Below are 54,396 nucleotides of genomic sequence, written 5' to 3'. Positions count from 1 at the left end.
TCACCGTCGATGGTCGACTCGGCTTGGCCGTCGCGTTCGCGACGGTGACGGTGGCGACGCTTCTCGCCGGCTACCGACGGGCGAACGGCCGAGTGTGGCGCCGCGACGTCGCCGAGACGGTTGCGTTGTGGCTGTACTTTCTCGTCGTCCCGCCGCTCGTCGCCATCGGGGTGTACTTTTGTCTGTGGCACTCGCTCCGACACCTCGCCAGGCTGATCGGGATCGATCGTGACGGCGCGCGTGCGACCTTTTCTGACCGGGGAGCGATCGCGGCACTCGCCAGAACGGGCCGGGAGGCGGCCCCGCTGACCGGGCTCTCGGTCGTTCTGTTGGTCGGGGCCGGCGTCGCCGTCGGTGTTGAGACGGCTCCCGGCCGCTTGGCCGCGTTGTATCTCGTCTTTATCGCCGTTCTGACGCTTCCCCACGTCGCGGTCGTGACGTGGATGGACCGGGCCGAACGGCACGGGGTAAAACAGTAAAACGTTAACCGCCTCCGCCCACAACCGTTCGGCAATGGACGAGGACGTCAAACCAACTCGCAAAAACCTCATGGCGATCGAGGATCGGATCGAACTCTCAGAGCGGGGTCACGACACGCTCGAACAGAAGCGAGACGGCCTCATCATGGAGTTCATGGACATTCTAGACCAAGCCCGAGACATCCGCGCGGATCTCGACGCGAACTACCAGACCGCCCAACGCAAGATCAACATGGCACGGGCGATGGAAGGGGACGTGGCTGTGCGCGGCGCGGCCGCGGCACTGAAAGAACACCCCGAGATCACGACCCAGTCGAAAAACATCATGGGTGTGGTCGTCCCACAGATCGAGTCCTCGCGCGTGCGAAAGAGCCTCGACCAACGAGGCTACGGCTTGCTCGGCTCCTCCGCCCGCATCGACGAGGCCGCCGACGCCTACGAGGAACTCATCGAATCCATCATCCTCGCCGCCGAGGTGGAGACGGCGATGAAGAAGATGCTGACCGAAATCGAGACGACAAAGCGCCGCGTCAACGCCCTCGAGTTCAAGCTCCTCCCCGACCTCCACGAAAACAAGGAGTACATCGAACAGAAGTTGGAAGAACAGGAGCGAGAAGAGATCTTCCGCCTGAAGAAGATCAAGGCGAAAAAGGAAGCCGAGGAGAAAGCGGAAGCCGAAGCCGAAGCCGAGGCCGAGGCTGAGGCCGAGACGGCCGACTCGGACGTCGTCACCGCCGACGACTGAGCGTCGGTGTCGTTTCCGTATCCCACCGGTTGGTACGAACGACAGTCCTCGGCCGTCGCTTCCCGCCTCCACGAGCTACACCGGGCGCTCATGACCGCGGCGATGATGGCCGACACTATTCCACCGCCCTACGGCCCCCCAACGGACCGCCACGGGACCGACGCCTCGGTTGCGCCCCCACGCCCCGACATGAACTACGTTTCCCACCCGGTCGCGCATCGTAACGACGCATGACCTGTCCGGCCTGTGGTAGTGATGTCGTCGTCTTCGCCGTGCCGCCGTCGCTCCGGCCCCACGCTCCGGGCGCCGGTGGGACGGCCGCCATCTGTGCCTCCTGTCTGCGGACCCACCCCACCGACCGATCGGCGGTTGCGGAACCGCCGTTCGAGGCCGTTCACTCCGCCTTCCCGACGGGCAAGGCCGGTGCGGCGCTCGCGCTGACGCTCGGGCTACTGGATTCGCTCGCGCTCCGCCGGGCGGACATCGACGACTGCTGTTCACACGCCGAGCGCGCGGGCGCGGACGTGCTACTGACGCTCGACCGCCTGGCGACGGCCGGCGGGGTTGACCCTCACTTCGACGCCGACAGGCGACGCGTCCAACTCGCCGAGATGCTTGGCTGATCACTCCCGTCCGGGTACGGGAACACTCGGGAGCGACCCCGCAAGGTGCCTCCCTTCGTCGCCGCCCGCGCCTCCGGTCTGTGCGACGCGGAGGGCGGCAAGCCCCACGAGAAGGAGGTTTCCCCAGAGCCCGGGTTGGAGGGGGCCCGCCGGAACCCACTCCGGCGTGAGTCCGATGGCGGTCCTGAGCCCGTACGAGTGGACGTGGAGCAGGAGAACGCCGACCACCGGGAGAACGGGTGTGCCGTCCGGCCGGTCGAGTTCTGCGGCCACCAGCAGTACGGCCGCAGGGACGGCGGCGACGAGGTAGTACGCGTAGGTCAGCGGCGCGAGCAGGGGAACGGCGGCGAAGCCGAGAGCCGTCGTCTCGCGGACGGCGGCGTCGTCGGCCGCCCGGAGAACGAGGCCGACAACGACGAGACTCGCGAGCAGTCGGAGCGCGAGGTTGTACGGGACGGCGTACAGCGGTCGGTAGTACGGCGGGAGCCAGAGACGCGGCGACCGGGCGTCGCTCCCCTCCCGCAGCCCCCACACGAGCACGTCGAGGTACGTCCGGTGTGGGTCGATACCGAAAACGAGAACCGAACACGCGAGGAGAACGACCCCGCCCCCGACCGCGCCGGCGAACCGCCGCCGGTCAGCGAGGAGGTGCGCACCGGCGGGTGCGTACGGGAGCTTGATAACACCACAGACACCGGTGAACACCCCGCTCGCGTACGCCCGTCCGCGGAGCGACGCCGACGCGGCGAGGGTGAGCGACGCGCCGAGGAGACCGGCGGTCTGTCCCATCTTCACCGACAACAGGAGCGGTTGGAACCCGGCGACGACGGGGAGACAGAGCAGCCGTTCGACGGGATGCAGCCGGCAGCCAAGCGCCGAGGCGAGGCGCTGGACCGCAACCCAAAATAGCAACACGGAACAGATGGCCCACGCCGCCGCACCGACGGCGACCGGAACGGTCAGGACGAACGGAGCGAACGCGAGGAGGACGACCGGTGGGTAGAGATAACTCCCGTGGTAGCCGCCCTCCTCGGTCTGGACGTAGACGCTCTCGCCGGCCTACCAGCGCTCAACGGCGGTGGCGTACGCACCGAAGTCCCAGAAAATAAACTGTGGCGCGATGCCGGCGAGACGGAGGTAGCGGTCGACAGCCGGATAACCGAACAGGACAAGAAGTGTAAACAGGGCGACGGCAACAAAGACAGGCCGATCACCGCGGCGTCCAACGAGGCGACAAAGAACCGACATCCTTCCCGAGTCCCGTCGGCGACGGCAAAAAACTGTGGCTAGATCCCGGTCGAGTACCGAAGGATGCCGGCGATACCGCCGAACGCGTCGTGGAGTTGTTCGCCCTTCTCGAAGTCGGTGCTGATGAACTTCGTTTCCGTTCCCCGTTGTTCGGCGATAGCTATCAGGTGTTCGATGACGTCCTCACGCTCCTGTACCTCGGCGTCCCCCCCGTCAGCACACTCGTGATCCGGCGTGTCGTGCCGACGGTCGATCACCTCGAACTCCTCCGTGCCATCACAGTCGTACACCACCGCGTCCTTACGGAGGTCCTCGCTGATGAGGAGACGGTCGACGGAGCCCATCACGAGGTTGCGGCGGGTCTGCTCGAAGCCGTAGGTGGCGAGGTCGCCGGTGTTGAGGTTCTCGAAGAACTCCTCCATCTCCACCTTGTCTTTCATTATCTCCTGATCCGCGAGCACATCCTGTGCGGCGTCGACGAGGTCGTAAAGCCCGGACTCGTCGGTGTAGGAGACGTCGAACTTTCCGACCACCGTGTCGCGTAGTTCGTGGTGGAGATAGTCGCCATCGAGAAACTCGTCTTTGGTGGGCGAAGGGCCACCGACGAGAATGCCGTCGAGTTCGTGACGCTTCGGGACAAAAAGGTCGTCGGCCATCCCCGCGATCTCCTGATAGAAGTTGTCGATAGCTTCGAGACGGAGGCGGGCGAACCGCTGGGCGGACTGACCACCTTTCCGTTGTTTGCCGGGGACGAGCGAGGAGGCGCTCTTGACGGGTTCGACGCGTTTCCCTTTGAGCCAGCCGACGTTCGCCTCCCGCCGGTCGAGAACGATCAACCCGAACAGTCCCTTATCCGAGAGCATCTCCTCTAAGGGTTCGGTGAGGAAATCGGAATCACAGTGATACCGAAAGGACTGGATCGGATCGGGCGGGCTTTCGAGAACCTTTGTCACCATGTTGGTCTGGCCGCCGCCGGCATCGACCGCGCCGCTGAAGATGACGATACCGTTGTCCGGCGGATAGGTGTCGTAGTAGCGGAGACGGTCCTTGATACTCGTGAGCGCGTCCTGAACGTTTGTTCGGGTCTGCTTGGATTTGATGTTGCTCGCTTCGGAGTGTTCCTGCGTGACGTGAGCGACAACCGAAGAAATCTGTTTGTCCGGAGGGATGTAGATGGTGACGAGCTGGGTCCCGGAGCCCTCGTACTCCTTCAGATCCTCGATGACCTTCCGGAACTCGTATTTCCGACGGTCATCGTCGGCCTCTTGAGCGTCAGTACTCATTAATGACAGTAGTTGGGTCGGTGCTAAGTAATCTTTGACTGGGAGCGCAACGGCGATGCCGTCCGCGCTCGGTCCGGCGCGGCCACTCGGGGAGTAGAGTTATGTGCTCGTCGGCGGAGGTTTCTGACGACCTATGCGACGGGTGTACGCGGTCGCCAGTGGGAAAGGTGGCGTGGGAAAGACCACCACCGTGGCGAACCTCGGCGTGGTTCTCGCCGCCGGCGGCCACGAGACGGTCGTCGTCGACGCAGACCTCGGGATGGGGAACCTCGCCGGCGTTCTCGGAATCGATGCCGACGCCGGGCCGACGGTCCACGACGTGCTCTCCGGGAGCGCCGGCGTCGCCGACGCCGTCCGCGAGGGGCCGGTGGGTCTGTCGGTGGTCCCGGCGTCGGACGACATCGACGACTTCGCGGCGGCCGACCCGGCGAACCTGTCGGTACTCCTCAACGGGATCGACGCCGAGATCATCCTCGTCGACACCTCCGCAGGGCTGAGTCACGACAGCGTCGAACCGCTCCGGGTCGCCGACGAGGTGCTGTTGGTGTCGACGCCGACGCGGGGGTCCCTCGGCGATACGGCCAAAACCCGGGAGGTAGCCGGACGGTTCGAAACGACCGTGACGGGCGCAGTGCTCACGCGGACGACACCCGAGACGGACTCGACGGCCGCGGAGGCACACCTCGACGTGCCAATCCGAGCGACGATCCCCGACGATCCGGCGGTGTCGGCCGCCGAGGCGGGCGAACCGCTCGTTATCGCCGCAGCCGACGCGCCCGCGACCGACGCCTACCGTCGGCTCGGGGCCGACCTGACCGGCGACGACTCGCTCGTCCCCGACGACGGGGAAGGCGGGGCGGAGGCCGACCCGGGCGCCGCCGGTCCCGGCGCGTCCGGAGCGGACGACGAGGGACGAACGGGGTTCCTGCGCTGGCTTCTCCGCTGAACGGGAAGTTCTTTGAGGCCGCCACAAGGAAAGGCGGGTATGGACGAGTCGAACTCGGTCCCGCTCTGGTGGGTACTGTTGTTTCTGGTGCTCGCGCTCGGCATCGGCGCGCTTGTGGTGTCAGCCGTCGGTGGCTCGCTGATCGCCAGTGTCGTCGTCCCGGCGTAGGTCGTTCGTCGACGGGTTCATGCCCATTGAACGGTTAAAAATAGATCCGTTCTCTACGCATGAAAAACCGTACCAATACCGTTATGCATCCCATATTCGATATGCTTATGCCGGTCCGACGGTAACCAATGTACATGGCAGAGACCGCAGCGGCGTCGACGGTCGGAAACGACGGACTCGCCGCGCTGAAGCAGGTCGCGTTGGACGGCGGCCTTTCGGGTCGGACGAAAATCTCGTGTGCCGGGCTGGGCGAGCGCCTCGACACCTCGGCACAGACGGCGTCCCGGCGACTCCAGCAACTCGACGACACGGGGTTGCTCGACCGCGAAGTGTTGTCTGACGGCCAACGCGTCGCCCTCACCGACGACGGCGCGGCGGCCCTCCGTCGCGAGTACGCCGACTACCGCCGGTTGTTCGAGGAGAACACCACGCTCACCCTTCATGGCACGGTCACGAGTGGGATGGGCGAGGGTCGACATTACATCTCGCTGTCGGGCTACATGACACAGTTCCGCGAGCGCCTCGGCTACGAGCCGTTCCCGGGGACGCTCAACGTTGACCTCACGGCCGAGAGCGTCCGCGCACGCGGCGAGTTGGGCGCACTGAAAGCCGACGCGACGCCCATCGACGGCTGGGAGGACGACGACCGGACGTTCGGTCCAGCGACCTGTTATGCGGCCCGCGCGGAGGCCGGCGACGCCACATACGGCGGCGCTCACGTTATCGTGCCCGAACGGACCCACCACGACGCCACGCAACTCGAACTGATCGCCCCCGTGGAACTGCGTGACACCCTCGGTATCGACGACGGCGACGCCCTGACCGTCCGGTTGGGTGAGGCCTGATGCACGGCCACGGACACGAGGAGTCCACCGGTTCCCTCGATCAGGCGGTGTCCGCGTTCCGGGCCGGTGAGCCGGTCTTAGTTCATGACGCCGACGACCGCGAGGGCGAGACCGACCTCCTGTACCCCGCCGCGGCGGTGACGCCTGCGGCCGTCGCCCGCCTCCGGAACGACTGTGGTGGGCTGCTCTTTGTCGCGCTCACCGCAGCCGTTGCCGACCGGTTCGACCTCCCCTTTCTCCACGAGGCGGTCGACCATCCTGCGAACGACCACTCCGACCTCGGCTACGACGCCCACCCCTCCTTTTCCTTGACCGTCAACCACCGCGACGGGTTTACCGGTGTCACCGATGACGACCGGGCACTGACGATCCGTCGTCTCGGCGAGGTGAGCGGCGACGAGAGCTACGACGTCGGCGCCTTCGCAAGCGAGTTCCGAACACCCGGCCACGTCCACCTCCTGCGGGCGTCGCCGGGCCTTCTCGATGACCGCCGTGGCCACACGGAACTCGGCTTGGTGCTCGCCCGCGAGGCCGGCGTCGCGCCCGCCGTCGCCGGCTGTGAGATGCTCGACGACGTGACCGGCGGGGCGCTCTCGACGGCCGACGCCCGCGCCTACGCCCGCCGGCACGACCTGCCGTTCGTTGAGGGCGCGGCGCTGGTCAGGGCGCTGGACTGAGACAAACGACGACCCCCGTCGGTTTTGACTGCCCCGATTCCTCACCCGCCCGAGGAGTCGACGGCCCCGTCCCACGAGCCTCGGTCTTCGCCGGGTCGCGTCACCGAGGCGTTCGCCACGGAAACTGTTAAGACCGGATTGGGCCAACACATGAGCAACGTATGTCGCTCGATACGACGGGGTCTGCCGACGCAACTTGTACGAGAAGCGCACGCTCCGAGTCGGAGGGTGCGTGAGATGAGTTTCGACGAGATGCTTGAGGCGGGCGATGTCGACACCATCTGGATGGACGGCGAGTTCGTCGACTGGGAGGACGCCCAGATCCACGTTCTCACCCACGGCCTCCACTACGGGACCGGCGTCTTCGAGGGGGTCCGTTGTTACGACACCGAGGAGGGACCGGCCATCTTCCGGTGGGAAGAACATCTCGACCGCTTCTACCAGTCGGGAGAGCCGTACAACCTCGAGATTCCTTTCGACCGGGCGGAACTGACCGCGGCGGCGAAGGAACTGATCCGACGACAGGACCTGTACTCCTGTTACATCCGCCCCATCGCGTACTACGGCTACGACATGCTCGGACTGAGTCCCGAGAGCTGTCCGGAACGCGTCGCAATCGCCGTCTGGCCCTGGGGCGCGTACCTCGGCGAGAACGCCCTTGAGGAGGGCGTCGAGGTCACCGTCTCCTCGTGGCGCAAGTACGCCTCCTCGCAGATCCCGACCAACGCAAAGACGACCGGACCGTACGTCAACAGCGTCCTCGCGAGTCTGGAGGCCAAACGTGAGGGCTACGTCGAGGCCATCCTACTCAATCAGGCGGGTAACGTCGCCGAAGGGCCGGGCGAAAACCTCTTTCTCGTCCGCGATGGTGAAATATACACGCCCGGGCTCGCCGAAGGTATTCTCGACGGCATCACCCGAAACACCGTTATCACCCTCGCACGCGAACGAGGCTACACCGTCCACGACGACGCCACGATCAGCCGCGGCGAACTCAACACCGCCGACGAACTGTTTTTCTCGGGCACCGCGGCCGAGGTGACGCCCATCCGGAAGGTTGACAACGTCGTCATCGGCGAGGGGACCCGCGGCCCGGTGACGACGGAGATTCAGGGGGCCTTCTTCGATCTGATCGAGCGCCGCACCGACGACCACGCCGACTGGTTCGAGTTCGTCGAGACGGACGCGTAGCCACCGGATCTACCGGTCGTCGTTCTCGTTATCGGTCTCGTCCCCGGTCCCGTCCCCCATGTCGACGGCGGACTTCGCCGTCTCAACGCCGTCGATACCCTCGACAGCGATGTCGACACCCTGGGCCTCCTCCTCGGCGAACCCTGCACTGAGGATGCGTGTCAGCGCCTCCTCGACGCTCTCACCGGTTTCCTCGACCCGGTCGGCATCGACCTCGATAATGAAGCCGGTGGTGATGTTCGGTGCGGTGGGCATGAACAACACCACCTCGCCGTCTGCGGTTGTCTTTCCCGTTTTGAACGCGGTCATGTTGATGCCCGGCCACGTCTCCAGTCGCACCGGCTTCTGAAGATCCTCGGTGCCGGTGAGCGCCGTCTCGACGGCGAGTTTCGAGGCGTTGTAGAGGATGCGGATGAGGGGCACGCGGTTCATCGCGTTGTCCAGAAGCCCCTCGAACAGGCGCCCGGCCGTTGTACGCATCAGGTAGCCGACGGACAACACCAGCATGACGAACACGACGAGTGCGACGAAGACACCGTAAGGCTGTGGGAGCGTCCGGACGATGGGGAGGTCGGCGACCTGCGAGTACACCCAGTTGAGGACGAACAGGATAACGAGGATCGGCACGAGCACCACCAGCCCGCTGGCAATGTCGCGTCTCCACGAGGACATTGGCAGGTGATTGGTGGCCGGGGCCTTCAGCGTGTTCACGCGACCGAGATGGCGAACCGCCGGGGCTTAACACCCCGCGGTCACCACTCGTCCCCATGACCGTCTCGCTGGTTGCCGGCGCACTCTGGGCGATGCTCCCGGCGTACGTACCGAACAACGCCGCGGTCGTCGCCGGCGGGGGTCGACCGATCGACGGCGGGCGCACCCTCGGTGACCGCCGCCTCCTCGGCGACGGGAAGACGTGGCGTGGCACCGCCGCGGGGACGCTCGTGGGTGTTGTTCTCGCGGTCGGACTGAACGCTCTCCGCCCCGCCGCCGCCGCCGTTTTGGCGACGACGCTTCCGATCTTCCCGCTCCGGGCCGCCCTCGGGTTGGCACTCGGTGCGATGGTCGGCGACGTCGGCGCGTCACTGATAAAACGCCGACTCGGCCGTCGACGCGGGGCGTCGGTCCCCGGTCTCGACCAACTCGACTTCGTTTTCGGCGCACTCGCCCTCGCGGTACTGCTTGCGCCGGCGTGGACGCTGTCGACGTTCACTCCCCCGCGACTGGCGGTCGTTCTCGTCGCCACGCCTCTGCTCCACCTCACGACGAACGTCGTGGCGTACCTTTTCGGCCTGAAATCCGAGCCGTGGTGAGGCCGGCGACACCGACGGTGGACCGTCCGGTTTATATCGGTTCGCGGCCCCGAACACCCTAATGACGGATCAGGACCTCATCGACGCGCTCCGGGCCGCCGACGCGGTGAAGTTCGGCGAGTTCGAACTCTCACACGGCGGTACGAGCGACTACTACGTCGACAAATACCTCTTCGAGACCGATCCCGAGTGCCTCCGGCTGATCGCGTCGGCCTTTGCCGACCGTGTCGGAGAGCTAAACGACGAAGTGACACTCGCCGGCGTCGCCCTCGGTGCGGTCCCCCTCGTTGCGGTGACGAGCGCCGAAACCGGCCGTCCCTACGTGATCGCCCGCAAGCAGGCAAAGGAGTACGGCACGGGCAACCGGATCGAGGGGCGACTCGGCGAGGGTGACCGCGTCGTCGTTCTCGAGGACATCGCCACCACCGGCAAGAGCGCACTCGACGCCGTCGGAGCGCTCCGCGAGGCCGGCGCGACGGTCGACCGGGTGTTGGTTGTCGTCGACCGTGAGGAGGGGGCAAGCGAGTTGCTCGCCGACCACGGAATCGAACTCGAAGCGCTGCTGACGGCGACCGAACTGCTGGCCGACGGGTGACCGATCGCGGGGTGAATCGGTTTTTCACCCCCGGTTCGCTCCCGCTCGCACGAGCGAGGCCGCCCGGATGTCTGCCCGCACACAGGTCCTGTGGCGGTGGCCCAAACCGCTTCATGCCCGGAGGGCTAATCGGTGGTGGATGCGCCTATTACGGTTCAAACGCCCGTTGCGCTACCTGATGGGACTCCTGTACGTCGTCGCAGGAGTTCTGCATTTCGTCGTGCCGGAGCCGTACGTCCGTATCGTCCCGCCGATGTTCCCCGCGCCGCTCGCGCTGGTCTACCTGTCGGGAATCGCGGAAATCGCCGTCGGAATCGGGGTGCTGGTGCCATCGACGCGGCGGTACGCGGCGTGGGCGACGATCGCGTTGCTCGTTGCCGTCTTTCCCGCAAACGTCTACATGGCGGTCTCGATGGTCTCGGTGACGCCCGGCGGGGACCCGTCGGCGCTCGCTCGCTGGGTACGGCTCCCGTTGCAGGGCGTGTTGATCCTGTGGGCGTACTGGTACACCGGCGACCGCGACGTCGGTGTCGGCGTCGACGGATGACCGAGCCGACGTTCACACGGTCTCTGTACCAGTCGTCAGGCTCCGAACGCTGGATGCGGTGCGTGACGGTTCGCGGATCGCCGCGCCCTCGCCTGAGTTCGGGACCGGAACTGGGACCGACTTCCTGACACAGGCACTCGCAGGCGCCGCCACCGTCCTGATGACGTCGTATGACGTCGCACCTCGTCCGGTGAACTCTGGCATCCCGACCCGGACTCCCGAAAAGAACTCGACATCGTCACCTCGACGCACGACCCCGGCGAGGTGTGGTCGATACCTGCCGTGCCATCGTCGCCGTGGCGACGCCGCGGCGTGTTCGCCGCCGACCACCGGTCGCGCACACCGCACACACGCCCGCCGACCTCAAGTTCTCCGAGGACCAAGTGACACCGATGGCAACGATGGAACTGTACGAACTGCCCGGTTGTCCGTACTGTGCGAAAGTAAAGACCAAACTCGACGACCTCGACCTCGAGTACACGTCCCACGAGGTGCCACGCTCCCACTCGGAGCGGACGGAGGTTGAGGCGGTGAGCGGCCAAACCGGCGTTCCGGTGCTCGTCGACCCCGACCACGACGTCGACGGTATGCCCGAAAGCGACGACATCGTCGCCTACCTTGACGAGACGTACGGCTCCGGCGCGACGAACTAAACTCCGACCGACTCACTCCTCGACCACGTACGTGACGAAGTCGTCGACGCTTCCGACGGGTGGTGCGCCCACCGCCAGCCGGACGTGCGTCTCGTCGGTGTGATTGACAAGGTTTCGGACCGTCTTCGGAGCGACACGGACGACGCCGCCAGCCGACACGTCGTGAACCTCGCCCTCGATGGCGATAGATCGGTCGTCGCCACGAACACCTCCTCCTGTCCGTCGTGGGCGTGGTCACCTCGCCCGTCTCGACGACTCGGTTCACTCGGAGGTCCGTACGGCCGAGCGGTTCGGTCAGTTTTCGCACGGTCGTCTCGCAGGTCTGGAATCGGTCGTTCTGTACGGCTCCGGGTTGGACGGTGTTGTTCGGACACGGCCGGGCATACACCGCCGACAATGGGGTTAGCTCTCGGCCGGCGAACGGGCGCGTTCGAGGATCAGATCCCGGAGGTCGCCCGCGTCGCGCAACGACGCGAGTTCGTCCTGACTGACGAGGGCGGTTCCCTCGACGGCGTCGCGCTTCTCGCGTTCCTCCGTGACGTACACCGACCGGGTGCGTGTCACCTCGCCCAGCGAGGACATGATGCGGGCGCGCTTCTCCGCGCTCCGGGTGAACGCCGAGTGTCCCGTCAGCAGGTTCTCTATCTCGTGGTCGCCGTCCTCGCTGACGGCGGTGAAGGGCGCGCGGTTCGTCGGGTGGACGGTGAAGCCGACGCGGGCGAGAACGGCGAGAACGTGGTCCTCGTCCGGGCCGACCGCGGGATCTTCCGGCGTTGGCTCCGCGTCACGGACCGACTCGGCCCCGTCGAGTACCTCGACGGGATCGCTGAACGGCTGGTCGAACAACTCCTCCAGTTTGATCGCCACCTCGATACTGGCGTTCATCCCGTCCTCGTACTTCGAGACGGTGCGCCGGGAGACGCCGAGTTCGGTCGCCAGCCGACCCAGACTCCAGCCACGTTCCTCGCGTTTGTCCGCGAGTAGGTCGCCGTCGATATTGACGTACAGTCCGCCCGGAGCCGCGTAGATGAGCGGCGGAACGTTCTCAACGAACAGGTCGAACGCGGTGTCGGGGTTGATCGCGGGGACCCCGTGTCGGAAATAGACCACCTCGGGTTTGAGGTCCTCGTCGCGGGTTCGGAGGCCGATTACGAGCGGCGTCGCCGACAGGTACGATCCGAGTCGCCGCATCTCGATGCCCGTCTCAGCGTCGAGACCGTCGACGTTGGCGAGAATCTTCACCAAGAGCAGGTCATCACCCCGCCGTGCGGCAAGGTCGAAGCTTTTGGGACGGATCGAACACCGGTCACTCACCACGAACCCCGCGTCCTGGAGCATCGCCGTGATGTTCCCGACCAGTGCTGACCGTGACATACCCAAAGGTAAGTGTTCCGTGACACATATATGTTGCGTCGGCACCCGGCTTACGTCTGGCGATTGGCACGACGACAGTCGGCGCCGGTGACGCCCGCAGAGCGCCAACCGTCGTCTTAGGTCCTTCCCATGAGTCGCCGCCCTACGCCCGTTCCATGAGCCGTCGTCTCGTGCGGACGCGAAACGGCTTTGACCGTCGACCCGCTCCTCCCGGCTGTGACGTTCGTTGGACTCGATGACACCGACTCCCGCGACCGTGGGATGTGTACGACGTACGTGGCGACCCGCGTGGCCACGGCCATCGAGGCGGCGGGCGGAACGGTCGATTGCACGCGACTGATCCGCCTCAACCCGTCGATCGAGTTCAAGACCCGCGGCAACGCCGCGCTTTGTCTCGAAACCGACCTCGACCCCGACCGAGCGTTCGACCTCGCGGTCGAGAACGTTGAGTCGCTGGCCGCGGTCGCGGACCCGAGAACGAGCCCGGGCGTCGTTGTTGCACACACGACGGCCGACGCCGTCCCCGATCCGGTTGCCGACCTCGCCCGACGGACACTCCGCGAACGTGTCGACCTCGACGAAGCGATCGAACTCGCCGACAGTCTGGGCTATCGACACCGTGGCTGGGACGGTGGCCGAGGTCGGATCGGTGCGCTCGCGGCGGTCGGTGCCGGCCGCGTTTTCAACGACTGGACGTACGAACACGTCGCCTACCGGTCGCTGGACCGGTGTGGGACCCCCCGAGCGGTCAACGCCGACAGCGTCTTCGCGGCGGCCGATGCCGGCGCGCCCGACGCGTGGGACACCGTCGACCGCGGAGAGGGGGAACTCGTCTGTGTCCCCGCCGCACCCGGTCCGGTTCTGTACGGCATCCGTGGCGACGACGCACGGACGGTCCGGGAGGTGGCCCGCGCCATCGACAGCGAACCGGTCGACCGGTCAGCGACCTTTCTGACCAATCAAGGGACCGATGCCCACCTCCAGCGTGGGGCGGTCGGGACGGTCCGGAACGGCCGAGCATACCGGGTCGACGCGGTCGTTGACGACGCCCCCGAAACGCGGGCGGGCGGCCACGTCCATCTGACGGTCCGTGATGGCGACGACCGCCTCCCCTGTGTGGCGTTCGAACCCACCAAGCGCTTCCGCGACCGGGTCCGTGCGCTTCACTCTGGCGACCGAGTGACGGTGTGTGGTGAGGTGAGTCGCGGCACACTCAAACTCGAGAAGTTCGCGCTCCGTGACCCTGTGACGACCGACCGCGCCGTACCGTCCTGTCCCGACTGCGGCCGGTCGATGGAGAGCGCCGGCCGTGACCAAGGCTACCGCTGCCGGGACTGCGGTACGACCGCACCCGGCCGGATCGACCGCAACCTCAACCGCGACCTCGATCCGGGGTGGTACGAGGTGCCACCGTGTGCCCGCCGCCATATCGCGAAACCGCTGATTCGAGGTGGGTTCGACGCACCGACCCACCCCGAGCGGTGATCTCACTCCCCGCAGGGTGCCGTTCAACGACCCGTTGACCGGCGGTAAGCGACATATATCGAAAAGGAACCAACCGCTATATGCAGGCGATGCTTAGTCGTCCCGAACACCGCCGAGGGGTCGAGCCGTGAGTTCGACCGACCGCCCCGATGTGACGACCGATAGCCCCGCCCTCGACCGGTGGCCGACGTTCAGGTTGGATCACGAAATCAACGACGGACGGTGTACAGTGTCTCCATCGACCCGACGCGCGGACGGTCAAACCGGCGCGTGGATCACCGCCCACGGCGACGCCTTCGTCGCTCTCGACGAGGTCCGGTAGCTCACTTTGCCCGTCCGGTGAGTGGAACAACGGTGTCGGCGTCGTCGCGGATGATCCCTCGCTTTCTGTAGCGACGGAGGCCCGCGGGCGCGACGGCGGCCGTGGGTTCGACTCGGAAGCCTCCATCACCGAGGGCTGTCGCCGCCCGTTCGACGGCCTCGCCCGACACCGCTATCGCGTCGCCGTTTGTCGTATCGAGTGCCGCCTCGATGGACTCCCGTTGCACCGGACTCCGGATCCGGATCCCGTCCGCGAGGTCGTTCGTCCCCTCGCTCCCGCTCCCGCCGCCGCGGCCGGCCGCAACCGGGTCGTACCCCGCCGCTTGCACGGCGAGCAGTCGGGGCATCCGGTCCGTCCACCCAGCCTCGACGAGGGCACGAAACCCGCGGTACGCGCCCAGCAGAAGCGTGCCGTGTCCCAGCGGCACCACCACGGCGTCCGGGACGGTCCAGTCGCGTTGTGCGGCCAGTTCGATGCCGAAGGTAGCGGTCCCAGCAAAGAAGGCAGGGTTCCACGCGTGGCTGGCGTACCACCCCTCGCCGGTCTCGACTGCCTGCCGACACGCCGCCGACACCGCCTCGCGGTCGCCGTCGACCGCCACGGCCGTCGCGCCGACCGACTCGACGGCCCGACGCTTGGCCGCCGTGACCGACGACGGAACGTAAATTTCGGCGTCGAGACCCGCACGGGCGGCGTAGGCGGCGACCGCCGCGCCGGCGTTGCCCGAGGAGTCCTCGACCACGCGGTCGACACCCAGTTCGATCGCCCGGGAGACGACCGTCGCCGCACCGCGGTCTTTGAAACTCCCGGTGGGTGAGACGTGTTCCAGTTTGAACGTCGCGTTCCACGCCGGCGCGTCGACGAGCGGGGTGAACCCCTCGCCGAGGGTGACGTGGGGGTCGATCGGGAGAAACGCCCCGAACGCCCAGACCCCGCGCCGACCGTCGAACGAGGTGAACGCGGGCGCCGGCCCGTCCGGCTTGGGCGTCGACGCGAACTCGAGGGGTGACCCGCAGGCACAGCGCCAACGGTCGGCGTAGGTCCGGTTGCAGTTCGGGCAGACGAGACCGACGGGCATGTCAGTAGCTGTCGACGTTCTTGCCGACGGAACAGACGTACTCGCCGGTGGCGACCTGCGGGAGGCGGCGACTCCGCCAGAAGATGCCGTCGTTGTCGGCGGTGATTCGGGCCTTCAACTCTCCGAATGGATCGGTCACCTCGAACAGCGTCTCGTCGGCGCTGACCCGGTCCCCGAGGTCGTGTTCGTAGCGGACGAGACCCCCCACCGGCGACCCGTACTGGTCGAACGCCTTCGCACGCGTCTGTGGGTCGACCGCCGCGTCGCCATCGAGAAAGCCGTACTCCCTGAGAACGTTGAACACGCCCTCGACACCCGTGGCGATGCTCCCCTCGTCCCAGCCGACGGCGCCGCCGAGTTCGGGATCGATCGCCGGCGTCCCGTCGGAGGGGGCGACCCGGGCGAGTTGACCATCCGGACCCTTCTGGTCGAGGACGTACCCGCATCCGAACGTCTTCGCGAGGTTGAGACAGTCGGAGTGGAGGCGGTGGCGGCGCCCACACCGAACCCGCACCTCATCGATCATCCGACTCGTCGACCCTTGGTGAAGGTCGAGAATGAGGTCGGCGTCCCGCGCGATATCGTAGGTGGCGGCGGCGATACGTTCACTCGACGTGCCGTTCTCGTCGCCCGGGTACGCCCGGTTCATCTTCGTGTCGTCGATGGGATTGCGGTGTTTGGCGACCTGAAACGCGTGGTAGTTGACGATGCCCACCAGGACCACCGTTCCGGCGAGTTCCGTCGGGTCGAGTCGCGGGACGACGCGTTGCACCACGCCGACACCGTTGAGTTCGTCGCCATCGCTCGCCGCCTGAACGTAGAGGGTCTTTCCGTCGCGAGCCCCCTTAACGACGGCCACCGGGAGTCCGAACCTACTGCCATCACGCGTCTCGCCGACGTCGAGACGGCCGGTGTCGACCGTCCCAGGTGAGGCGTTCGCGCTTCCCACCGAAGTCATTATTCGACACATGGACTCGCCCCCTTTGAGCGATTCGGTCGCGAACGGGTGGTCGCGGCCGTCCATCCGTGGACAACGACGGGGATTTTACCGTGCGGTTCAAACGTAGTGTGTGAGCGACGAACGACCGGAACGCCCGCCCTCGGCGGGATTGCTCGATGCCCTGCAGGTCCGGCGCAACGCGGCTGTGGGCGTTGTCACCGGCGGTGTTCTCGCCGTTCTCGGCTATCTCGTCCGCGTTCTCGAACTTGCCGGCCCCGCCGAGGGCACCCAATCGTACCCCGTCGTCGGGCCCGAAGGGTGGTTCCTGATTCTCGGTTTCGTTCTCGCGTCGGCGACGGCGTTGCTCGTGACGGCGGCGCTGACGGCCGCGACGGCCTACCGCCTCACCCGCCGTCTGTAGGGTCGTCGTCGCCGGCCAACTCGGCGAGGCGCGACGCCCCGGTACGGGTCCCTTTGGCGATGATGACGTCGTCGGCGTGGACGGCCGTCTCCGGGCCGGGCGAAATCGCCCAGTCGCCGTCGCCGCGCCGCACCGCGATCACGCGCATTCCCGTCGCGGTCTTTACCTCGAGTTCGCCGAGTGAGGCGTCCGCGAGACGCGCTCCCTCGCCGACGGCGACGCGGACGATCACCTCGTCGGACTCCTCGACGGCGGCGGCGACGACCGGGTGGGTGTCCAACCCCCTGAGAACGCCTTCGCTGATCTCCACGGCGGCGTCGCTGATCACCTCCGTCGCGCTTGCGAGGTGGACCAGTCCCCGAAGCGAGATGGGGTCTTCGACCCGCCCGGCGGCGCGCAACACCCACGCCTCGAACCGCGATTTCAGCGCGTCCACCTCCGCTTCGAGTTCCACCACCTCGGCGGCCACCCCCTCGCTGTCGAAGAGAACGGAGCCGTATGCCAGATCCACCGCGAGTTCGCTCATGTTTTTCATCAACACGATGGAGTCGACCGCTCGATCCAGATCGTCGATGGTGGAGTCGACCGGTTCGGGCGGGTCGTACGCGTCGCCGGTGACGGCGCCGTACGCAGACGAGAGCGCCGCCTCGGTCCCGCGGAGGAGGGCAACGTCGTCGGCGTCGAGGCTCGTCTCCCGGTCGGGGTTGACGATCCACTCGCCGGCCCGCCGGATCGCGATCACCCGGACACCCGTCTCGGTCTCGAAACTGCAGTCGCTGAGCGTCCGGCCGGCGAACTCGGAGTCGCCCGTGACCCGTCCGCGGACGACCGTCTCCATCGCCTCGGGAATGGCCGTCCGCATCGCCTCGGGGACGCCGATATCCCCCAGAACGATCTTGGCGATATCGCCGGCGGCGTCGCTGATCTTCTCGGCGGCGCCGACGACGCCGAGAACGGGTGCGAGCGCCTCGGCGTCCTCCGGACTCCGGGCCGCCATCAGGAGACTCATCCGTGCCTGCAGTTGCAACACGTCCATCCGTTCTTCGAGTTCGAGCACCTCCGCGGCCACCTCGTCGCTCCCGTGGAGCACCGCCGAGTACGACAGGTCGATGAGGAGTTCGGCCGTGTCTTTCATCTCCGCGAGGACGGCTTTCACGCTGACCGGTTCGTACGACACGTCCCCGGGATCCATACCCAAACACCCGCACCCGGAGGGTAAAAGTCCCCTGCCGGACTCGACCGGGTCGGTGGCCTTTCGGTCCGCTCGGCGAACGGCGGCCGAACGACGGACCTGCGGTCGGCCCCGCGGCGACGCCGAATCGGGGGGAGGTCGTGTTCGCGGCGATTTCAGCCACCTGAGCCGCCGCCGTCGTTGCCGGTCAGACTCCCGGCGCCGACCGCTGTGGACGACATCGGAGATTCGAGAAGTTTTAATTCACCGGCGGCCGTACTCGGTACCGACCGATGGCCATCGACCCGCGAAACTACGACCTCGACGAGCTCCGGGCGGCCAGCGGCACGCCACGGACGGCCGACCCAGGGGCCGAAGCGGGTGTGGCCGGGGACGCGAGAAACGCGGACACCGACACCGACGACCACTGGCCGGGCGACTGGCACGACGGCCTTCGGGGCCGCCGGCCGACCGCTCCCGACGCCGGGCGACCGACGGCCGACGCGGCGTTCGAGGCGTCCGTGGCCCGGGATCTGGCCGCGCTAGACCGGGACGCGGACGACCTCACCAGACCGTACCTCCCCGCGCTCCCGGCGGCTTTGCCCGCCGAGATGCTGATCTTCGACTGGCTGGAGTTTCTGTTGTTGCGGGCGGGCCGCGAGTCGGTGGCCGATGCCATCGCGTTCTACGAGTCGGTCGGATGGGTCGGCGCCGACGCCGCCGATACCCTCGATGCGTACCTCTCGGGGTTGGACGAGCCACAAGCCGGTGCCGGCAACGGCTTAGACGCCGCCGACCACCGCGTGAGCCTCCACTACGTCGCACGGCTGGCGTCGCTCGCCCGTGGGCACCGGGAGTGATTATTTATCACACCCGCGTGTAGCCCGGATGCATGAATGACTCCGATGACCCAGACGCCGACACCGGCGCCCCGACGCCCATCGGCGTGAAGTTGGGCAGCACCCGGACGGTGATCGCCATCCCCGACGGTGACGGTCTGCGGACGGTGAAGACGTTGACCTGTCTCGCGACGTACGAGGACGTGATCACCGGCGAGGAGCGGGTGCTCTACGGCGAGGAGGCGGCGACCGAGTACCCCGAGCGCGTGCGGTACACCCTCCGATCCGGGCTTCCCGAGGACGAGGGCGGCGCAGACCTGACCGCGACGTTTTTCCAGGAGGTTATCGAGGCCAACGACGTACCTGCCGACAGCGCCGTTGTCTACGCCATCCCGACCATCGACAACGAGCGTGGCCTGCAGAACCTCCAGTCGGTCATCGAGGGCAGCGCAATCGGCGGGGCGCTGATCCGGAGCTACCCCGAGTCGCTGTGTGGGTCGGTGCCCGCATTGGGCGAGGGGCTCGAGGCGGTCGACGACATCTTTGTCACCGTCAATCTGGGCTCGACCAACCTCGAAGCCTCGGCATACCGGCGGGGCGAACAGCTCGTCCCGTTCACCACCGGCGCGGTGACGGGCAACGAGGTGGACCGCATGATCGCCAACTACGTCGAGGAGGAGACGCAGGGGCGGGTCAACATCGACAACACGACCGCCCGCGAGTACAAGGAGGACCACGCCGACCTCGTCGACTTCGAGCCGTTTACCGATGTGATCCAACAGCCCGGCGGCGGCTCCCACGAGTTCACCATCGAGCGCAGCGTGGTTGACGCCGTCGACGAGTACGTCGACGAGGCCGTTGAGGAGGTGGCCAACGCTTTCCTCCCGGAGCTTGCAAACGATCATATAAAGGTGTACCAGCTGGCGCTTGACCACCCAATCGTGCTCACGGGCGGTATGGCCTGCATCCCGGGCATCGTCGACGAGTTCGAGAAGCGCCTGTCCGAGGAACTCGGCCGCGAGGTGTCCGCTATCGCCCCCGAGGAGCCGGCGCTGTCTGCTGCGGTAGGGGCACAGCGCATCGCGGAGCGACTGGTCGACGCCGACGCGTCTTGAACACCGACGACGCTTTGTCCCGGCCCCCACACCAGTACGCATGAAACAGGCCATCGTCGCACGCACTGACCTCGGTATGGGACAGGGAAAACTGGCCGCGCAGGTCGCACACGCGGCGCTGTCGGCTTCAGAGGACGCCGCCGACCGTACCCGCCGAGCGTGGAAAGGCGAGGGACAAAAGAAGGTGGTGTTGAAAGGGAGCGGCGAGCGCGACCTGTTCGAACTGGCCGACGCCGCCGAGCGGGCGGGCCTCCCCCACGCCATCGTCCGCGATGCCGGGCACACCCAATTGGAACCGGGGACCGTGACGACACTCGCCGTCGGCCCGGCCGACGACGACGAGGTGGACCGCGTGACCGGTGATCTGTCGCTGTACTGACAACGTTACGACCGATACCGTTGGCGTGAGCGATGAGGTGGGTGCGTCACCGACCGCCGCGGTCGTCGCTGGCCGGGAGCGAGACGACCGGGTCGGAGTCGGCGTCGTCACCGCACTTTCGTTCTGTCGAACGGCCCGGCCCCGTCCCGTTCTGACCGGGACCGACAACGACTCCCGTCGGGGACGCGAACCCCAACCGACGACCCGATGCGCGAGGCACACCCGCTGGAACGACAGGTCGGCATCGATCACTACGTGAGCGACGGACCGGGCGTCGGTGGGCGACTCCGGGACGACCCCGCGGAGTTTCGGGTCAGAGAACTCGAGAGCAAAGCGATCGATCCCGAACCCCTCGACGCCGACCCGTCGTCGTACCCCCACCTGTTGGTCCGGGCGACGCTCACCGACTGGGACACCAACGACTTCGTCGGTGCGCTCTCAAACGCTATGGGGATCAGCCGCGAGCGGGTGTCGTGGGCCGGCACGAAGGACAAGCGCGCGGTCACGACCCAACTGGTTTCGATACGCGGGGTCGGCCCACCCGACCTACCCGACCTCTCGGGGGTGACCCTCGATCCGGTCGGTCGGGTCGGTCGCAACCTGGAGTTCGGTGACCTCGCGGGCAACGCCTTCGAGATCACGATCCGCAACCCCGACGATCCGACGGCGGTCGACGCCGTCACCGACGACCTCGCCGCGTTCGGTGGCGACCGGGTCGCCGTGCCGAACGTCTTCGGCCACCAGCGGTTCGGCAGCAAGCGTCCCGTGACCCACGAGGTGGGTCTGTGTGTCGTCCGCGGCGAGTGGCGCGAGGCGGTTCTGACCTACGTCGGTAACCCCGCCGAGACCGAACCCGACCGGACCCAGGAGGCGCGGGCGACGGTCGAGGCGGTCGCGTCGGCCCCCGCTCCGGACTGGACCGAGGCGCTCGCCGCGGTCCCCGGCCACCTTGGCTACGAACGGTCGATGCTCCATACGCTCGTCGAGAACGGGGGGACCGAACCGTCGGACTTCCGGGAGGCACTGGAGGCGGTTCCGTGGAACCTCCAGCGACTGTTCGTCCACGCGGCACAGTCCTACGCGTTCAACCGCATCGTTTCGGCGCGACTGCGTGCGGGCCTTCCTTTCGACCGTCCCGTTGCCGGCGACGTGGTTTGTTTCGCGGATTCCGACGCTCCCGAGGACCTGCCTTTGCCCGACACCGACCGCCTCCAACGGGTGACCGGATCCCGGGTCGATGTGGTGAGTCGCCACTGCGAGCGCGGGCGTGCCTTTGTCACCGCACCGCTGCTTGGCACGGAGACAGAACTGGGTGACGGCGACCCCGGCGAGGTCGAGCGTGCGGTGTTCGACGACCTCGACCTCGCACCCGCGGATTTCGACCTGCCGGGCGACTTCGACTCGACTGGGACGCGGCGGCCGATTCTCGTCGGCGCGGGGCCGACGGTCGAGCGCGACCCTCTCACGCTCTCCTTTTCGCTCCCCCGAGGGTCGTACGCAACGGCCGTTCTCCGGGAGTATCTGAAGGTCGACCCGCGGGCGCTTTAGCCCTCGGCCGCGGCGGCGTCCCACCGTCCACGGTCGTGAGCGCACCACGGTCGGAGAGGGTGACCGTCTCGGGAGTGAGGCGGTCGGCCACGCCCGTGACCGCCCACACACCGACCGCGAAACCGAGCGTCGGTAACAAGAAGCGACGGTTCCGACGACGGCTCTACCGGAGAACGGGACGGTGGTGGGGCTTCGGACGTGGGCAAGCGGCCCGTTTGCGGGCGCGAGGGATGGACTTATCCGGTGTCATCGTCTCCGTCCGGCATGGAGTGTCGGCGGTGTGGATCCCCGCTCGATCGCCCGGGCGACTACTGTTTGGTCTGTCACACCGCCAACTGCGACACCGTCGTTCTCGACATCGACGCCGACCGCGCCCACCTGACCATGCTTGACGAGGAGGCGACGGTGGGCGAGACGACGATCACCACCCATCCGGAACCCGAGGGGAAACCCCGTGTCGTGGAGCGGCGTAATTTCGCCGGCCGGATCGCGGACGAACTCCGCCGAAAGCGCCCGGAGACGGTGTTTTCGGCTGGCGACCGTGAGATCATCCGGGCGGTGCGTGGGGAGACCCGGTACGAGTTCTTCCGCGTCGCGGGTGAAGATCCCGTAACAGTGGTGCTAGAACGGCGCGGCGAACGTGCCTTGGAGGTGGTCGAGACGCCGCCTAAGGAGAAACTCGGAGGGCGGCATACGACGCTGATCGGCGACCGTGAGGGCCGTCGCGCCATCTCGACGGTCGCCAACCACCCGCACGTCAAAAAGATCGTTCCCGGGCCGATCGACGCCAGTGGGACGGGATCGCAGTCCGGCTTGCGGGCGAAGGTGACGCGGGCCGACGGTAACGGCAACGTCCGCCTTCTTCTGCGCGACGGGTCAAGCGTCCAGGAGAACCGCATCGTTACGACGGCGATGGACCGCGAAACCGGCGAGCGAGTCCGAGACGACCTGAACGAGGAACTCGCGGCCGTCGACCTGCAGTAACCTCGACCCGGACTCGCAGGGTTTATCCGTTCGCTCCCGGTATTTCGTGGTACTATGGCCGAGAACAAGGCACGCAGTACCGGGAGCGCGGGCCGATTTGGCGCGCGCTACGGGCGCGTCGCCCGCCGACGGGTCAAAGAAATCGAAAGCGACATGCAGAACGCCACCCTCGACGGCGACGACGTCACCCGAATCGGGACGGGCGTCTGGAAAAACGAGGAGACAGGCGAGACGTTCACCGGCGGTGCGTACCGGCCGGAGACGCCCGGTGGCCGGACGGTGAAACGGTCGATCCGTGCGGCACTTTCCACCGACGACGAGTAATGAGCTACAAATGTTCCCGGTGTAAGCGCGATGTCGAACTCGACGAGTACGGCGGGGTTCGATGCCCGTACTGTGGCCATCGGGTGCTTTTGAAGGAACGTGCCCCGACGGTCAAGGAAGTTAACGTCGAGTAGCCAGTCCGTGGTCGATGAGTCGGGGATCGACGACGCGCCACACCGCCTCTCCCTTCGTTTCGAGTACGACACCGCTCGGCGCGCCCGGATCGTCGAGCGCAGCGTCCGCGCCGAGGCCGGCGAGGTCGACGACCCCCGGTCGGCGGCGCGGGTCGACCGAGTCCCGTCGGACGGGTCGTCGTCTCGCGATACCGTCCGCGTGCGCATCGGCGCGGCCGACCTCGTTGCCCTGCGGGCCGGCACGAACAGTTGGCAACGACTGCTCACCGTGGCGGAGTCCGTCGCCACGGCCGCCGGCCGGTAGCGTCGCGGAATACGGGGCTTTTTCACTCCGGGACACCACCATCTGTTCATGCAAGGAAATCTGCCGCCGGAAGCCCAGGAGAAACTTGAGGAACTGCAGGATCTGCAGGAGACCGCCCAACAGGTCGCCGCACAGAAACAGCAGTCCGAAACTGCGCTCAACGAGTCCAAAACGGCGCTCGACGCCCTCGGAGACATCGACGAGGACACGCCGATGTACCGCGAGGTCGGCGAACTTCTCGTCGAAACGGAGTACAACGATGCCGAGGAGGACCTCGAAGAAAAGGTCGAAAATCTCGAGGTTCGTGTCGAGCAACTGAGCAAACAAGAGGAGCGCGTCCGCGAGCAGTTCGAATCGCTCCAACAGGAACTCCAGCAGATGCTGCAGGGCGGTGCCGGCGGCGGTCCGATGGGACCGGGTGGCGCCGGCGGCGCGTAAGGCCGTGCCGGACACCGACGAACCGGACGACGAGACGGTTGTACGGACGGCGGCCGAGGCGGCCGAGGGAACCGTCTTTGCACACTACCGACAGTCCTCCGTCCGCGATCTGGACGTGACGGTGACGTTCGAGGAGGGTGTTCTCGAGGTCGACGTGTACCTGAACGTCCCCGACGACGCCGCAGACACGGACGCAGACCCGGAGACGGTGGCCGACGAGGCCGCCCGGACGGCACGTGATGCCGTCGACGACTTATTCGACGAGTGATTCCCCCTCTATCTGCGGTTGTGTCCGGATAAAAGGGTGCCTACCGCCGCTGCACGTATACGCCACGGACCGTACAGCCGGACGAACTGGCCACACGACGTGAGACACACCCGTGTGGTTCTCCGACCCCAGCCACCGCGTTCGCGGCCGTGCCGACGACCGATGTCGCCGACGGTGGCCGGACCGACGCCGACACGGCGGCCGGCGTCTCGTTCTCCGCCGTGGGGGGCGTGACCGCTCACGCTGCCACCGACCCCAGGGATTCACCCCGGGTTCGAGAACGGCACGCCCGGAAGCGGGCCGAACCGGGCGGCAGCGAGGCCGTCGCCGGGTGCGAGCGCGGCGGTCGCCGAACGGTAAGCCGTGGCTGTGTCCACACTCACGGGCGGGCAAGGTACTTCTGTGCCGCTTTCTAATGGAGGGTATGCGAAAGCGGGCATCCGTTGGTCTCGCGGTACTGATAATCCTCGCGTCGGTCGTTCCTGCGGCCGCCGTCGGTGAGCGGCCGGCGGCCGTCGGCGACGACGGGGAGATAACACCCCAGCGTGCCGATCCGAGCGAGGACGTCATCGGCTGGGAAGGTGGCTACTGGCACAACGAATCGATCGACGTCGACCAGTCCGACGGGCTGACCGACGAGGAAGTAGACGCCTACGTCAGCCGTGCGATGGCGCGCGTGGAGTATATTCGCGAAAAGGAGTTCGAGTCCGACGTCCCCGTAGAAATCCTCTCCCGTGATGAGTTCGAGCAACGACAGTCGGGCAACACTTCAAGCAACGCCTCCTTCGACGCGTGGAACGATCAGGTGTGGGAGGCGCTGTTTATCATCGGTGAGGACAGGGAGGCAAACGAGGCCCTCCAGAGTGCGTCCGGACAGACGACCGCGGGCTTCTACGCGCCGGCCGACGACCGCATCCGGATCATCACCGACTCGCCCGACAACCCGACCATCGACAACGCAACGTTGGTGCACGAACTCGTCCACGCTCTCCAAGACCAGAACGGGGCGCTGGGCGAGCGCATCGCCGACACGGAAACCCAGGACGCTGACCTCGCCGTCGACGGTGTTGTGGAGGGTGAGGCCAACTACATCCAGCAACGGTACACCGAGCGGTGTGGCGACGAGTGGGAGTGTGTGGGGACCCCGAGCGACGACTCCTCGGCCGACGAGCCGCCGAACCTCGGTATCCTGCTGACGCTCCTCCAACCGTACTCCGATGGCCCGGTGTACGTCGACCAGCGCCTCGAAGAGGAGGGCTGGAGCGCAATCGACGCGGAGTTCGAGGAGCCGCCTCAGTCGACCGAACAGGTCATCCACCAGACGGACGAGGAACCGACGCCCATCGAGTACGAGGACCGCGCCCGCAACGGCTGGGAGACCTTCCCCAATCAGGGTGAAAACGGCTCGGACACCGTCGGCGAGGCATCGATGTACGTGATGTTCTGGTATCAGGCGCGGACGGCCAGAGCCGACACCATCCCGGTTCGGTCCGTGACCCGGACCTCGGGGTCGTTCGACATATACAACTACGACGCCGAACCCTCGGCCGGGTGGGGGAACGACCGGGTGTTCCCCTACCAGAAGGGCAGCGGTGACGACGCCCAACACGGCTACGTCTGGACCACCGAGTGGGACAGTGAGGAGGACGCCGACGAGTTCGTTGAGGCGTACCGCGCCATTCTCGACGCACAGGGTGCGACCCAACAGAACGGCCTGTACGTCATCCCTGACGGCGAGTTCGAGGACGCCTTCCGGATCGACCGCGACGGCACGCGCGTCACCATTGTCAACGGGCCGACACCCGAAGCGGTGTCCGATATCCGGCCCCCCACCGACGGATCGAGTGCCGCCGACGAGCTGGACGGTGACGGGGCAGACGGAGCCGACTCGACCGACGGAACCGACTCGACTGACGACGGTGAGGGCGACGACTCCGGCACCGGCTCCGATGACGGTGGTGACGGCGGCTCGACCGGGCTGGAAGCACCCGGATTCGGCGCGTTAACGGCCGTGATTGCTCTTGTCGCTGCGGCACTCGTCGCGCTCCGCCGACGCGACTGACGACCGACGACCGACGACCGACGGTTGGTGGCTGGCGGCACCCTTTTTGTTTCACGACGACCACGACCGGAGCGTGCGCTCCGCTCGCTTGACGCTCCTGCTGACGGTTCTTGTCGTTCTCGCCGGCTGTGGCGGAAGCCCGGCGTCGGGTGGCGACACCACCCCGAAGACGCCGACGCCGACATCGACGCCGGTGCCAACGGGAGTGGAGCCCACGACGCCGGCACCCACCACGAGCACGCCGCCACCCACGGTCACGCCGGACCGCGACGGCTTCACGGACCCGGAGACTGATCGACTGGGCTGGGAGGCGGGCTACTGGTACGACGAACCGCTCCCCGTAAACGCGAGCGATGGCCTGAACGACAGCGAGCGGGCGGCAGTCGCCGCGCGGACGATGGCCCGGGTTGAGCGGATTCGGGCCCTTGAGTTCGGGTCGTCGGTCCCGGTTGAGGTGGTTGACCGCGAGGCGTACCGCGCCGGTGAGGAGGTGACGGCGACGGCGTGGGACGAGCAGGTGTGGGAAGCGCTTCTGTTGATCGGCGAGGATCGATCGGTCGAGCGCGTCTTCGAGTCGTTCTACGGCGCGTCCGTACAGGGATCCTAAGTGCCGAGCGAGAACCGCATCGTGGCCGTGAGCGAGGCCGACCGCCCGACGCTCGACCGGCAGACGTTGGCCCACGAACTCGTCCACGCCCTGCAGGACCAGCAGTTCGGGTTCGACCGGAACGCCAGCCGGTCCCGCGACGAGCGGTTGGCGCGACAGGCGCTGATCGAGGGCGACGCGGGCTACGTCGCGGCGCGGTACGAGGAACGCTGTGAGGCGGCGTGGTCGTGTCTGCCCCGCCCCGACGACGGTCCGGGAGCCGGTCTCGACGGCGACATGGGCGTCTACGTCGCGACCTACCAGCCATACAGCGACGGCCCGGCGTTGATCCACCGACTCCGAGAACGCGGCGGGTGGGCGGCCGTCAACGCCGCCTATGACGCCCCGCCGACGACGGCATCACAGGTGATCCACCCCGACCGCTACCCCGAGTGGTCGGCCCAGCGCGTCCGGGTTGAGGACAGGTCGGCGGCGAACTGGAGCCGGTTCGACCGCTCGCCACCGGGGACGACCGTGGGCGAAGCGTCGGTGTTCGCGCTTCTCCACGCAAACGGCGGGGTGGCGCCGTTCCACCTCCAGCGGCCGACCCGGCCTTACCGGCGCTACAACTACACCCACACAACGTCGACTGGATGGGCCGGCGACAGACTCGTCCCCTACCGGAGCGCCGAGGGTGAGTACGGCTACGTCTTCCGGACCGAGTGGGAGACAACGGGCGACGCCGCCGCCTTCGCCATCGCCTACCGCGAACTCCTGCGGGAGCGTTGGGGGGCCGAACGCCGCGAGGGCGACGTGCTGGTGGTTCCTTCGGGACCGTACGCCGATGCTTTCCGCGTCCGGCGCTCGGGGACGACGGTTACGGTGACGAACGCGCCGACGGCCGCCGACCTCGAGTCGGTTCACGGAGACTGAAGAGGAATCTTCTTCGAAAGCATCGACCGAACAGACGGATTTTTCACTCACGGGGGCGAAGGCAAAGCGATGCCACCGTTCGATATCGTCGGACCCGAGGCGATCAGCGAGGGGACGGCGACCGACGCGTACTTCACCCGGACGGAGACGACCCTCCGGCACGCCGGTCGAAACCCGCGGGTCGTCGCCGAGGTGACGGCCGATCAGTTCCCCGACGGCGACTTCGAACTCCTTGCGGGTGTAAAAGACGCCGCAGCCCTTCTTTCGGGTCGCGGTGTTGACGTCGACGCGATGTGTGAGGGGCAGTTGTTCGACGGCGGGCCTGTTCTCCGGATCGAGGGGCCGTATCTGGAGTTCGCCCGGTTCGAGACGTCGCTGCTTGGCTTTCTTTCACACGCGAGTGGGATGGCGACGGCGGCTCTGGCGGCCCGCCGGGCCGCACCCGAGTCGACGGTGCTTTCCTTCGGTGCGCGCCACGTCCACCCTTCTATCGCGGCCGTTGTTGAGCGGAGTGCACTGCTCGCTGGGCTCGATGGCTTCTCACACGTCGCCGCAGGCGAGGTGCTCGGCCGCGAGGCCGGCGGGACGATGCCCCACGCGTTGTTGATCTGTTTCGGCCGTGGGAAGCAAGAAACGGCGTGGCGGGCGTTCGACGAGGCGGTCGGTCCGGAGGTGCCCCGCGTTGCGCTGTGTGACACCTACGGCGACGAGGTCGGCGAGGTGTTGCGCGCCGTCGAGACGTTGGGAGACGACCTCGACAGCGTCCGCATCGACACGACGGGGTCGCGCCGGGGGGACCTCCGGCATATCATCCGCGAAATCCGGTGGGAACTCGATGCCCGCGGCCACGAGGACGTGGACGTGTTCGCAAGCGGTGGTCTCGGCCCCGACGCCCTGCGCTCGCTCCGAGACGTGGCCGACGGCTTCGGCGTTGGTGGCTACGTCTCGGACGCCGACCCCGTGGATTTCGCACTCGATATCGTCGAGGTCGAGGGAGAACCGGCGGCAAAGCGTGGGAAACTCTCGGGGACGAAACAAGCGTACCGGACGCCCGATGGCGGCCACCATGTCGGCTTGGCCGACCGCGAGGGGCCGGCAGCGGCGGAGCCGTTGCTGGAGGCGTTGATCCGGGACGGTGAGGTGGTTCGGGAGTTCGATCTGGATGCCGCGACAGAACGAGCACTGGCCGACGCGTCGGCCACGGGCTTTGGCGGGGACTAAAGCTGTTCGACGCTACCGCCGCCGGGGCGTTCGCGGAACACCTGTCCGTCGAACAGGGTGATCATGGTGTCGTCATCCTGCCAGGCGAGGGGGGTAAGCCCGGCCTTCCGGCAGGCGTGTGTGAGAAACTGCTCCTCGTTCCAGTCGTTTTCGACCGGGAGTGTGGGATACATCCACGCGTGTTGGCCGTCGGCATCGACGGCGATGCCGTGGGTGCCGAGTTCGAGGTCCGACGCCGGATCGTTTGTGAGAACGTGGTTTCCGACGACGCAGATAGAGATGTTGAGGCTCTCTAGCTCCGGCGGTTCGACCTCGGAACCACAGGAGTCATCGGAGGCCGCCGTGATGGCGGCGTCGACGATGGCGTGTCCGAGCTGGTCGGTGCTACGGTAGGCCCCGGCACAGCCGCGGAGTCGCCCCCGCCCTCGGGTCGAGGTGATCCGGACGAACGCCCCAGTTCGCGTATAAAACGCATCGCGCATGCTTCCCGGCTGTTCTCGCTGGCCCTGGAGTACGTACGCCTCCACCGCTTCACGAGCCAGTTCGACCGCCCGGGCTCCATCGTCGTAAGAAAGGTGTACCGTCTGCGCCTCGGACATACAGCGTACGACGCTCCGGACTGACTTGAACCCTTCCTTTCCGAGCAAAGAACCGTGATGTATTATCCACAACCTATCCACGGTTCGCTTTGTCGACCGAACGGCTTATTCGACGGTCAGGCGTAGCTTGCATCGGCAGAGAGAGCCCGGCCCCCGTGCCGTCAGGCACGAGGAAAGTCCCCCCACCGTCCGGACGGGTGACCGGGCGCAAGCCCGGAGTCGGAGACGGCTGGCTCTGGAACAGAAACGAGACCACTCGGCCCGACCGATGAGGTGTGCGAACCCGAGCGAAAGCGACGGGAGTTAACCCACCGAGGGAAGCGTAACCGACGGTCACGGAACACGCGAGCGGTAGACGCCGCGAGCGGGGAGACACTACGCGTCTCCCGAGACCCGGCGACCCGTTCACGGGACCAGCCGGGTCCTATGACGGCCGAGAACGGATGGAACGGCGAATCCCCACCGGTGCAAGTCCGCCTCGTCAAGGTAGTCCGGACGCGGAGGCGGACGCTCAGCCGAATGCCGGGTCGAACAGAAGGGGGCTTACTCCTCTCAGCCACTTTCCTTTCCGGCCACCACGCCGCGTCTCCCGGTTTGTCTCGTTCATGACACCCACGCCGACAGCCCCGGATGATCCGCGACCACCCTGTCTGCGCCCGCCGCTACCGCGTCGACCGCCGCCTGCCACGTCCGCCCCGTCAAAACGTTGACCGTGCGGTCGACGGTGTCGACATCCGCGTTTCGGACGGCCGACAGCGACGTATGGATCGCCCCGGCGCCGTACCGACCGGCGTGCCGTCGACGCAGGCGACGGTGCCGGCCTCGACGCGGTCGGCGCGGGCGGCGGTCGCACGGACCGCCGCGACCATGTTCTCTGGGTTGACGCCCGCGAATCCACATGGGCGATACCGGTCGTCACGGCCGTTCGAACCCGTTTTCCCACCGAAAGACGCCATCCCGCTGGATCGTCTCGTCGTCGACGGTCAGCCGTGATCCCTCGCCCGTCCGGGCGATGAGGTCGACGTGGATCGCGCTGTCGTTTCCGGTTTCCCCGTCGGGCAGGCAGGCGTCGTAGGCGCGGCCGAGCGCGAGGTGGACGGTCCCCGCCATCTTCTCGTCGAAGAGAACGGTGTCGGTCGGTCGGGTGATGCCGCGGTTCATACCGACGCCGAGTTCCCCGGCGTGTTGCGCTCCGTCGTCGGTGTTGAGCAGTTCCCCGAGCGCCGCCTCACCCTCCGCAGCGGCGTGGTCGACGACCGCACCGTCTTCGAACACGAGGCGGGCATCCCGGAGCCGACGGCCACGGACGGTGATCGGCACGTCGAAGCCGATTTCACCCTCGACGGTTCCCGGCGCGGTGAACACCTCGCCGCTGGGGAGGTTGTGGGAGTCGTAAGCGACGCTTGCGGCGCTGTTGACCGCCGTTCGCCCGTCGATATCGAGCGTGAGATCCGTCCCCGTTTCTTCGGCGACGATCCGGACCTCGCTTCCGGCGTCAAGGATATCTTTCAGCTGGCCCATCTCCGTCGCGAGTTCCTCCCAATCCCGGAGTACGGCGTCGTACACGAAGTCGCGGTAGGCCTCGTATGACATCCCCGCGGCCTGTGCGAGCGAGCGCGTGGGGTGGACCGTCGACACCCAGTCGGTCGCCATGCGTGCCTCCCGGGCGTCGGACCGGGCGCGGTCGGACGCGTTTCGGACGTCACCCGGCACGTCGGCCGTCGCCGCGGTGTTGCGCCCCCCGCCCAGCGAGAGGTAGACGTCGGCGGCCTCGTACAACGCCCGTTCGGCGTCGTTCGGGCTGAACTCGCCGTCGTGAGCGCGGAGGTACGCCCGCGACACCTCGTCGGAGCCGTAGGTGGCGAGCAGGTTCGCCTCCCGGTCACCGAGAACGGCGGCGACGGCGACGGCGAGGTCGTGTGCGCCCTCTGCGACGCGTACCACCACGTTGTCTCCGGGGTCGACCCGGGCGCTCCAGTCGACGAGCGTCTCGGCGTGGGCGCGGACGCGGTCGTCCATACGGGGGGATGGTCGCCGGGGCGCAAAACCCCGGCGGTCGGGGCGCCGAACCGGAACCACTACCTCCCGGCACGCGGGAGCACACGGTATGCAACTCGGAGTCGTCGGACTCGGACGGATGGGACGCATCGTCGTCGACCGCGTACTCGACGCCGGTCACGACGTGGTAGCGTTCGACATCGACGAGGCAGCGGTGGCGTCTGTCGCCGAGGCGGGCGCGGGACCGGCCGACTCGCTGTCCGACCTCGCCGACAGACTCGGCGGGGCGAAACGGATCTGGCTGATGGTGCCCGCCGGCGACGCGGTCGACGCCGCACTCGACGACCTCGCCCCACACCTCGGCGAGGAGGACGTGATCGTCGACGGCGGCAACTCCCACTTCGAGGACTCGGTCCGGCGGGCCGACTCGACGGACGCGGCGTATCTCGACTGCGGGACGAGTGGGGGTCCCGCCGGGGCGGAGCTTGGCTTCTCGCTCATGATCGGCGGGCCGGAGGCCGCCTACGAGACGATGCGGCCCGCCTTCGATGCCGTCGCCACCGGCCCCGACGGCCACGACCGCATGGGGCCGGCGGGGTCGGGCCACTACGTGAAGATGGTCCACAACGGCGTCGAGTACGCTCTGATGCAGGCCTACGGTGAGGGGTTCGAACTGCTCCACGAGGGCCGGTACGACCTCGACCTCGAAACGGTCGCGCGAACGTGGAACAACGGGGCCGTGATCCGGTCGTGGCTACTAGAACTCTGTGAGGAGGCGTTCCGCGAGGAGGGCGCCGACCTGGGCGATGTGGCCGACAACGTCGCCGGCGGGTCGACGGGAACGTGGACGGTCCAGGAGGCCCTCGAACGCGAGGTGCCGGTGCCGTTGATCCACCAGGCGCTCGCCGAGCGGTTCGCCTCGCGGCGGGAGCGGTTCTCGCGCCGGCTCGCCAATCGTCTGCGTTACGGCTTCGGCCGACACGAGGTCGCCCGGCGTGATGGAGCGTAGGGGACGACTCAGGCGTGGCGGATCCGGAGGAGGCGGTCGTCACGTGCCGTCGGGAACCCCCCTCCCGCCCGGCCGTCGCGGTTCGACGTGAGGGCGTACAGTTCACCGTCCGGACCCTGTTCGAGCGTGCGGAGTCGGCCGAACCTCCCCTCGAACAGCGGCGTCGACGCCGTCCGGTAGGCGTCGTCGAGGTGGGCGGCGTCGTGGGACTCGTCGTAGCCGTCTCCGAGCGGGTCGGGGGACAACGTGAGCGCGACGACCCGCTGGCTCCGGAGGCCGCCGACGAGCAGGCGGTGTCGCAGTCCGGGCACGTCGTCGCCGGTGTAGAAGGTCGCCCCGGAGGGAGCCCAGTCGGGTGCCGTCGCAACCGGCGGGACGTGGTCGGTGCCGGCGTAGAAGCCGAAGTTGTCGCCGGCGCGGACCTCGGGCCAGCCGTACGTTCCGTTCTGCCGGAGCACGCTTACCTCGTCGCCCACGCCGGGACCGTGTTCGGTCGCGAGCGCCGTTCCGTCGGGGAGCCACGCGAGACCCTGTGGGTTCCGGTGGCCGTGTGTGTGGACCCGTGCGTCGCCGGCCCATCCCCGGTCGGCCGGCGGAGTGCCCGTCGGTGTCACCCGCAGGATGCTTCCGGCGAGCGACGCCGGATCGCGGGTCCGCTCGGGGGTCTCGATGCCCGGATCGGCGTCGCCGACCGTTACCCAGAGATAGTTCGCCGGTCCGAACTCCAACCGACCGCCGTTGTGGAAGGTGTGAGCCGGGATGTCGTCGACGATGGGCCACGGGCCGTCGCCGCTCAGACCGTCGAACGCGACCACGCGGTTCCGACGCCCTGACCCCGTCTCGACGGTGTAGTACGCGTAGACCAGCGGCGGGTCCGGATACGTCGGGTGGACGGCAATGCCGAGTAGCCCTCCCTCACCCCCGCGGAGCCACCACCGGCTGTCGTCCGACCCCGGCGCTACCGCCCCCGTCGGGATCAGATCGTCCGGTTCTACCACGGGGTGTAACACGCCGTTTTCGTACCTGCTGATCCGACCGACGCGCTCTGAAAGAAACACATCGCCCGAGGGGGCAATGTCTATGTCCCACGGGATGGTTAGGTTCTCGATGAGTACTTCCACGTCGTAGTCGGCCGGCGGCGGCGCGGTCGGCGGTGTCCACGTGGGATCGTACCCCGACCACGCCGTCACGTCGTGGTCAACCGACGCGTCGTACAGTTCGTCCCCGACAGCCGTCGTGGTCCGGTCGACGCTCTCCCCGGCACAGCCCCCCAGCGCCGACACGGAGAGCGCCCCGCCGAGGCGACGGAGATACCACCGTCTGGTCGACTCGCCCGTCCGGTTCGCGTCACTGCGCATACTTTCGGCACGCCTAAAAAATACAAAATTCTATCGATAGCATGGGTTTCCGCGGAACCGTCTGCCACAGCCGTGTGGATCACAATCCCCTTAACCCCCGGCTCCGTATCGGCGCGCATGGTTGAGGTAAATCTGATCGGGTTGAGTGTCGGTGCGATACTGACGCTCACCGCCGTTACCCTCCATCTTTCGAGGGGCACGGGCTGGACCCCCACCACCGATATCTCGGGGGAGGTGCTCGAACGCCGGGCGGAGTCTGTTCCCGAAACGGGCTTCCCCGAACCGATGAACCGCGCCATCGGCGGCGGTGGCGGTGGGGCCGTCGCCGCCGGCGCCGTCACCGGCGAGGAGGGGGCTGAACTCGAAGGTGAGGCCGAGGCCGTCGAGGAGTCCGGCCCGTGGGACGTGCCCGACGACGAGGCCGAGACCTTCGAAATCGAGTACGCCAAGGAGGGTGACACGATCGAGGTGGCGGAAAACGAGACCGTTCTCGAAGCCGGCGAGGACGACGGTCTAGACCTGCCCTACGCCTGCCGGCAGGGCCAGTGTGTCTCCTGTGCCGGCCAGATCACCGCCGGCGACAACAGCGAGGAGTACGTCGTCCACGACGACCAACAGATGCTTGACGACGGCGAACTCAACGACGGCTACACGCTGACCTGTGTGGCGTACCCGAAAGCCGACTTCACCATCGAAACCGGCGAGGCACCCTGACGTTCCGGCCGTTACACCGTTTTTCACCGCTCAACGTTGTCGCCACGGTCGTGCAGAAGTTCACATCACGACCCCGCACACGGCGTCGTGAGTGTGCGCCCCTGTCGTACTCGCCCCCCGTCGAAGGCGCAACACCGGTCACGACTCAGTCGCCTGGCGCGGCGGCGGCGTCGTCGACACGGCCTGTGGCGCTGAACCGTGCACGGAGCGCGGGGATCACCGACCGGTCCATGGCGAACGGGCCGCTTCCCGTGATCAACAGGGCCGACGTGAGTCCGAACAGGGTGACGTGTGCCAACACCGGGTCATCCGGAAGCCCGAAGAGCGTGGTGGTGAGAATGACGAACCCGGCTCCGGCGGCACTCCGGGTGAACGTGCCGGTCAGAATAAACAGTCCGACGACGAGTTCGCCGAGACCTGCCCCGAACACCCACATCTCGGGGGCAATGGGGAAGACGGCCGTGAGATCGTACTTTTCGACGACCTGGAGTGCCTGCCCGGGGGCGAGCCACTTTTCGGTCACCCCGAGATAGGCGAAGTTGAGCCCGAGAAAGACACGGATGAGCAGGGGTGCGATCTCCTTTTCCACCCCGGCCTTCGCGAGGAGGTCCGGCACGGTCGGAGCATCCCGAAACCGACTCATAACCGTCCCATCGGTGAGAGTCAGCCGACGGAACAGGAGGTCGGCGCTTGGCTGCCCCGGTCCAACCACGAGAATACCGAGGAATCCGGCGATGTATTCGGAGGCGAGCAGGAACGTCGGGAAATTCGTCACCAACCCGACGGCGTAAATGACGAGACCCGCGGCCGCTGCGAGCCGCGTCACCAACCCGAACAACAGGAGAAAAGCCAGCGTGACCTGGACGAGGCGGGCCTCGACCGGCACGCTCGGGGTGAAAAAGTAGCCCCCGAAGCCCGCTCCCATGAGCGGAAGCCCGGTTGCGAGTCGCAACAGCCAGCCGAGATACGGTCGGTATGATTGGAGCGTCCGCCGAATCACCGTCACGTCTTTGAGATGGTCGCCGTAGCGGAGCCAGCCGGCAGTCGCGACGCTCACACCGACGCCGCCGGCGATGAGCAGCGTGAGGTTCACCGGCTCCGAGAGAACCGACAACAGGAACTTGACGACAGCTACCGAGTCGCCCGGACCGTCGGTGACGTAGTCGACGTGTGCGACCACCGGCCGCGATGCGACCAGCGTGCCCACGAGAACACCCGCCGCGACGCGATAGGGCCAGCCGAGCTTCATACCCCCTCAGTACGTGGACATCTGGGTTAAAAATTCGGCTCCGCGCAGGCTCGGTCGGCCCCTACAGACCGACGTTCGCCGCCAGCGGCCACACCTCGCTTGCGAGAACGAGAAAGGCGAGCGAACTACCGAGGAGCGCGACATTTTTCAGAAAGTTGTTGAACTCGTTTTGATACTGCTCCTCGGGCGCGTTCCAGAAGTCGTGCATCGTCGGCGTGGCGACGATCAGAAAGACGACGAGTGCGCCGGCCGCGACCGTCGGGTAGACGCCGAGCGCGATGCCAAGCCCACCGAACAACAGGAGGCCACCGGACATGGGAACACCAAGGGACGCGGCGGGGATACCTTTGGACCGTGCGTAGCCGATCATCGCTTCGGCGTCGATAAAGTGGTTCAAGCCGGTGAAGGCGAACACTGCCCCGAAGAGCACGCGAGCCAACAGAAAGGCGACACCCCCGCCCGCGGTGTCGAACATCATCCGACCACCCCTGTCGTCGGTGCAGTCGGTCGAAGCGAGCTATCGTTGTCGTTGTCGTCGATCATCGACCGTTCCTACGGGCCGCGGCGATATATGCGTTATCTGACACCCGTGTCACCGGGTGACGCGGGTGTTACCGGGACAATAACCTTCCGCCACCTGGTTCGTATCGAAACTGGTAATCCGGCGGCCGGCGTCGATCGGATATGTCGGACCAGGCCGGCGGCGACGCCGACACGTGTTATATCATCGATTCGCTCGAACAGATCGGCTCGCAGTGGCGACTGGCCGTTCTCCACGATCTGCAGGGCGAGGAGAAGCGGTTCAACGAACTCAAGCGCTCGACCGGCGCGAGTTCGCGGACGCTCTCCCGTGTCGTCGACGACCTTCAGGAGATGGGCTTTGTCGACCGCCGTCTCGAGGAGGATGCGCCGGTGGCGACGTACTACTCGCTCACAGAGAAGGGACGGTCGCTTTGTCCGGTGTTCGACGCCATCGATGAGTGGGCGCGGGAGTGGGTCGCCGACCCCGAGGTGGCAGTCGACGAGCGGCCGGCCTGACACCGCCCGCGCCGCGTGCCGCATCCGATGCGACATACTTAGCCGGCCTCGGTCCAATCTTCGCCCATGTCGAACCTTCTCGTCCGCGCGGCCCAGGGCGAACGGACCGAGCGTCCGCCGGTGTGGCTGATGCGACAGGCCGGCCGCCACATCCCCGAGTATCGCGAGATTCGGTCCGAATACAGTTTCCGGGAGGCAATCGAGACGCCGGAAGTGGCAAAGCGCATCACCCTCCTTCCGTGGGAGCTGTACGAACCCGACGGGCTGGTGATGTTTTCGGACATCCTGACCGTTCTCGAACCCCTCGGCTTCGACTATCACGTCGAGAGCGGCGTCGGCCCGGTCGTCGAGAACCCGGTCGAGAACCCCGAGGACGCCGACCGACCCCGCGGCTCGGTCGCGTCCGACCTCGGCTTCGTCGGCTCCCTTCTTGATGAACTCGTCGCGGAGGTGGGCGATCAGACGGCCATCGTCGGTTTCGCCGGTGGACCCTTTACGCTCGCGTCATACGCCGTTGCCGGCGGCGCGTCGCGAAACCACGGTCCGGTCCGGCGTTTCCGCGCCCGCCACCCGGACGCGTTCCGGACGCTGCTTTCCGCCTTTGCCGACGTCGTCCGGGAGTATCTGGAGTATCAGGCCGACCACGGCGCGGACGTGATCCAACTGTTCGACACGTACGCGGGCGTGCTCTCGCCGACCGACTACCGCGAGTTCGTCCTCCCGCTCCACCGCGAAATCCTCTCAGACCTTTCGGTCCCCTCCATCATCTTCGTCCGCAACATGGCCGGCCGCCTCGACAGCCTCGACCGCACCGGCGCCGACGTGGTCGGCCTCGACTGGACCGTCGACATGGCCGACGCACGCGCGGAACTCGGCGACCGACCGGTGCAGGGCAACCTCGACCCGCAGTATCTGTTTGGCTCCCCCGAGTTCGTCCGCGAGCGGACGAACGAGGTGATCGACGCCGCCGGACCGAGCGGCCACATTCTCAACCTCGGCCACGGCGTCCACCGCGACACGCCCGTCGAGTCCGTCCGGGCCTTTGTCGAGACGGCGAAGTCGATCAGCCGGTAGCCTCGGCAGCGACTCGGTCGCGGTCGGGTTCGGTCTCGGTTTCGGCCTCGGATGCGAACCGCTCGGCGAGCCGCTTCCCTTCCCTGACACGCGCCGGAACGCCCATCCGTCCGGTGTAGTTCGACGCGAGCGTGATCCCCTCGGGGAGGTCAACCGCCTCCATCGCCGTCCACGACCCGTCGTATGCGGGGATCCCCCGTCGGTGCCGGGTGATGTTGACGACCTCGGCCGACACGCCCAGTACGGACTCGAACTCCGTCTTGGCGATCCGACCGATCTCCTCGTCGGACCGATCCACCAGTCCCGGGTTGCCCATTCCACCGAGAAAGCAGGTGTAGACGCCGTCGCGGTCGAACAGGCTGGTGTTCCACGTGACGCCGAGGGTTTGTAGCGACTCGTCGTGACGGACCTGATACCCATACCCCGCGGGCTCGGTGTCGGAGACAAGGTGGACGTACGCAAGTGGGTTGTAGCGGAGTCGCCGGAGCGCACCGGCGCTCTCGGGAGCAACGCCAGAGAGGAGATCGGCGGTCACGTCCGCCCGTGGCGTAAGAACCACGCGGTCGACCGTTCGGGGGCCGGCCGCGGTGTCGAGACGGTAGCCGTCGCCGGCGGTCTCGATCCCCTCGACCGGCGTCTCCAACTCCACCCGGTCGGCGTTGTGTTCGTAGAGTGCGCGTGGCAGTTGGGCCATTCCGTCGTCGAACGACACCGGCGGCTTGCGGTCCTTGCCGTCGAGCTGTCGACGGATGGCGGCCCGGAGGAGACTCCCCGACCGCTCCATCCGGCTGATCGTTTGCAGGGCGTACTTCCCCGGCATCTCGGCGGGGTCGGAGCCGTAGATGCCGCCAAACAGGGGCTCGATCACGTTGTGGTAGGCCTCTTTGCCGAACTTCCGGACGAAGTAGGCGGCCGCCGTCTCGTCGTCGTTGGCCCCCTCGGTCAGCGGTTCGGCCAGCATCCGCAACTTTCCCCGGGTCGACAGCAGGTCGGTCGTCAGAAACTCCCGAGGCGAGAACGGCACCTGCCGGAGCCGACCATCGGCGTACACGTACAACGGGAGGTCCGGGTCGGCGGTCCGGACGTTGGCCTCGATCCCACAGGCCTCGATCAGCGACTCGATTTCCGGTGTCAGCCGGGTGCGTTGTGGGCCGTGCTCGACCACCCGTCCGTCGACCGTCGTCGACCGGATAACGCCACCGGGCTCCGCCGTCGCCTCGAACGCGACGGCGTCGACGCCACGCTCCCGGAGGTACTGCGTGAGCGCAAGCCCCGTGATTCCCGCCCCGACGATACCGACGGTCATGCCTCGTGTGGCGCGTTCAGGCACATCGTTCCCGGCACATCCCGACACTCACACTGGTGAAGCCCGGCGTACTCCGGATCGTAGCCCGCCACGAACGGCTCGACCAGATCCGCGAGCGCGCCGACGAACCGGTCATCGTCGTAGGGAACGGGGATGCGGTGGAACTCCAGTCCCCGCTCCTCTGCTTCCTTCCGGAGCTCGATATCGAGTTCCGACAACGTCTCGCTTTGTTCGTGCATGAAACTCACCGGTTCGACGACGACGCGGTCGGCCTCGACCGTCTCGATGACCTCCTCCACGTCGGGTTCGGTCCACTCGACGTCGCGGTTCTCGTGGTTCTGGTAGCCGAGTTCGTAGCCGTCGGCGTCGAGCGCCGTCGCCACCACGTCACAGAACTCCTCGACGTACTGTTCGTACCGGCTCCCCTCGTCGAGGTAGTACTGGGGTGTGCCGTGTGCGGAGAAGACGAGTCGGGTGCCGTCACCGAGCGTGAGGTCGTGGTCGTCGAGGTACCCCTGCACGTTGTCGATGCGGACGCGGTTGTACGTCGGATGCTTGTGCCAACCGGTCAGGCCTTCGACGGGCACGTCCCACCCGACCTCCTCGAGCGCCTCGTCGAGTTCGTCCAACGACTGGACGGTCGTCGACGGCCCACACAACGGGTAGATGGGCAGGCCGATCAGCCGGTCGACGCCGTCCTCGCGGGCGGCCTCGACGGCATCCGTGATGAACGGTTCGGTGTACTGCATCCCGTAGTACGCCTCGACGTCGTAGCCTCGCCGGGTAACCTCCTCGGCGAGCATCGTCGCCTGCGTCGTCGCGTGGTCGATCAGTGGGGAGCCGCCGATCTCGTCGTACTCCTCGATGAGACCGGGTGCGCGACGCTTGGCCAGTTCCCGCGCACGCTCCCGAGCGGCCTCCTCTGGCATCCCCGACTCACCCTCGATGGACATGTTCGCCATGAAGATGCGCTCCAGATAGTCGAGGACGACGTCCCTTTGACCGTCCGACGGTTCACCGAAGTTGAGCAGAACGATCCCGGTTGTCATACAACCTATCTAAGGGAAGGCCGGTACAAAACCTGTCGGTCGTCACGACGATCCGAAGCCCGACCCCACGATTTATATGCACCACCGGTCAGCCGCCGAGTCGGTGGAGGGATCCGGTTGCCCCCGTCGGCTCCGTCCGTTCGCTCGACAGGATATCGGCAGTTAGTAATCGTTATACCCCGGGTGAACTATGCCCCACGTATGCAACGACGCGCTGCAGCGATTTACGTCGCCTTATTCGTCGTTCTCGGGGCGGCGTCGTACTCGCTTGTCGCGACGGCCAGTGCGCCGACGGTCACGTTCGAGAACCCCGATCACAGTCTCTCCGAAAACGACCGGTTCACCGTCGACGATCGGCAGTACACCGTGTCGTCGATCACGGCAGAGACGTCCGGTGGGGGCGGCGGTCACGGCGGTGGCGGTGCCGAACTCACCCGTTCGGGCGAACTAACGTGGACCAACGACTCCGCGCGCCACACCCAGATGTGGGAACACAACTCCACCGTCACCTACCAGAACGAGGAGTACCGCGTTCTCGTCGCCGAGGGTGACGACCCCTCGACGTTCCGCCTCCAGGAGACGGTCAACCGCACCGCCATCCTACAGGATGACGCCGCCGTGAACAACGAGACGGTCACGGTGAACGGTACGGAGTACGTCGTCCGCGAGGAGGGCGACAACCGGACGCTGATCCCGACGAGCGAATACTTCCCCGACCCGTCCGCGACCGAGTACAGCGAGGGCGACACCGTCCGGTATCAGGGCAACGCCACGACCGTCAGTCGTGTCACCGGCGACGGCGCGACGCTCGCGTGGACCAGCCCCCGTACCAACACCGTTGCCGTCGACAACCACGCCAACGTCACGCTGAACGGACGGACGTACTTCGCCCACTTCGCCGACAACAACACGCTCGTTCTCGAGGACGACTACGGCGTGTACACGAGCCAAACCGAAGAGATCGACACGTACCACAGCTACGTCAACGGACTCTGGGGCGTCTCGATCGTGAGCTTCGCGACCGCGATCATGCTGCTCGGCATGGCGTACATGCCCTCGCGGTACTGAAACCGCGGCCGCATCGCTCAAACCGACGTTCTCTTGCTGTGTGGGCGGTTGTGACCGACGGTACGGCGCCGGCCCGACAGTGGGTCGTCGTCCCCGCTGGCAACGCCGTCACGTTGCGTCTCGGCCACGACCACCCGCCATCCCGGCCGAACCACGACCACTAAGACCAATCGGTGGCAATCCAAAGCGAATGCAGGTTACACTGCTTGGAACGGGCGATACGACGGGGACGCCGACAGCCGGGTGTGACTGTGCGACCTGTCGGCGGGCCCGTGACCGCGGTGTCGAACGGTCCCGGTTTTCGGTCCACGTGACCAACGAGCGGACGGACGAGTCGTTGCTGGTCGACTGCAGTCCCGACTTCCGTCACCAGTTTCTCACCCACGACGTCCCGTTGCCGGACGCCGCACTGGTGACACACATCCACTTCGACCATCTCGATGGACTGGGCAACGCCTACCGGGTGTTCGACGACCTGCCCGTCCACGCCGCAAACGAGGTCGATCCGGTCACGGGGGAGAGCGTCGCCGACACGGTCCGACGGAAATACGACTATCTCGACCGTGTGCGTGTCCACGACCACGCCCCGGCCGAGCGGTTCCGTGTCTGTGGTCTCGACGTTCGCCTCGTTCCCGTCGACCACCCGCCGCTCCTGTGTTACGGCGTCGTGATCGAGGACCCCGAGACGGGCGCGACGTGTTCGCTCACGGGCGACACCAGTTACGCCATCCCCGAGGCATCCCGGTCGGCACTGTCCGATCCCGACCTCCTGTTGGCCGACGCCATCGTCCCCGCGTCGTCCTGTGAGCACCACCCGCTCGGCGGGACCCACTACGACGCCGACGGCGTCCCCCGAACCTTCGGGTCGAAACACATGACCCGGGAAGGAGCCCTCGACATGGCGGCGGCCCTCGACGCCGACCGGACGCGCTTGGTCCACGTCGCACACTTCTACCCTGCCGACGAGGCGTTCGACGACCCGCTTGCGGTCGACGGCGAGCGGTACGAGTTATAACCCCTGCCACCGACCCGTCCGTATGACTCACGTCTCGACGCTCGGCCGCGGCGTGGCGAGTGGCCTCGCCGGCACGCTTGTCTGGGTCGTCGTCTCGGTGTTCGTTCTTGGCGCCCCCGACCTGCGCCGCGCCGCCGTTGCCGGCCTCGGTGTCGCCGCCGCCGTCGCCGTCGTGGCCGAACTCGCCCGCCTCAGGTGAACCGATCCAACCCGGCCTGCCGGCGCGCCACACCCGCCGGGTCCGCCACCCACGGCGTTCGCTCGTCGCGCAGTCGCTCGCGGTCGACCGCCGGTGGGTCGCCCGGATCGTAGGCCGGACAGTCCTCGCCGCAGTCGCTCGCCGGATCGACGGTTCGTTCGAAGGCGCGACAGTGTGGCCGGCCGTCGTCGGTCGGCCGCATCGACACACAGGCGGGGTAGTCGTCGGCGCGGGGCCGCCACCCCCTTCCGTAGGCGCGTTCGGCTATCGCGCGCCGTTTGCGCGCCTTCGCCTCGGGGCTCGCGAAGGCGATATCAGTCCGGAGAGGCCGCTCCGCGGTCCGTTCGACGCCCGTCGCCTCGGGGTCGATTGGCGTCGGGTCGCGGACGACGGTCAGTCGGCGGTTAGTGTCGGCCGCCCCGCGGTCGGCGGCTTCGCCGTTTGCCCGAGGATGCTCCGATCCATCGCCGTCGTCGAACCGCCAGACACCGACCGATTCGGGGATGCGGTTCAGGTGTGCCCCGGTGACGTAGCTCTCCGTCGCGAGGATCACGGCGTCGAAGAGGCCAAGCGACACGTCGCGACGCAACTGTCGCTGGAGGTCGCCCGGCCGTCCGAGGTCGGGTTTGTTTTCGATGCCGATCAGACGGTCGAACCAGTCGGGATACCGGGTCGTCGCGCGGACATGGCGACGACTCCCGCGGCGTTCGGCCTCGAAAAAGCCGACATCGACGGCGCGGTCAGCGACCCGACGGGCGGCGGCAGGCGGGCAGTCGAGGGCGTCGACGGGGTCGACCGCGCGGCCGGGACCCACGTCGCTCTCGACGGCGCGAGGCGGGATCGTCTCGCTCGTGATCGCCGCCCGGCGGTCAAACCTGGAGCCTGGAACGACCCCGCAGATGTCGATGACACGCGACCCGGGGTCGGCGACGGAGGCACCGAGCTGCCGGCTCAACACCCAGTTGCGGCTCCGTTCGAGATGAGCGCACAACGCCAGTTCGAACGCATACTCCGACACGGCCGCCACTCAGTCGTCGACGACAACCTCGACCGGTTCGTCCTCGTCGTCGTCGGGCGTCTCGATCCCACCGTCGCCACCCTCCTGCCAGAGCAGAACACCCGCCACGAGAACGACGATCCAGGACCGCCAGTTCGCCAGGTTCAGCGTGTAGCCGATGCCGAAGGGCTTCTCGACAACCATCCCCTCGCCGGGCTTCCAGTGGGCGGAGAGCAACCGTCCGAGGCTCGGCCGTTCGAAGTTGTACGGGATCCCGAGGATCGATCCGGACTGCGGTTTATCTGCCATGACCGATGCGTACGGTTTCGCGGGATAAATCGTTTCGGCCCATGGTGACGCGCCTGACGCCGGAGCGCACCACGACTGTCCCGCCGAATCGTTCATTATCTACCGTTCTGGACGCTCTGGCATCAGAATTATGTCTCTCGGTAACGTACAGTTTGGTAATATCACCTCCTTCCGCCGTCCCGTCGCCTGCCCCCGATACGCCCCACGACCGCAAGTCGACGCTGTTCTGTCCGGATTGTGGCCACGCTAGTCCCCTCGACGGGGACTGGGACGCTCGGACCACGGCCGGTTGTCGGCGGCTTCGGTGCCCGAAGTGTCGGCGGGTAGTCGACCGTCGCGGCGTGGATCACTCCTCGACGGGTATGCGTCCCACCTGCGATCCTGTTCGGTGGTGTGCCGACACGTGGCTACGGTATCTGTCCGCGTGGTCGACGCTCGTCGTCGGCCGCCGGTCGGCCGACTGCTGACGACCACTCGCTACCGGTAGCGGCCCCGATCCTCTATCTCGCGGAGTCGAGACAACGTCTCGTCGTCGGCCGCGTCGGCGTAGCCGGCCTCGAACGCCGACAGCACCGCCTCGGGGTCGTCGGCGGTGCCCCGGACGCTTCCGCCGAAGACGTGACAGTCCATGGCGTGGTCCTCGACGTGGTCGCTGTGGTAGCCGAGACCGAAGTCGATGAGAAAGCATCGATCCGTCCCAACCCGGACGTTCCGGACGGTCGGGTCGCCGTGGACGATACCCGTTCTGTGAAGCGTCGCGAGGTGTTTGCCGACGGTTCGGGCGCGGGCAGGCGAAGGGTCGGCCCCCAGGTCACGGTCGCCGACACGCGACAGGGTGAGCGTCGCCTCGGGCACGTCGACGTCGTACACGACAGGCGTCGGCACCCCGTGTCGGCGCGCCTCGCCGGTGAGACGGGCCTCGGCGACCGTCCGTTCGCGGCGCAGTCTGGCGTCGAGGTCCGGGTGACGGTACGCCTTCGGCACGCGTCGTTTGACGACGTGCCCGTCGACGACGGTGACGACCGCCTCCGCCCCCTGTTGCTCGGCATCTCCGACGGTCCCCACCGACACCGACCTTCCAGCCTCCCACGTCACGGGCACCTCGTCGGGTCGGAAGTTCGGATCGATCGCCGACTCGTCGATAGCCATCGTCTCGCCGGCCGCAAACATCTTGCCGCCAAGCACTGCGATCATGCCGGCGTTATCCCGGAGGTAGCGGGCCTGAGGGGCGTAGAACGCCGCTCCACGCGCCTCACACATCGTCGCTAGCATCTCGCGGAGGCGCTCGTTCTGGCCGACGCCGCCGCCGAGAACGAGTTCGTCCGCGCCGGTCAGCGACAACGCCCGCTCCGAGACTTCGGTCAGCATGGCGAAGACCGCCACCTGCAACGAGAAGCAGACGTCCTCGACTGGCGTGCCGTCGTCGTAGGCGTCCTTGGCGGCGCTCATCAGCCCGGAAAACGAGAAGTCCATCCCCTTTACCACGTAGGGCAGATCGACGTACTCGCCGTCCACGGCGGCCTCCTCAACCTTGGGGCCACCAGGGTGGGTCCAGCCGACGTGACGGGTGAACTTGTCGAGTGCGTTCCCGACGCCGGTGTCCATCGTCTCGCCCAGCACACGGTACCGGCCACCGTGGTAGCCCAGCAGGTGGGCGTTGGCTCCGCTGGCGTTCAGACACACCGGCGACTCGAAGCCGGAGCCGTGGCGGCCGATCTCTAGGTGGGCGAGCATGTGGTTGACGCCGACGAGCGGCACCGCAAGCGTCCCCGCGAGGGCGCGGGCGGCGGTGCCGACGATGCGCAGGCAGGGACCCAGTCCCGGCCCCCGTGAAAAGGCGACGGCGTCGATCGGTCCCTCGGCGTTCTCTAAGGCCGTCTCGATCACCGTGGGGATCGCCTCGCTCATGTGTTCGGCCGCCTCCCGTGGGTGGAGGCCGCCGCTATCGGGCTGGTAGGCGTCGGTTTCGACGGCCGGCGGGTCGGCGCCGGACAGATCGTCGGGGTCAAACTCGAAAACGCCGGCGCTTGCCGCCCACGCTGTGCCCTCGATGCCGATGATCCGTGTCGTCATCGCCGTGTCGGTGTCGACGCCGTCGTGGGCCGATCACACACGGCCGTGCGATCGGTTCGACGGGTGGCCGGCACGCTCAGGCCTCTTCGGGGTCCGTGTCCTCGGTGATCTTGTTTCGCTTGAGCATGTGGTCCTGTTCGACGTCGCGGGCGTGGTCAGGACTCTCGTACACCTTGGCGTAGCCGATGGTCTTCCGCATCCCGAACTTCGTGTCGAGTTCGTGGACAACGACCTCGGCGGAGTCCTTGTTTAGTTTGGCCGCGAGACTGTCACGAACGGAGAGACGCGACGGGGTCGCCTCGTCGTGTGTGGTCTGGAATCGAACGTCCGTTCGATGCAACATCGGACTTTCGTCTTCCTCGATAATATCGATTTCCATCGGTCAGTTACCTGTACGTGGTTCCGAACCGGACAAAAGGATTACGAAGCGGGCGGCGGCCTCGCTACAGCAGGGACAGCGCGGCGTCGGTGTCGCCGGTCATGCGGCCGAGGAGGTCCCGTGCCGTTGCCTGCGTCGCCTCGGTGACGGGGACGAGCACCATCCCTTCTCCCGGTTGGCCGTAGACCACCGATCCGCCGAGGGGCGTCGCGACGACGGCCGGGAGCGTCGCCAGATCCTCCTCGCCGTCGACGCCGATAACGGTCGGCCCCTCGGACCCAAACGCGGCAGAGAGAGCGTCGAGCAAGCCCTCGGAGAGCGTTCCCGGCGGATTGGCGACTGAAACGCCCGGGTCGGGCAGCCCCGCTGCGACCGCCTCGTCGACGCGCTCGCGTTCGGTCCGGCCATCGACCACCGCCACGTCGGGCTGGCGACCGGCGCGAATCAGGTGGTAGGTAACCACGTCGCCGACGGCGACGATTGGGGAGCCGGCCCCGTCGGCGTCGAGAAGGAGGCGCGGATCGGTGAAGACGCGGCCGAGGGGCTGTTTGAACGCTCCCCGGAGGGCGTCGGGGAGTTCGAGCACGATCAGCGGACCTTCAGCGCGTAGCCGCCGGGTTCCGAGACGTTCATCTCCTCGGCCACCGCGGACCGTTCCGGGTGGGTGATGATGACATACCCCGCCCAGTCCTCCGTGAGACTCGAGGATCCACAGCTCCCGCAGGTCTGCCTGTCGGGCTCGTTGATGTAATGACACTCACGGCAGGCAAAGCGGTCCTCGGCCATCAGTTACCCTCCATCTCCGCCTCGCGCTTCTGTCGTTCCTCCTCGAGCCAGCTGTGTTTGCCAAGCCCCGGCTGTTTCGCCGTCAGCCCGATCTTGCTGTCGCGAGGGTTGCGCTCGTCGATGCTCTTCGTGACGATGCGCACCCGGACCTCGTCGCCGACGCCGAGCGTCCGGTTGGTTTCCGTCGACGCGAGCTGCTGGTTCTCACCGTCGTAGGCGAGATACTCGTCGGAGATCTGTGAGACGTGGAGCAGGCCGTCGACGGGACCGATCCCGACGAACGCACCGAACTCCACGACTTCGACGACCGTGCCGTCGACGACCTCCTGCATCTGTGGATCGAAGGTGATGGCGTCGAACTCGGCCTCGTAGTAGACGCCGGGTCGGTTGGGAAGCACCGCGCCGTCACCGATGTCGTGGACGTTAACGACGCTCACGACGCTTCCCACCGTCTCGTCCATCCGTCCTTCGAGCTTGTCCTGGAGCAGGCGCTTGACCCGCTCGGGCGTCACGTCGGCGAGGTGCCGCGGGGGCACCTCGACCGTGTCCTTGAGTCGTACCCGTTTGTACATGCTAAGGTTGTGTTGTTGCCAATTTGTTCCGACCCCTTAAACCGATCACCCGAACGTCACGTTCGAGCACCCGGTCTCTGAGAGGGCCGTCGTTCGTCACGACGTAGTCGCAGTCGCCACGGTCGGCGAGTTCGACAAGAGCGTCGTCTGCGTACGATGCGTCCGTCTCGACCACGCGGCACCGCTCGGCCAGATCCCGCCCTACGCTGGCGGCGATGGCTTCCTCTCCCGCCCCGGTCGCGAGGGAGTCGAGTTCCTCGATCACTGCCGCTGGCGTGATGAACTCGACCGGCCCGAGGAGTCGATCGAGTTCGTCGAACACGCGGACGTCACACTCGACGGGCATCATGAGCGCGCTGGTGTCCATTGCGGCGGGTGGCCGGGTCACTTGAGAGTGCCGATCCCGATGAGTCGCCACCGTGCGCCGACACGGCGGTTGATGGCGATCTGTGCCCCCGTCTCCGCGCACACGGGGCGTTTCAGCGACACCTCACACTCGCCGGAACGGGCGCTGGTCACCGCACCGACCGTTGTCGCGGTGCCGACGGTGAGCATCAGCGGTTCGCCCGTGGAGATCTCCTCGATCTCCTCGCTTTCCTCTCCGACGACCCGATCGAGCAGATCGACGGTCATCTCGAAGCCCTCGTGGGTCGGCGGGAGCGTCCCCGGCTCGCCGGCGACCTGTCCGGCTAGGGCGTCACCTTTCGTGAGGCTGGGGTCGAGACCGGTGCCGACGCCGAGCAGTCCGCCGGGGCGGGCCACGTCGACCGACCGGTTGCCGGCTTGGAGCGACCGCACCTCCGTCGTGATCGGTCGCCACTCGGTTTGTCCTTTCTCCTCCACCTCGCGACCCGGGCGGAGTTCGATCTTCTCTCCGACCTCGAGTGTGCCGTCGACCAGACTGCCGCCGACGACGCCACCCTTGAGATCCTCCCACGTCGTCCCCGGGCGGTTGATGTCGAAACTGCGGGCGGCGAACATCCGCGCAGTCTCGTCCGGGTCGCGTTCCGGCGTCGGGACCTCTTCCTCGATGGCGTTGATGAGGAGGTCCATGTTCACCTCCTGTTGTGCGCTGATCGGAACGATCGGGGCGTCCTCGGCGACGGTTCCCTCGACGAACGCCTCGATCTCCTCGCGGTTCCGGACCGCGCCCTCGCGGTCGACGAGGTCGACCTTGTTCTGGGCGATAACGATGTTTTCGATCCCGATGATGTCGAGCGCCATCAGATGTTCCTCGGTCTGGGCCTGTGGCACCGGATCTGTCGCGCTCACGACGAGCACAGCACCGTCCATGAGCGCGGCTCCCGAGAGCATGGTCGCCATCAGCGTCTCGTGGCCGGGTGCATCGACGAACGAGACCGTCCGCAACACCTCGCTCTCCGAGCCGTCGGGACAGGTCTCGTCGACCGTGAACCGGTCGGGACCGTCGAGACCGGGACACGTTCGGAACGTCGCGTCGGCATAGCCCAGGCGGATCGAGATCCCGCGTTTCATCTCTTCGGAGTGCTGGTCGGTCCACGACCCGCTGAGGGCCTGAACCAGCGTCGTCTTGCCGTGATCGACGTGGCCGACGAGGCCGATGTTCACCTCCGGTTGCTGGTGTGTTTCCGTCGCCATTGAGAGTAATCTTGGAGGATTTTCGCTCCCTGCGGGTGATAAACTTGCTGTTTGCCGACGCACACGTGATCGCCGCCACGGCCCGTATCACGCACGACCGGGAGACAACGGCCGGCCGGGCCGGGATCGGTGTCACGACCTGACCGACGGCTCTTTGCCCCGACCGGCCTCACGGTCTGTGTGCTCCGCTACGTCACCACGAACTCGGGGAAGGTGCGCGAGGCCCGCGAATACCTCGATGACGGCTCGGTCACCCAACTCGAATTCGACTACGCCGAGGTCCAAGCGCCGACGCTCGAACCCATCGCCGCCCGCGGGGCCCGTGAGGCGTACCGCCACGCCGACGAGCCGGTTCTCGTCGACGACGCGGGCCTGTTCGTCGACGGTCTCGACGGCTTTCCGGGACCATACTCCGCCTACGTCGAGGAGACGCTCGGGACCGAACGAGTCGGCGAACTCGCCCGCGGGACCGACACGACCCCACGAGACGAGGCGGACGAGGCGACAGGCCCTGCCCGCGCCGCGTTCCGGTGTGTGTTGGCCTACTGCGACGGCGACCCGTTCGACGCCAGTCCCGACCCGGTCGACCGTGGGGACCGAGCCGCCGCGGCCGCAGCCGACGACGAGAACGGTGCCGCCGGCGGCCTCCCGGTCAAACTCTTCGAGGGCGTCGTCCGCGGACGGATCGTCGAACCCCGCGGCGACGGCGGCTTCGGCTACGATCCGATCTTCGAACACGACGGGACAACGCTGGCCGAGATGAACGCCGAGGAAAAAAACGCCATCTCACACCGGGGTCGGGCGCTCGCCAAGTTCGCCGAGTGGTACGCGACGCGGTAGTCTCAACCCCGTGGGTCGCGGTCCGGGCCCGGATACCCGCCACCAACCACCGTACGGTAGAGGCTCTCGGCGTCGAACAACGACGCGAACGCGCCGGGATGGCGCACGCTCGTCTCCACGCGCCTCCGGATGGCCGCCCCGGCAGACGCCGACAGCAGCGACTCATCGAGCGTGAGCAGATGCATCGCGCCGCCGCGGTAGGCGGAGGCGAGCGCCGGCTGATCCTCCGCCGGGTGGTCGACCGATTCACGCGCCGTCTCGATGCGTTTCAGCCAGTCCCGCGCTAGGTCGTCGTCGTCGGCAAGTTCCCGGATGATCGCCGCGGCGTCGTCGAGGAGGTGGTCGCTTGCGACGAGTGTCATCCACGAGTGCTCGCGGACGTGGTCCAGTGCGGCGCGGGCGTCGCCGCCGACGACCAGGTCCGCCGCGAGTACGTCCGCGCCGGCGACGACCCGCGCGGGTGACGGCTCAGCCCGCATCGCGGTGCCGTGCCAGCGCGTCGGTCACGTCCGTCTCGGTCCGGTCGTATCGGTCGGCGCGAGCGAAGAGGTCGGCCCAAGTCACGACCGTTGCTGTGTGGCCCCCGATAAAGAGCCTTAGCTTTCGCCGGCCGGAACGGGCGTCGAACACCTGTTGGAAACCTCACTGATGTCTGACGTATGTTTAAGTCAGGGGACGGCAACCGTGTGACCGGGCGCGCACACCGGTTCCGGTTCCCATCCTCCCCACCCGCGCGCCCGAAACACCCCACTGGCACCTTGGTGCTCGGCGCCGTTCCCCCACGGCACCGTCTTCGACGGCGCAGTCCCGGAGGTCACTCCACGCTCCCGGACCCGGGCACCGAGTCCGGGGTGACGCCTCGGACGCCACCGAGTTGTCCACTGGTAGCTTATATCAAATTAAATATAGTTTCGCAAACGCTCGCGGCGACACTCGTCGATGCCGACGGCGAGGCAACCGACGTCGCCCGGACCACCCCGTCCACCGCCGGATTCGTTCCGCGGCCACCGGCACCATGATGTCGGCGCGTTGTTCGGATCGTTTTTGCTCCTCGAATTCGTACCTCCGGGAAGATGAACGGTCCCCCCGCTCGTTCGGTCGAGTCAACCGGATCCGACGCGTCGATCCTTCTCGCGCTCCGGCCGGGATTCGACCGGGACCTCCTCGCGGACTGGCTCGACTCGGTGTCCGGGTACACCGTGATGACCCGGGGCCCGGGAGAGCCCATCCCCGAGGACTACGACCTTTGCATTCTCGATGACGCCGCCCTCGCCCGCTCCGGGAGCGTTCTCCACGACAGACAGGCGGCGGCCGCCCCCGTCTTGTTGCCCTACCTCTTTGTCGTCTCCGAGTCGGACACCGATCACGCCGCCGGTCGACCCGCAGCGCAAGACGACGCCGCGGCCCTCGTCAGCGACGTCGTCACCCTCCCGGTCGACCAGTCCGTTCTCCACCGGCGGATCGAGAACCTGCTCGACACCCGCCGCGCCACCGCCAAACTCGCGGCGCGGGAACGACAACTCACCGACCGGAACGACCGCCTCGAACGGTTCGCGGGGATGGTGAGCCACGACCTTCGAAACCCGCTCAACGTTGCTCAAGGACACGTCGACGTCGCCCGCGACACGACCGGGAACGAGAGACTGGACACCGTGAAGGCGGCACTGGACCGTATGAACACGTTGATCGACGATATGTTGACACTCGCACGTCAGGGCCGGCCGATCGACAAAACCGAACCCGTGAGCCTCTCGGCCGTCGCCCATCGGTGCTGGCGCGTCGTCGATACCGGGGACGCCTCGCTCAACGTCAACGCCTCGCTCGATGTCGACGCCGACGCGGATCGCCTCCAGCAACTTTTCGAGAACCTGTATCGGAACAGCGTGGAACATGGCTCCACGGGCGGTCGGTCGGACCCCGACGACGACACCGGCCGCGACGTTACGATCCGGGTCGGCGCGCTCGCCAACGGCGATGGCTTCTACGTCGCGGACGACGGCCCCGGCATTCCGGACGACGACCGCGAGCGGATCTTCGAATCGGGGTACTCGACCGCCCGCAACGGAACGGGGTTCGGTCTCGCCATCGTACGAGAGATCGTCGACGCCCACGACTGGACGATCACCGTCTCGGAGAGTCGGGCCGGCAGCGCGAGGTTCGAGATCCGGACGTGAGCCGACACCATCGACCCCGATGGACGTGCCCGATCGTTCCCGTTCCGGTCACGGATCCGTCCGTATCCGCGACAGGCTTACACCTCCGTGCTCGGAATCAGATCCTACCATGACCGACCCGCCGGACCTCAGCCCCACGATCCTCGTCGTGGACGACGAACGCGACCTCGCCGACCTGTATGAGGTGTGGCTATCCGAGGAGTACCGGGTGCGCACGGCTTACGGCGGTGAGGAGGCACTCGACGTATGCGACAACGCGGTCGATGTCGTTCTCTTGGACCGTCGGATGCCCGACCTGTCCGGCGACGAGGTTCTGGAACGACTCCGCGATCAAGGGAACGACTGTCAGGTCGTCATGGTGACCGCGGTCGATCCGGACTTCGACATTCTCGGGATGGGGTTCGACGACTACGTCACCAAACCCGTCGATCGCACCGAACTGCACACCCTCGTCGAACGGATGGTCACACGCCGCGAGTACGACGCGCAACTCCGGTCTTACTACCGTCTCGTCGAACAGTCCGCCGCACTCGTGACCGAAAAGAGCGAGGACGAACTCGCCGCGAGTCCGGGGTTCGCCGATCTGGAGGCTCGAATCGCCGATCTAGAGGCGGAGATGGATCTCGCCGTAGGCGACTTCGAGGAGGGTGACTTCGAGGCCGCGTTTCGGGATCTGGACGATCCCTGAGCGTCGGTCACCCCGCCGCGCCCCCCGCCCGCTACCCCTCGTCGTCGATCCGCCGTTCGACGACCTCCGGTGTTCCGGACAGCACACCGCGCAACTGCGTCAACGGATCGCCGACCTTGATCCCGTGCCCGGTAATCCCGTACTCACGGAGCGTCCGCTCGAAGTCGGTCGTGCGCTTTTTTAGAACTCCGATGGCCTTTCGAAGCTCCCCGCGTAACTCCAGATGTCGCAGGAACACGATGTTGTCCGCGAGATAACTGAGGTTGCTGTCGGTGGCGCTGAACTCCCCCGCGACGCTTCCCGTCTCCTCGACGAGAATCGTCGTGGTGCCCATGTTCTTCAGATACCGACCGAGTGCGTGTAGATGCTGGGTTATTCGCTCCCGGTCGCCTTGGAGTGTCTGCCGGTAGCCGACGGTCCCGTCGATCATCACGATCCGGGTGTCGCGGGTCTCGACCTCGTGTCGAACCATCGACGCGAACTCCTGTGGTGTCGTTTCCATGCCCTCCACCTCGACGACTCGGAGCGTCCCGCGGTCGATCATCTCCCTGACCGGGATGCTGATGGCCGACGACCGCTCCAGAAACGTGTTCTCGCTCTCCTCAAACAGGTAGATAACCGACCGCTCCCCGCGTCCCGCAGCCTCTTTCATGAACTGTGTGCCGAGCGTCGTCTTCCCGACACCGGTCGCGCCGCTGATGATGCTGACCGTCCCCCGTTCTAACCCGCCGTGGAGGAGTTCGTCGATTTCGGGGACACCCGAGGAGATGGACTCCGATTCGAACGACACACGGTGGTTTCCGGGTTCGAGCGCCGGAAACACCTCGATCCCGTTGTCGGTGATCCTGACGGTGTGTTCGCCGCCTCGCGTGGCCGACCCGCGGAACTTCGGGACGGCAACGGTCGACGGTTTCGACACCGGCCAGCCGATGTTCCCAGAACACCGCCTTGACCAGCACCTCGTCGGCTCCATTGGTCTCGGTCCCGATAGCCGAACTCCCACAGTCGTCGCACCACAGTCGACGCATAACCCACCCATCGCCGTCGTA

At 67.0% G+C, this 54,396-nt stretch carries 64 protein-coding genes, 1 other RNA gene and 2 pseudogenes (1 of these 67 only partly in view); 40 read left to right on the top strand and 27 right to left on the bottom strand.

Annotated features, from left to right (window positions below):
* From Q0925_RS11825 to Q0925_RS11815, 3 genes are all read left to right on the top strand, one after another.
* Positions 1-479: the end of a Brp/Blh family beta-carotene 15,15'-dioxygenase gene (locus Q0925_RS11825; protein WP_299335758.1), read on the top strand. 562 nt of this gene lie to the left of the window's left edge; only the last 479 of its 1,041 coding nucleotides appear in the window; its start codon lies beyond the left edge, outside the window; it ends in the stop codon at positions 477-479.
* Positions 480-513: 34 nt separating this feature from the next.
* On the top strand, positions 514-1,224 hold the full coding sequence (locus tag Q0925_RS11820) for a V-type ATP synthase subunit D (protein ID WP_299335756.1): 711 nt from the start codon (positions 514-516) through the stop codon (positions 1,222-1,224).
* A gap of 230 nt (positions 1,225-1,454) precedes the next feature.
* A complete protein-coding gene (locus Q0925_RS11815; RefSeq protein ID WP_299335754.1) occupies positions 1,455-1,847 on the top strand; it encodes a DUF6276 family protein in 393 nt (130 codons plus the stop codon).
* On the opposite strand, the pseudogene Q0925_RS11810 reads toward Q0925_RS11815, so the two are convergent.
* From Q0925_RS11810 to prf1, 3 genes and pseudogenes are all read right to left on the bottom strand, one after another.
* A pseudogene (locus Q0925_RS11810) lies at positions 1,848-2,843 on the bottom strand (glycosyltransferase family 87 protein); the annotation flags it as partial.
* Between the two features lie 63 nt (positions 2,844-2,906).
* Complete coding sequence (locus Q0925_RS11805; RefSeq protein ID WP_299335752.1) at positions 2,907-3,095, bottom strand: hypothetical protein; 189 nt, start codon at positions 3,093-3,095, stop codon at positions 2,907-2,909.
* Positions 3,096-3,133: 38 nt separating this feature from the next.
* Positions 3,134-4,378: a peptide chain release factor aRF-1 gene (gene prf1 / locus Q0925_RS11800; RefSeq protein ID WP_299335750.1), complete on the bottom strand. Its 1,245-nt coding sequence runs from the start codon at positions 4,376-4,378 to the stop codon at positions 3,134-3,136.
* A 133-nt stretch (positions 4,379-4,511) separates the two neighbouring features.
* On the opposite strand from prf1, the gene Q0925_RS11795 reads away from it, so the two are divergent.
* The 5 genes from Q0925_RS11795 (at position 4,512) to Q0925_RS11775 (ending at position 8,205) form a co-directional block, all read left to right on the top strand.
* The gene (locus Q0925_RS11795) at positions 4,512-5,324 is read left to right on the top strand and encodes a P-loop NTPase (RefSeq protein ID WP_299335747.1); all 813 of its coding nucleotides are present in this window, start codon (positions 4,512-4,514) and stop codon (positions 5,322-5,324) included.
* A gap of 39 nt (positions 5,325-5,363) precedes the next feature.
* Positions 5,364-5,492, top strand: a complete 129-nt coding sequence (locus tag Q0925_RS11790) for a hypothetical protein (RefSeq protein WP_299335745.1) — start codon at positions 5,364-5,366, stop codon at positions 5,490-5,492.
* Positions 5,493-5,626: 134 nt separating this feature from the next.
* Positions 5,627-6,337, top strand: a complete 711-nt coding sequence (locus Q0925_RS11785) for a DUF120 domain-containing protein (protein WP_299335743.1) — start codon at positions 5,627-5,629, stop codon at positions 6,335-6,337.
* Entirely contained in the window at positions 6,337-7,014 is a 678-nt protein-coding gene (gene ribB, locus Q0925_RS11780) for a 3,4-dihydroxy-2-butanone-4-phosphate synthase (protein WP_299335741.1), read from the top strand. The genes Q0925_RS11785 and ribB overlap by 1 nt, the downstream gene beginning before the upstream one ends.
* A gap of 237 nt (positions 7,015-7,251) precedes the next feature.
* Positions 7,252-8,205: a branched-chain amino acid transaminase gene (locus tag Q0925_RS11775; RefSeq protein ID WP_299335739.1), complete on the top strand. Its 954-nt coding sequence runs from the start codon at positions 7,252-7,254 to the stop codon at positions 8,203-8,205.
* 9 nt (positions 8,206-8,214) lie between these two features.
* Here the strand turns inward: Q0925_RS11775 and Q0925_RS11770 are convergent, their stop codons facing one another.
* Positions 8,215-8,877: a DUF502 domain-containing protein gene (locus Q0925_RS11770; RefSeq protein ID WP_299335737.1), complete on the bottom strand. Its 663-nt coding sequence runs from the start codon at positions 8,875-8,877 to the stop codon at positions 8,215-8,217.
* A gap of 95 nt (positions 8,878-8,972) precedes the next feature.
* Between Q0925_RS11770 and Q0925_RS11765 the strand changes: the two genes are divergently transcribed.
* The 4 genes from Q0925_RS11765 to Q0925_RS11750 all read left to right on the top strand — a co-directional run bounded on the left by Q0925_RS11765 (position 8,973) and on the right by Q0925_RS11750 (position 11,310).
* Positions 8,973-9,515 carry a CDP-2,3-bis-(O-geranylgeranyl)-sn-glycerol synthase gene (locus Q0925_RS11765; protein ID WP_299335735.1) on the top strand — a complete coding sequence of 181 codons (543 nt, stop codon included), beginning with the start codon at positions 8,973-8,975 and terminating at the stop codon, positions 9,513-9,515.
* Positions 9,516-9,576: 61 nt separating this feature from the next.
* Entirely contained in the window at positions 9,577-10,110 is a 534-nt protein-coding gene (pyrE, locus tag Q0925_RS11760) for an orotate phosphoribosyltransferase (RefSeq protein ID WP_299335733.1), read from the top strand.
* Between the two features lie 139 nt (positions 10,111-10,249).
* Complete coding sequence (locus Q0925_RS11755) at positions 10,250-10,657, top strand: DoxX family protein (protein WP_299335731.1); 408 nt, start codon at positions 10,250-10,252, stop codon at positions 10,655-10,657.
* Positions 10,658-11,049: 392 nt separating this feature from the next.
* Positions 11,050-11,310: a glutaredoxin family protein gene (locus tag Q0925_RS11750; RefSeq protein WP_299335769.1), complete on the top strand. Its 261-nt coding sequence runs from the start codon at positions 11,050-11,052 to the stop codon at positions 11,308-11,310.
* 12 nt (positions 11,311-11,322) lie between these two features.
* On the opposite strand, the gene Q0925_RS11745 is transcribed toward Q0925_RS11750, so the two are convergent.
* Both Q0925_RS11745 and Q0925_RS11740 read right to left on the bottom strand, forming a co-directional pair.
* On the bottom strand, positions 11,323-11,469 hold the full coding sequence (locus Q0925_RS11745; RefSeq protein ID WP_299335729.1) for a hypothetical protein: 147 nt from the start codon (positions 11,467-11,469) through the stop codon (positions 11,323-11,325).
* Between the two features lie 243 nt (positions 11,470-11,712).
* Positions 11,713-12,684 (bottom strand): transcriptional regulator, encoded by a 972-nt coding sequence (locus Q0925_RS11740; protein WP_299335727.1) that lies wholly within the window; start codon positions 12,682-12,684, stop codon positions 11,713-11,715.
* Between the two features lie 216 nt (positions 12,685-12,900).
* Here Q0925_RS11740 and Q0925_RS11735 point away from each other — a divergent pair, with 216 nt between their 5' ends.
* The gene (locus tag Q0925_RS11735; protein WP_299335725.1) at positions 12,901-14,169 is read left to right on the top strand and encodes a tRNA(Ile)(2)-agmatinylcytidine synthase; all 1,269 of its coding nucleotides are present in this window, start codon (positions 12,901-12,903) and stop codon (positions 14,167-14,169) included.
* Between the two features lie 127 nt (positions 14,170-14,296).
* On the top strand, positions 14,297-14,491 hold the full coding sequence (locus tag Q0925_RS11730) for a DUF7511 domain-containing protein (RefSeq protein ID WP_299335723.1): 195 nt from the start codon (positions 14,297-14,299) through the stop codon (positions 14,489-14,491).
* Between the two features lies 1 nt (position 14,492).
* Here Q0925_RS11730 and Q0925_RS11725 read toward each other — a convergent pair whose 3' ends face one another.
* Positions 14,493-15,569: a pyridoxal-phosphate dependent enzyme gene (locus Q0925_RS11725; RefSeq protein WP_299335721.1), complete on the bottom strand. Its 1,077-nt coding sequence runs from the start codon at positions 15,567-15,569 to the stop codon at positions 14,493-14,495.
* A gap of 1 nt (position 15,570) precedes the next feature.
* Complete coding sequence (locus Q0925_RS11720) at positions 15,571-16,527, bottom strand: succinylglutamate desuccinylase/aspartoacylase family protein (protein WP_299335719.1); 957 nt, start codon at positions 16,525-16,527, stop codon at positions 15,571-15,573.
* A gap of 112 nt (positions 16,528-16,639) precedes the next feature.
* Here Q0925_RS11720 and Q0925_RS11715 point away from each other — a divergent pair, with 112 nt between their 5' ends.
* Positions 16,640-16,930, top strand: a complete 291-nt coding sequence (locus Q0925_RS11715; RefSeq protein WP_299335717.1) for a DUF7536 family protein — start codon at positions 16,640-16,642, stop codon at positions 16,928-16,930.
* Here Q0925_RS11715 and Q0925_RS11710 read toward each other — a convergent pair.
* Complete coding sequence (locus tag Q0925_RS11710) at positions 16,914-18,122, bottom strand: potassium channel family protein (protein WP_299335715.1); 1,209 nt, start codon at positions 18,120-18,122, stop codon at positions 16,914-16,916. The two genes, Q0925_RS11715 and Q0925_RS11710, sit on opposite strands and share 17 nt — an antisense overlap.
* A gap of 272 nt (positions 18,123-18,394) precedes the next feature.
* Between Q0925_RS11710 and Q0925_RS11705 the strand changes: the two genes are divergently transcribed.
* The 14 genes from Q0925_RS11705 to Q0925_RS11640 all read left to right on the top strand — a co-directional run bounded on the left by Q0925_RS11705 (position 18,395) and on the right by Q0925_RS11640 (position 29,236).
* Positions 18,395-18,961: a FlaD/FlaE family flagellar protein gene (locus Q0925_RS11705; RefSeq protein WP_299335713.1), complete on the top strand. Its 567-nt coding sequence runs from the start codon at positions 18,395-18,397 to the stop codon at positions 18,959-18,961.
* A 32-nt stretch (positions 18,962-18,993) separates the two neighbouring features.
* Complete coding sequence (locus Q0925_RS11700; RefSeq protein ID WP_299335711.1) at positions 18,994-20,055, top strand: rod shape-determining protein; 1,062 nt, start codon at positions 18,994-18,996, stop codon at positions 20,053-20,055.
* Positions 20,056-20,095: 40 nt separating this feature from the next.
* A complete protein-coding gene (pth2, locus tag Q0925_RS11695) occupies positions 20,096-20,434 on the top strand; it encodes a peptidyl-tRNA hydrolase Pth2 (RefSeq protein WP_299335709.1) in 339 nt (112 codons plus the stop codon).
* Between the two features lie 207 nt (positions 20,435-20,641).
* Positions 20,642-21,982 (top strand): tRNA pseudouridine(13) synthase TruD, encoded by a 1,341-nt coding sequence (truD, locus tag Q0925_RS11690; RefSeq protein ID WP_299335707.1) that lies wholly within the window; start codon positions 20,642-20,644, stop codon positions 21,980-21,982.
* Positions 21,983-22,246: 264 nt separating this feature from the next.
* Positions 22,247-22,966, top strand: a complete 720-nt coding sequence (locus tag Q0925_RS11685; RefSeq protein ID WP_299335705.1) for a DUF2103 domain-containing protein — start codon at positions 22,247-22,249, stop codon at positions 22,964-22,966.
* Positions 22,967-23,020: 54 nt separating this feature from the next.
* A complete protein-coding gene (locus Q0925_RS11680) occupies positions 23,021-23,290 on the top strand; it encodes a 50S ribosomal protein L37ae (protein ID WP_299335703.1) in 270 nt (89 codons plus the stop codon).
* Positions 23,290-23,424, top strand: a complete 135-nt coding sequence (locus Q0925_RS11675) for a DNA-directed RNA polymerase subunit P (protein ID WP_092633386.1) — start codon at positions 23,290-23,292, stop codon at positions 23,422-23,424. The genes Q0925_RS11680 and Q0925_RS11675 overlap by 1 nt, the downstream gene beginning before the upstream one ends.
* A gap of 7 nt (positions 23,425-23,431) precedes the next feature.
* The gene (locus Q0925_RS11670) at positions 23,432-23,728 is read left to right on the top strand and encodes a KEOPS complex subunit Pcc1 (protein ID WP_299335702.1); all 297 of its coding nucleotides are present in this window, start codon (positions 23,432-23,434) and stop codon (positions 23,726-23,728) included.
* 48 nt (positions 23,729-23,776) lie between these two features.
* On the top strand, positions 23,777-24,166 hold the full coding sequence (locus Q0925_RS11665) for a prefoldin subunit beta (RefSeq protein ID WP_299335701.1): 390 nt from the start codon (positions 23,777-23,779) through the stop codon (positions 24,164-24,166).
* A 4-nt stretch (positions 24,167-24,170) separates the two neighbouring features.
* Positions 24,171-24,434: a DUF3194 domain-containing protein gene (locus Q0925_RS11660; RefSeq protein WP_299335699.1), complete on the top strand. Its 264-nt coding sequence runs from the start codon at positions 24,171-24,173 to the stop codon at positions 24,432-24,434.
* Between the two features lie 424 nt (positions 24,435-24,858).
* Positions 24,859-26,496: an Hvo_1808 family surface protein gene (locus Q0925_RS11655; RefSeq protein ID WP_299335697.1), complete on the top strand. Its 1,638-nt coding sequence runs from the start codon at positions 24,859-24,861 to the stop codon at positions 26,494-26,496.
* A gap of 73 nt (positions 26,497-26,569) precedes the next feature.
* Entirely contained in the window at positions 26,570-27,103 is a 534-nt protein-coding gene (locus Q0925_RS11650) for a hypothetical protein (protein ID WP_299335695.1), read from the top strand.
* The gene (locus Q0925_RS11645) at positions 27,104-28,015 is read left to right on the top strand and encodes an Hvo_1808 family surface protein (RefSeq protein ID WP_299335693.1); all 912 of its coding nucleotides are present in this window, start codon (positions 27,104-27,106) and stop codon (positions 28,013-28,015) included.
* A gap of 69 nt (positions 28,016-28,084) precedes the next feature.
* A complete protein-coding gene (locus Q0925_RS11640) occupies positions 28,085-29,236 on the top strand; it encodes a nicotinate phosphoribosyltransferase (protein WP_299335691.1) in 1,152 nt (383 codons plus the stop codon).
* Here the strand turns inward: Q0925_RS11640 and Q0925_RS11635 are convergent.
* Entirely contained in the window at positions 29,233-29,835 is a 603-nt protein-coding gene (locus tag Q0925_RS11635) for a TIGR00296 family protein (protein ID WP_299335689.1), read from the bottom strand. The two genes, Q0925_RS11640 and Q0925_RS11635, sit on opposite strands and share 4 nt — an antisense overlap.
* Positions 29,836-29,969: 134 nt before the next feature.
* Here Q0925_RS11635 and rnpB point away from each other — a divergent pair.
* Positions 29,970-30,393, top strand: an RNA gene (gene rnpB, locus Q0925_RS11630) — RNase P RNA component.
* A gap of 357 nt (positions 30,394-30,750) precedes the next feature.
* On the opposite strand, the gene Q0925_RS11625 is transcribed toward rnpB, so the two are convergent.
* Entirely contained in the window at positions 30,751-31,854 is a 1,104-nt protein-coding gene (locus Q0925_RS11625; protein ID WP_299335687.1) for an aminopeptidase, read from the bottom strand.
* A gap of 88 nt (positions 31,855-31,942) precedes the next feature.
* On the opposite strand from Q0925_RS11625, the gene gnd reads away from it, so the two are divergent.
* Complete coding sequence (gene gnd, locus Q0925_RS11620; RefSeq protein WP_299335685.1) at positions 31,943-32,842, top strand: phosphogluconate dehydrogenase (NAD(+)-dependent, decarboxylating); 900 nt, start codon at positions 31,943-31,945, stop codon at positions 32,840-32,842.
* Positions 32,843-32,850: 8 nt separating this feature from the next.
* Here the strand turns inward: gnd and Q0925_RS11615 are convergent, their stop codons facing one another.
* A complete protein-coding gene (locus tag Q0925_RS11615) occupies positions 32,851-34,200 on the bottom strand; it encodes a PQQ-dependent sugar dehydrogenase (RefSeq protein ID WP_299335683.1) in 1,350 nt (449 codons plus the stop codon).
* 117 nt (positions 34,201-34,317) lie between these two features.
* Between Q0925_RS11615 and Q0925_RS11610 the strand changes: the two genes are divergently transcribed.
* A complete protein-coding gene (locus tag Q0925_RS11610) occupies positions 34,318-34,914 on the top strand; it encodes a 2Fe-2S iron-sulfur cluster-binding protein (RefSeq protein WP_299335681.1) in 597 nt (198 codons plus the stop codon).
* A 145-nt stretch (positions 34,915-35,059) separates the two neighbouring features.
* Here Q0925_RS11610 and Q0925_RS11605 read toward each other — a convergent pair whose 3' ends face one another.
* A complete protein-coding gene (locus tag Q0925_RS11605; protein WP_299335679.1) occupies positions 35,060-36,163 on the bottom strand; it encodes a DoxX family protein in 1,104 nt (367 codons plus the stop codon).
* 61 nt (positions 36,164-36,224) lie between these two features.
* Positions 36,225-36,641, bottom strand: a complete 417-nt coding sequence (locus tag Q0925_RS11600; protein ID WP_299335677.1) for a DoxX family protein — start codon at positions 36,639-36,641, stop codon at positions 36,225-36,227.
* A gap of 206 nt (positions 36,642-36,847) precedes the next feature.
* Here Q0925_RS11600 and Q0925_RS11595 point away from each other — a divergent pair, with 206 nt between their 5' ends.
* Entirely contained in the window at positions 36,848-37,201 is a 354-nt protein-coding gene (locus Q0925_RS11595; RefSeq protein ID WP_299335675.1) for a winged helix-turn-helix transcriptional regulator, read from the top strand.
* Between the two features lie 66 nt (positions 37,202-37,267).
* Positions 37,268-38,275 (top strand): uroporphyrinogen decarboxylase, encoded by a 1,008-nt coding sequence (gene hemE, locus Q0925_RS11590; RefSeq protein WP_299335673.1) that lies wholly within the window; start codon positions 37,268-37,270, stop codon positions 38,273-38,275.
* Here the strand turns inward: hemE and hemG are convergent.
* Together hemG and hemH are read right to left on the bottom strand one after the other, a co-directional pair.
* Positions 38,265-39,581 carry a protoporphyrinogen oxidase gene (hemG, locus tag Q0925_RS11585; RefSeq protein WP_299335671.1) on the bottom strand — a complete coding sequence of 439 codons (1,317 nt, stop codon included), beginning with the start codon at positions 39,579-39,581 and terminating at the stop codon, positions 38,265-38,267. The genes hemE and hemG overlap by 11 nt on opposite strands.
* Entirely contained in the window at positions 39,578-40,630 is a 1,053-nt protein-coding gene (gene hemH, locus Q0925_RS11580) for a ferrochelatase (protein WP_299335669.1), read from the bottom strand. The genes hemG and hemH overlap by 4 nt, the downstream gene beginning before the upstream one ends.
* Before the next feature lie 201 nt (positions 40,631-40,831).
* Here hemH and Q0925_RS11575 point away from each other — a divergent pair, with 201 nt between their 5' ends.
* The 3 genes from Q0925_RS11575 to Q0925_RS11565 all read left to right on the top strand — a co-directional run bounded on the left by Q0925_RS11575 (position 40,832) and on the right by Q0925_RS11565 (position 42,912).
* The gene (locus tag Q0925_RS11575) at positions 40,832-41,698 is read left to right on the top strand and encodes a hypothetical protein (RefSeq protein WP_299335666.1); all 867 of its coding nucleotides are present in this window, start codon (positions 40,832-40,834) and stop codon (positions 41,696-41,698) included.
* 190 nt (positions 41,699-41,888) lie between these two features.
* On the top strand, positions 41,889-42,713 hold the full coding sequence (locus Q0925_RS11570; protein ID WP_299335664.1) for an MBL fold metallo-hydrolase: 825 nt from the start codon (positions 41,889-41,891) through the stop codon (positions 42,711-42,713).
* Between the two features lie 22 nt (positions 42,714-42,735).
* The gene (locus Q0925_RS11565) at positions 42,736-42,912 is read left to right on the top strand and encodes a hypothetical protein (RefSeq protein ID WP_299335662.1); all 177 of its coding nucleotides are present in this window, start codon (positions 42,736-42,738) and stop codon (positions 42,910-42,912) included.
* Here Q0925_RS11565 and Q0925_RS11560 read toward each other — a convergent pair.
* The 9 genes from Q0925_RS11560 to Q0925_RS11520 all read right to left on the bottom strand — a co-directional run bounded on the left by Q0925_RS11560 (position 42,905) and on the right by Q0925_RS11520 (position 49,645).
* Positions 42,905-43,939: a DUF5787 family protein gene (locus Q0925_RS11560; protein WP_299335660.1), complete on the bottom strand. Its 1,035-nt coding sequence runs from the start codon at positions 43,937-43,939 to the stop codon at positions 42,905-42,907. The genes Q0925_RS11565 and Q0925_RS11560 overlap by 8 nt on opposite strands.
* Entirely contained in the window at positions 43,940-44,218 is a 279-nt protein-coding gene (locus tag Q0925_RS11555) for a DUF5808 domain-containing protein (RefSeq protein WP_299335658.1), read from the bottom strand.
* A 477-nt stretch (positions 44,219-44,695) separates the two neighbouring features.
* Positions 44,696-46,291 carry a bifunctional N(6)-L-threonylcarbamoyladenine synthase/serine/threonine protein kinase gene (locus Q0925_RS11550; protein WP_299335656.1) on the bottom strand — a complete coding sequence of 532 codons (1,596 nt, stop codon included), beginning with the start codon at positions 46,289-46,291 and terminating at the stop codon, positions 44,696-44,698.
* 76 nt (positions 46,292-46,367) lie between these two features.
* Positions 46,368-46,670, bottom strand: coding sequence for a 30S ribosomal protein S24e (locus Q0925_RS11545; protein ID WP_299335654.1), 303 nt, complete (start codon positions 46,668-46,670; stop codon positions 46,368-46,370).
* A 64-nt stretch (positions 46,671-46,734) separates the two neighbouring features.
* The gene (locus Q0925_RS11540; protein WP_299335652.1) at positions 46,735-47,256 is read right to left on the bottom strand and encodes a GTP-dependent dephospho-CoA kinase family protein; all 522 of its coding nucleotides are present in this window, start codon (positions 47,254-47,256) and stop codon (positions 46,735-46,737) included.
* Positions 47,257-47,258: 2 nt separating this feature from the next.
* Positions 47,259-47,456, bottom strand: a complete 198-nt coding sequence (gene spt4 / locus Q0925_RS11535) for a transcription elongation factor subunit Spt4 (RefSeq protein ID WP_299335650.1) — start codon at positions 47,454-47,456, stop codon at positions 47,259-47,261.
* Complete coding sequence (locus Q0925_RS11530; RefSeq protein WP_299335648.1) at positions 47,456-48,028, bottom strand: DNA-directed RNA polymerase; 573 nt, start codon at positions 48,026-48,028, stop codon at positions 47,456-47,458. Before Q0925_RS11530 ends, spt4 begins: the two co-directional genes overlap by 1 nt.
* Position 48,029: 1 nt before the next feature.
* Positions 48,030-48,395 carry a PIN domain-containing protein gene (locus tag Q0925_RS11525; RefSeq protein ID WP_299335646.1) on the bottom strand — a complete coding sequence of 122 codons (366 nt, stop codon included), beginning with the start codon at positions 48,393-48,395 and terminating at the stop codon, positions 48,030-48,032.
* Between the two features lie 17 nt (positions 48,396-48,412).
* Positions 48,413-49,645, bottom strand: coding sequence for a translation initiation factor IF-2 subunit gamma (locus Q0925_RS11520; RefSeq protein WP_299335644.1), 1,233 nt, complete (start codon positions 49,643-49,645; stop codon positions 48,413-48,415).
* Between the two features lie 180 nt (positions 49,646-49,825).
* Between Q0925_RS11520 and Q0925_RS11515 the strand changes: the two genes are divergently transcribed.
* Positions 49,826-50,485 carry a non-canonical purine NTP pyrophosphatase gene (locus Q0925_RS11515; protein ID WP_299335642.1) on the top strand — a complete coding sequence of 220 codons (660 nt, stop codon included), beginning with the start codon at positions 49,826-49,828 and terminating at the stop codon, positions 50,483-50,485.
* Between the two features lie 2 nt (positions 50,486-50,487).
* Here Q0925_RS11515 and Q0925_RS11510 read toward each other — a convergent pair whose 3' ends face one another.
* A complete protein-coding gene (locus tag Q0925_RS11510; protein WP_299335640.1) occupies positions 50,488-50,964 on the bottom strand; it encodes a DUF7384 family protein in 477 nt (158 codons plus the stop codon).
* Between the two features lie 594 nt (positions 50,965-51,558).
* Between Q0925_RS11510 and Q0925_RS11505 the strand changes: the two genes are divergently transcribed.
* Positions 51,559-52,659 (top strand): sensor histidine kinase, encoded by a 1,101-nt coding sequence (locus tag Q0925_RS11505; RefSeq protein ID WP_299335638.1) that lies wholly within the window; start codon positions 51,559-51,561, stop codon positions 52,657-52,659.
* Positions 52,660-52,768: 109 nt separating this feature from the next.
* Positions 52,769-53,347: a response regulator gene (locus Q0925_RS11500; RefSeq protein WP_299335636.1), complete on the top strand. Its 579-nt coding sequence runs from the start codon at positions 52,769-52,771 to the stop codon at positions 53,345-53,347.
* 31 nt (positions 53,348-53,378) lie between these two features.
* Here the strand turns inward: Q0925_RS11500 and Q0925_RS11495 are convergent.
* A pseudogene (locus tag Q0925_RS11495) lies at positions 53,379-54,251 on the bottom strand (ATPase domain-containing protein); the annotation flags it as partial.
* Positions 54,252-54,396: the final 145 nt, after the last annotated feature.

Origin of the sequence: Haloplanus sp., assembly GCF_028275055.1 — an archaeon.
GTDB lineage: Archaea > Halobacteriota > Halobacteria > Halobacteriales > Haloferacaceae > Haloplanus.
Note: the sequence above shows the minus strand (reverse complement) of the source record. Positions and strands in the feature narration are given on the sequence as shown.

Coding starts and splice junctions, on each gene's coding strand:
- Q0925_RS11625 (WP_299335687.1), bottom strand. CDS start 31,854: ATGGACGACCGCGTCCGCGCCCACGCCGAGACGCTCGTCGACTGGAGC.
- Q0925_RS11820 (WP_299335756.1), top strand. CDS start 514: ATGGACGAGGACGTCAAACCAACTCGCAAAAACCTCATGGCGATCGAG.
- Q0925_RS11770 (WP_299335737.1), bottom strand. CDS start 8,877: ATGTCCTCGTGGAGACGCGACATTGCCAGCGGGCTGGTGGTGCTCGTG.
- gnd (WP_299335685.1), top strand. CDS start 31,943: ATGCAACTCGGAGTCGTCGGACTCGGACGGATGGGACGCATCGTCGTC.
- Q0925_RS11655 (WP_299335697.1), top strand. CDS start 24,859: ATGCGAAAGCGGGCATCCGTTGGTCTCGCGGTACTGATAATCCTCGCG.
- truD (WP_299335707.1), top strand. CDS start 20,642: ATGCGCGAGGCACACCCGCTGGAACGACAGGTCGGCATCGATCACTAC.
- Q0925_RS11635 (WP_299335689.1), bottom strand. CDS start 29,835: ATGTCCGAGGCGCAGACGGTACACCTTTCTTACGACGATGGAGCCCGG.
- Q0925_RS11505 (WP_299335638.1), top strand. CDS start 51,559: ATGAACGGTCCCCCCGCTCGTTCGGTCGAGTCAACCGGATCCGACGCG.
- pyrE (WP_299335733.1), top strand. CDS start 9,577: ATGACGGATCAGGACCTCATCGACGCGCTCCGGGCCGCCGACGCGGTG.
- Q0925_RS11610 (WP_299335681.1), top strand. CDS start 34,318: ATGGTTGAGGTAAATCTGATCGGGTTGAGTGTCGGTGCGATACTGACG.
- Q0925_RS11545 (WP_299335654.1), bottom strand. CDS start 46,670: ATGGAAATCGATATTATCGAGGAAGACGAAAGTCCGATGTTGCATCGA.
- Q0925_RS11575 (WP_299335666.1), top strand. CDS start 40,832: ATGCAACGACGCGCTGCAGCGATTTACGTCGCCTTATTCGTCGTTCTC.
- Q0925_RS11665 (WP_299335701.1), top strand. CDS start 23,777: ATGCAAGGAAATCTGCCGCCGGAAGCCCAGGAGAAACTTGAGGAACTG.
- Q0925_RS11640 (WP_299335691.1), top strand. CDS start 28,085: ATGCCACCGTTCGATATCGTCGGACCCGAGGCGATCAGCGAGGGGACG.
- Q0925_RS11550 (WP_299335656.1), bottom strand. CDS start 46,291: ATGACGACACGGATCATCGGCATCGAGGGCACAGCGTGGGCGGCAAGC.
- Q0925_RS11720 (WP_299335719.1), bottom strand. CDS start 16,527: ATGACTTCGGTGGGAAGCGCGAACGCCTCACCTGGGACGGTCGACACC.
- spt4 (WP_299335650.1), bottom strand. CDS start 47,456: ATGGCCGAGGACCGCTTTGCCTGCCGTGAGTGTCATTACATCAACGAG.
- Q0925_RS11520 (WP_299335644.1), bottom strand. CDS start 49,645: ATGGCGACGGAAACACACCAGCAACCGGAGGTGAACATCGGCCTCGTC.
- Q0925_RS11705 (WP_299335713.1), top strand. CDS start 18,395: ATGGCCATCGACCCGCGAAACTACGACCTCGACGAGCTCCGGGCGGCC.
- Q0925_RS11600 (WP_299335677.1), bottom strand. CDS start 36,641: ATGATGTTCGACACCGCGGGCGGGGGTGTCGCCTTTCTGTTGGCTCGC.
- Q0925_RS11740 (WP_299335727.1), bottom strand. CDS start 12,684: ATGTCACGGTCAGCACTGGTCGGGAACATCACGGCGATGCTCCAGGAC.
- Q0925_RS11595 (WP_299335675.1), top strand. CDS start 36,848: ATGTCGGACCAGGCCGGCGGCGACGCCGACACGTGTTATATCATCGAT.
- Q0925_RS11530 (WP_299335648.1), bottom strand. CDS start 48,028: ATGTACAAACGGGTACGACTCAAGGACACGGTCGAGGTGCCCCCGCGG.
- Q0925_RS11750 (WP_299335769.1), top strand. CDS start 11,050: ATGGCAACGATGGAACTGTACGAACTGCCCGGTTGTCCGTACTGTGCG.
- Q0925_RS11525 (WP_299335646.1), bottom strand. CDS start 48,395: ATGGACACCAGCGCGCTCATGATGCCCGTCGAGTGTGACGTCCGCGTG.
- pth2 (WP_299335709.1), top strand. CDS start 20,096: ATGAAACAGGCCATCGTCGCACGCACTGACCTCGGTATGGGACAGGGA.
- Q0925_RS11570 (WP_299335664.1), top strand. CDS start 41,889: ATGCAGGTTACACTGCTTGGAACGGGCGATACGACGGGGACGCCGACA.
- Q0925_RS11710 (WP_299335715.1), bottom strand. CDS start 18,122: ATGGATCCCGGGGACGTGTCGTACGAACCGGTCAGCGTGAAAGCCGTC.
- Q0925_RS11775 (WP_299335739.1), top strand. CDS start 7,252: ATGAGTTTCGACGAGATGCTTGAGGCGGGCGATGTCGACACCATCTGG.
- Q0925_RS11605 (WP_299335679.1), bottom strand. CDS start 36,163: ATGAAGCTCGGCTGGCCCTATCGCGTCGCGGCGGGTGTTCTCGTGGGC.
- Q0925_RS11815 (WP_299335754.1), top strand. CDS start 1,455: ATGACCTGTCCGGCCTGTGGTAGTGATGTCGTCGTCTTCGCCGTGCCG.
- Q0925_RS11795 (WP_299335747.1), top strand. CDS start 4,512: ATGCGACGGGTGTACGCGGTCGCCAGTGGGAAAGGTGGCGTGGGAAAG.
- Q0925_RS11765 (WP_299335735.1), top strand. CDS start 8,973: ATGACCGTCTCGCTGGTTGCCGGCGCACTCTGGGCGATGCTCCCGGCG.
- hemH (WP_299335669.1), bottom strand. CDS start 40,630: ATGACAACCGGGATCGTTCTGCTCAACTTCGGTGAACCGTCGGACGGT.
- Q0925_RS11555 (WP_299335658.1), bottom strand. CDS start 44,218: ATGGCAGATAAACCGCAGTCCGGATCGATCCTCGGGATCCCGTACAAC.
- prf1 (WP_299335750.1), bottom strand. CDS start 4,378: ATGAGTACTGACGCTCAAGAGGCCGACGATGACCGTCGGAAATACGAG.
- Q0925_RS11565 (WP_299335662.1), top strand. CDS start 42,736: ATGACTCACGTCTCGACGCTCGGCCGCGGCGTGGCGAGTGGCCTCGCC.
- Q0925_RS11510 (WP_299335640.1), bottom strand. CDS start 50,964: ATGCGGGCTGAGCCGTCACCCGCGCGGGTCGTCGCCGGCGCGGACGTA.
- Q0925_RS11785 (WP_299335743.1), top strand. CDS start 5,627: ATGGCAGAGACCGCAGCGGCGTCGACGGTCGGAAACGACGGACTCGCC.
- Q0925_RS11500 (WP_299335636.1), top strand. CDS start 52,769: ATGACCGACCCGCCGGACCTCAGCCCCACGATCCTCGTCGTGGACGAC.
- Q0925_RS11790 (WP_299335745.1), top strand. CDS start 5,364: ATGGACGAGTCGAACTCGGTCCCGCTCTGGTGGGTACTGTTGTTTCTG.
- Q0925_RS11675 (WP_092633386.1), top strand. CDS start 23,290: ATGAGCTACAAATGTTCCCGGTGTAAGCGCGATGTCGAACTCGACGAG.
- Q0925_RS11725 (WP_299335721.1), bottom strand. CDS start 15,569: ATGCCCGTCGGTCTCGTCTGCCCGAACTGCAACCGGACCTACGCCGAC.
- Q0925_RS11700 (WP_299335711.1), top strand. CDS start 18,994: ATGAATGACTCCGATGACCCAGACGCCGACACCGGCGCCCCGACGCCC.
- Q0925_RS11680 (WP_299335703.1), top strand. CDS start 23,021: ATGGCCGAGAACAAGGCACGCAGTACCGGGAGCGCGGGCCGATTTGGC.
- hemG (WP_299335671.1), bottom strand. CDS start 39,581: ATGACCGTCGGTATCGTCGGGGCGGGAATCACGGGGCTTGCGCTCACG.
- Q0925_RS11755 (WP_299335731.1), top strand. CDS start 10,250: ATGCGCCTATTACGGTTCAAACGCCCGTTGCGCTACCTGATGGGACTC.
- ribB (WP_299335741.1), top strand. CDS start 6,337: ATGCACGGCCACGGACACGAGGAGTCCACCGGTTCCCTCGATCAGGCG.
- Q0925_RS11805 (WP_299335752.1), bottom strand. CDS start 3,095: ATGTCGGTTCTTTGTCGCCTCGTTGGACGCCGCGGTGATCGGCCTGTC.
- hemE (WP_299335673.1), top strand. CDS start 37,268: ATGTCGAACCTTCTCGTCCGCGCGGCCCAGGGCGAACGGACCGAGCGT.
- Q0925_RS11615 (WP_299335683.1), bottom strand. CDS start 34,200: ATGCGCAGTGACGCGAACCGGACGGGCGAGTCGACCAGACGGTGGTAT.
- Q0925_RS11685 (WP_299335705.1), top strand. CDS start 22,247: ATGGAGTGTCGGCGGTGTGGATCCCCGCTCGATCGCCCGGGCGACTAC.